Origin of the sequence: Mycobacterium sp., assembly GCF_002863225.1 — a bacterium.
GTDB lineage: Bacteria > Actinomycetota > Actinomycetes > Mycobacteriales > Mycobacteriaceae > Mycobacterium.
Window position 1 is genome coordinate 1 of sequence record NZ_PKEK01000075.1, and the last position, 46,697, is coordinate 46,697.

At 64.8% G+C, this 46,697-nt stretch carries 45 protein-coding genes and 1 tRNA gene; 21 read left to right on the forward strand and 25 right to left on the reverse strand.

All coding sequences use genetic code 11. The features are described from left to right. Both CYU59_RS22945 and CYU59_RS22950 read right to left on the reverse strand, forming a co-directional pair. Positions 1-312 (reverse strand): hypothetical protein (locus tag CYU59_RS22945; protein WP_293003123.1); only part of this gene is annotated, 312 nt, incomplete at its 3' end. Continuing rightward, positions 309-1,577: an aromatic ring-hydroxylating dioxygenase subunit alpha gene (locus CYU59_RS22950; protein ID WP_293003125.1), complete on the reverse strand. Its 1,269-nt coding sequence runs from the start codon at positions 1,575-1,577 to the stop codon at positions 309-311. The genes CYU59_RS22945 and CYU59_RS22950, both read right to left, overlap by 4 nt. Before the next feature lie 139 nt (positions 1,578-1,716). Between CYU59_RS22950 and CYU59_RS22955 the strand changes: the two genes are divergently transcribed. Beyond that, a complete protein-coding gene (locus tag CYU59_RS22955) occupies positions 1,717-3,132 on the forward strand; it encodes an aldehyde dehydrogenase (protein WP_293003127.1) in 1,416 nt (471 codons plus the stop codon). 8 nt (positions 3,133-3,140) lie between these two features. Here the strand turns inward: CYU59_RS22955 and CYU59_RS22960 are convergent, their stop codons facing one another. The 3 genes from CYU59_RS22960 to CYU59_RS22970 form a co-directional block, all read right to left on the reverse strand. Beyond that, entirely contained in the window at positions 3,141-4,478 is a 1,338-nt protein-coding gene (locus CYU59_RS22960) for a VWA domain-containing protein (RefSeq protein WP_363115200.1), read from the reverse strand. Positions 4,479-4,816: 338 nt separating this feature from the next. Continuing rightward, positions 4,817-5,632: a CbbQ/NirQ/NorQ/GpvN family protein gene (locus tag CYU59_RS22965; protein WP_293003208.1), complete on the reverse strand. Its 816-nt coding sequence runs from the start codon at positions 5,630-5,632 to the stop codon at positions 4,817-4,819. A 7-nt stretch (positions 5,633-5,639) separates the two neighbouring features. After that, positions 5,640-6,764: a spirocyclase AveC family protein gene (locus CYU59_RS22970; RefSeq protein ID WP_293003210.1), complete on the reverse strand. Its 1,125-nt coding sequence runs from the start codon at positions 6,762-6,764 to the stop codon at positions 5,640-5,642. A gap of 166 nt (positions 6,765-6,930) precedes the next feature. Between CYU59_RS22970 and CYU59_RS22975 the strand changes: the two genes are divergently transcribed. Then, positions 6,931-7,533, forward strand: coding sequence for a TetR/AcrR family transcriptional regulator (locus CYU59_RS22975; RefSeq protein WP_293003131.1), 603 nt, complete (start codon positions 6,931-6,933; stop codon positions 7,531-7,533). An 83-nt stretch (positions 7,534-7,616) separates the two neighbouring features. Here the strand turns inward: CYU59_RS22975 and CYU59_RS22980 are convergent. The 3 genes from CYU59_RS22980 to pgm form a co-directional block, all read right to left on the reverse strand. Next, positions 7,617-7,692 (reverse strand) — tRNA-Ala (locus CYU59_RS22980). A gap of 54 nt (positions 7,693-7,746) precedes the next feature. Then, positions 7,747-8,991, reverse strand: coding sequence for an MFS transporter (locus CYU59_RS22985; RefSeq protein ID WP_293003133.1), 1,245 nt, complete (start codon positions 8,989-8,991; stop codon positions 7,747-7,749). Next, positions 8,988-10,631 carry a phosphoglucomutase (alpha-D-glucose-1,6-bisphosphate-dependent) gene (gene pgm / locus CYU59_RS22990; protein ID WP_293003135.1) on the reverse strand — a complete coding sequence of 548 codons (1,644 nt, stop codon included), beginning with the start codon at positions 10,629-10,631 and terminating at the stop codon, positions 8,988-8,990. Before pgm ends, CYU59_RS22985 begins: the two co-directional genes overlap by 4 nt. Positions 10,632-10,691: 60 nt before the next feature. Between pgm and crcB (CYU59_RS22995) the strand changes: the two genes are divergently transcribed. The 3 genes from crcB (CYU59_RS22995) to CYU59_RS23005 are packed head-to-tail and all read left to right on the forward strand — an operon-like array spanning position 10,692 to position 12,549. Then, positions 10,692-11,099 carry a fluoride efflux transporter CrcB gene (gene crcB, locus CYU59_RS22995; protein ID WP_293003137.1) on the forward strand — a complete coding sequence of 136 codons (408 nt, stop codon included), beginning with the start codon at positions 10,692-10,694 and terminating at the stop codon, positions 11,097-11,099. Beyond that, the gene (gene crcB, locus CYU59_RS23000) at positions 11,099-11,455 is read left to right on the forward strand and encodes a fluoride efflux transporter CrcB (protein ID WP_293003139.1); all 357 of its coding nucleotides are present in this window, start codon (positions 11,099-11,101) and stop codon (positions 11,453-11,455) included. Before crcB (CYU59_RS22995) ends, crcB (CYU59_RS23000) begins: the two co-directional genes overlap by 1 nt. Next, entirely contained in the window at positions 11,452-12,549 is a 1,098-nt protein-coding gene (locus CYU59_RS23005; RefSeq protein ID WP_293003141.1) for a DUF190 domain-containing protein, read from the forward strand. Before crcB (CYU59_RS23000) ends, CYU59_RS23005 begins: the two co-directional genes overlap by 4 nt. Before the next feature lie 8 nt (positions 12,550-12,557). Here the strand turns inward: CYU59_RS23005 and CYU59_RS23010 are convergent, their stop codons facing one another. Together CYU59_RS23010 and CYU59_RS23015 are read right to left on the reverse strand one after the other, a co-directional pair. Then, positions 12,558-12,821: a hypothetical protein gene (locus tag CYU59_RS23010; protein WP_293003143.1), complete on the reverse strand. Its 264-nt coding sequence runs from the start codon at positions 12,819-12,821 to the stop codon at positions 12,558-12,560. An 83-nt stretch (positions 12,822-12,904) separates the two neighbouring features. Next, a complete protein-coding gene (locus CYU59_RS23015; protein ID WP_293003145.1) occupies positions 12,905-13,384 on the reverse strand; it encodes a VOC family protein in 480 nt (159 codons plus the stop codon). Positions 13,385-13,668: 284 nt separating this feature from the next. On the opposite strand from CYU59_RS23015, the gene CYU59_RS23020 reads away from it, so the two are divergent. Further along, positions 13,669-14,235 carry a hemerythrin domain-containing protein gene (locus tag CYU59_RS23020; protein WP_293003146.1) on the forward strand — a complete coding sequence of 189 codons (567 nt, stop codon included), beginning with the start codon at positions 13,669-13,671 and terminating at the stop codon, positions 14,233-14,235. Between the two features lie 13 nt (positions 14,236-14,248). Here CYU59_RS23020 and CYU59_RS23025 read toward each other — a convergent pair whose 3' ends face one another. Further along, positions 14,249-15,886, reverse strand: a complete 1,638-nt coding sequence (locus CYU59_RS23025; RefSeq protein WP_293003147.1) for a glutamate--tRNA ligase family protein — start codon at positions 15,884-15,886, stop codon at positions 14,249-14,251. 87 nt (positions 15,887-15,973) lie between these two features. On the opposite strand from CYU59_RS23025, the gene CYU59_RS23030 reads away from it, so the two are divergent. Next, on the forward strand, positions 15,974-17,437 hold the full coding sequence (locus CYU59_RS23030) for a protein adenylyltransferase SelO (RefSeq protein WP_293003149.1): 1,464 nt from the start codon (positions 15,974-15,976) through the stop codon (positions 17,435-17,437). On the opposite strand, the gene CYU59_RS23035 is transcribed toward CYU59_RS23030, so the two are convergent. Beyond that, the gene (locus tag CYU59_RS23035) at positions 17,413-17,865 is read right to left on the reverse strand and encodes a DUF5994 family protein (protein WP_293003153.1); all 453 of its coding nucleotides are present in this window, start codon (positions 17,863-17,865) and stop codon (positions 17,413-17,415) included. The genes CYU59_RS23030 and CYU59_RS23035 overlap by 25 nt on opposite strands. Before the next feature lie 258 nt (positions 17,866-18,123). Between CYU59_RS23035 and CYU59_RS23040 the strand changes: the two genes are divergently transcribed. Further along, complete coding sequence (locus CYU59_RS23040) at positions 18,124-18,357, forward strand: hypothetical protein (RefSeq protein WP_293003212.1); 234 nt, start codon at positions 18,124-18,126, stop codon at positions 18,355-18,357. Between the two features lie 15 nt (positions 18,358-18,372). Here CYU59_RS23040 and CYU59_RS23045 read toward each other — a convergent pair whose 3' ends face one another. Further along, entirely contained in the window at positions 18,373-19,224 is an 852-nt protein-coding gene (locus CYU59_RS23045; protein ID WP_293003155.1) for an oxidoreductase, read from the reverse strand. Between the two features lie 91 nt (positions 19,225-19,315). Here CYU59_RS23045 and CYU59_RS23050 point away from each other — a divergent pair, with 91 nt between their 5' ends. Then, positions 19,316-19,891: a TetR/AcrR family transcriptional regulator gene (locus CYU59_RS23050; RefSeq protein ID WP_293003158.1), complete on the forward strand. Its 576-nt coding sequence runs from the start codon at positions 19,316-19,318 to the stop codon at positions 19,889-19,891. On the opposite strand, the gene CYU59_RS23055 is transcribed toward CYU59_RS23050, so the two are convergent. Next, positions 19,888-21,648, reverse strand: coding sequence for an amidohydrolase family protein (locus CYU59_RS23055; protein WP_293003160.1), 1,761 nt, complete (start codon positions 21,646-21,648; stop codon positions 19,888-19,890). The two genes, CYU59_RS23050 and CYU59_RS23055, sit on opposite strands and share 4 nt — an antisense overlap. 78 nt (positions 21,649-21,726) lie before the next feature. Between CYU59_RS23055 and CYU59_RS23060 the strand changes: the two genes are divergently transcribed. From CYU59_RS23060 to CYU59_RS23075, 4 genes are all read left to right on the forward strand, one after another. Next, positions 21,727-23,055, forward strand: coding sequence for an aromatic ring-hydroxylating dioxygenase subunit alpha (locus CYU59_RS23060; RefSeq protein ID WP_293003162.1), 1,329 nt, complete (start codon positions 21,727-21,729; stop codon positions 23,053-23,055). After that, the gene (locus CYU59_RS23065; RefSeq protein WP_293003164.1) at positions 23,039-23,644 is read left to right on the forward strand and encodes a TetR family transcriptional regulator; all 606 of its coding nucleotides are present in this window, start codon (positions 23,039-23,041) and stop codon (positions 23,642-23,644) included. Before CYU59_RS23060 ends, CYU59_RS23065 begins: the two co-directional genes overlap by 17 nt. Positions 23,645-23,744: 100 nt before the next feature. After that, positions 23,745-24,638 (forward strand): fructose bisphosphate aldolase, encoded by an 894-nt coding sequence (locus CYU59_RS23070; RefSeq protein WP_293003166.1) that lies wholly within the window; start codon positions 23,745-23,747, stop codon positions 24,636-24,638. A 45-nt stretch (positions 24,639-24,683) separates the two neighbouring features. After that, entirely contained in the window at positions 24,684-25,454 is a 771-nt protein-coding gene (locus CYU59_RS23075; RefSeq protein ID WP_293003168.1) for a helix-turn-helix transcriptional regulator, read from the forward strand. Here CYU59_RS23075 and CYU59_RS23080 read toward each other — a convergent pair. Beyond that, positions 25,451-26,020, reverse strand: coding sequence for a class I SAM-dependent methyltransferase (locus tag CYU59_RS23080; RefSeq protein WP_293003171.1), 570 nt, complete (start codon positions 26,018-26,020; stop codon positions 25,451-25,453). The two genes, CYU59_RS23075 and CYU59_RS23080, sit on opposite strands and share 4 nt — an antisense overlap. Before the next feature lie 306 nt (positions 26,021-26,326). On the opposite strand from CYU59_RS23080, the gene CYU59_RS23085 reads away from it, so the two are divergent. After that, complete coding sequence (locus CYU59_RS23085) at positions 26,327-26,836, forward strand: hypothetical protein (RefSeq protein WP_293003173.1); 510 nt, start codon at positions 26,327-26,329, stop codon at positions 26,834-26,836. A 6-nt stretch (positions 26,837-26,842) separates the two neighbouring features. On the opposite strand, the gene CYU59_RS23090 is transcribed toward CYU59_RS23085, so the two are convergent. Further along, positions 26,843-28,570, reverse strand: coding sequence for an amidohydrolase family protein (locus CYU59_RS23090; RefSeq protein WP_293003175.1), 1,728 nt, complete (start codon positions 28,568-28,570; stop codon positions 26,843-26,845). A gap of 50 nt (positions 28,571-28,620) precedes the next feature. Between CYU59_RS23090 and CYU59_RS23095 the strand changes: the two genes are divergently transcribed. From CYU59_RS23095 to CYU59_RS23110, 4 genes are all read left to right on the forward strand, one after another. Next, positions 28,621-29,247, forward strand: coding sequence for a TetR/AcrR family transcriptional regulator (locus tag CYU59_RS23095; protein ID WP_293003177.1), 627 nt, complete (start codon positions 28,621-28,623; stop codon positions 29,245-29,247). 9 nt (positions 29,248-29,256) lie between these two features. Continuing rightward, positions 29,257-29,931 (forward strand): hypothetical protein, encoded by a 675-nt coding sequence (locus CYU59_RS23100; protein ID WP_293003180.1) that lies wholly within the window; start codon positions 29,257-29,259, stop codon positions 29,929-29,931. A 2-nt stretch (positions 29,932-29,933) separates the two neighbouring features. Next, a complete protein-coding gene (locus tag CYU59_RS23105; protein WP_293003182.1) occupies positions 29,934-31,838 on the forward strand; it encodes a YhgE/Pip domain-containing protein in 1,905 nt (634 codons plus the stop codon). A 239-nt stretch (positions 31,839-32,077) separates the two neighbouring features. After that, complete coding sequence (locus CYU59_RS23110; RefSeq protein ID WP_293003214.1) at positions 32,078-34,513, forward strand: glycogen/starch/alpha-glucan phosphorylase; 2,436 nt, start codon at positions 32,078-32,080, stop codon at positions 34,511-34,513. A gap of 3 nt (positions 34,514-34,516) precedes the next feature. Here the strand turns inward: CYU59_RS23110 and CYU59_RS23115 are convergent, their stop codons facing one another. Genes CYU59_RS23115 through CYU59_RS23135 form a run of 5 tightly spaced genes read right to left on the reverse strand, consistent with a single transcriptional unit; the run spans position 34,517 to position 37,947 of the window. After that, positions 34,517-35,071, reverse strand: a complete 555-nt coding sequence (locus tag CYU59_RS23115) for a carboxymuconolactone decarboxylase family protein (RefSeq protein WP_293003184.1) — start codon at positions 35,069-35,071, stop codon at positions 34,517-34,519. Beyond that, entirely contained in the window at positions 35,068-35,616 is a 549-nt protein-coding gene (locus CYU59_RS23120) for a carboxymuconolactone decarboxylase family protein (protein ID WP_293003186.1), read from the reverse strand. The genes CYU59_RS23115 and CYU59_RS23120 overlap by 4 nt, the downstream gene beginning before the upstream one ends. Before the next feature lie 16 nt (positions 35,617-35,632). Then, a complete protein-coding gene (locus tag CYU59_RS23125; protein ID WP_293003188.1) occupies positions 35,633-36,508 on the reverse strand; it encodes a dioxygenase in 876 nt (291 codons plus the stop codon). Continuing rightward, on the reverse strand, positions 36,508-37,494 hold the full coding sequence (locus CYU59_RS23130; protein ID WP_293003190.1) for a zinc-binding alcohol dehydrogenase family protein: 987 nt from the start codon (positions 37,492-37,494) through the stop codon (positions 36,508-36,510). The genes CYU59_RS23125 and CYU59_RS23130 overlap by 1 nt, the downstream gene beginning before the upstream one ends. A 51-nt stretch (positions 37,495-37,545) precedes the next feature. Beyond that, on the reverse strand, positions 37,546-37,947 hold the full coding sequence (locus CYU59_RS23135) for a DUF4267 domain-containing protein (RefSeq protein WP_293003192.1): 402 nt from the start codon (positions 37,945-37,947) through the stop codon (positions 37,546-37,548). A gap of 123 nt (positions 37,948-38,070) precedes the next feature. On the opposite strand from CYU59_RS23135, the gene CYU59_RS23140 reads away from it, so the two are divergent. After that, positions 38,071-38,730, forward strand: a complete 660-nt coding sequence (locus CYU59_RS23140; RefSeq protein WP_293003194.1) for a hypothetical protein — start codon at positions 38,071-38,073, stop codon at positions 38,728-38,730. Next, positions 38,727-39,902 (forward strand): PrsW family intramembrane metalloprotease, encoded by a 1,176-nt coding sequence (locus CYU59_RS23145; protein ID WP_293003196.1) that lies wholly within the window; start codon positions 38,727-38,729, stop codon positions 39,900-39,902. The genes CYU59_RS23140 and CYU59_RS23145 overlap by 4 nt, the downstream gene beginning before the upstream one ends. 7 nt (positions 39,903-39,909) lie before the next feature. On the opposite strand, the gene ngg is transcribed toward CYU59_RS23145, so the two are convergent. The 3 genes from ngg to CYU59_RS23160 form a co-directional block, all read right to left on the reverse strand. Beyond that, the gene (ngg, locus tag CYU59_RS23150; protein WP_293003198.1) at positions 39,910-41,721 is read right to left on the reverse strand and encodes an N-acetylglutaminylglutamine synthetase; all 1,812 of its coding nucleotides are present in this window, start codon (positions 41,719-41,721) and stop codon (positions 39,910-39,912) included. Then, complete coding sequence (locus CYU59_RS23155) at positions 41,718-43,523, reverse strand: N-acetylglutaminylglutamine amidotransferase (protein ID WP_293003200.1); 1,806 nt, start codon at positions 43,521-43,523, stop codon at positions 41,718-41,720. Before CYU59_RS23155 ends, ngg begins: the two co-directional genes overlap by 4 nt. Positions 43,524-43,622: 99 nt before the next feature. Beyond that, a complete protein-coding gene (locus tag CYU59_RS23160; RefSeq protein WP_293003202.1) occupies positions 43,623-45,761 on the reverse strand; it encodes a hypothetical protein in 2,139 nt (712 codons plus the stop codon). A gap of 68 nt (positions 45,762-45,829) precedes the next feature. On the opposite strand from CYU59_RS23160, the gene CYU59_RS23165 reads away from it, so the two are divergent. Continuing rightward, positions 45,830-46,195, forward strand: a complete 366-nt coding sequence (locus CYU59_RS23165; protein WP_293003204.1) for an SdpI family protein — start codon at positions 45,830-45,832, stop codon at positions 46,193-46,195. Between the two features lie 16 nt (positions 46,196-46,211). On the opposite strand, the gene CYU59_RS23170 is transcribed toward CYU59_RS23165, so the two are convergent. After that, positions 46,212-46,553: a hypothetical protein gene (locus tag CYU59_RS23170; RefSeq protein WP_293003206.1), complete on the reverse strand. Its 342-nt coding sequence runs from the start codon at positions 46,551-46,553 to the stop codon at positions 46,212-46,214. Between the last annotated feature and the right edge of the window lie 144 nt (positions 46,554-46,697).

Consider the following 46,697-nt stretch of genomic DNA (forward strand, 5'->3'; position numbering starts at 1 on the left):
GACGCAGTCCAAGGTCGAGGCACCTGAATCGGGGACCCGCGGCTGTTTCCAACACTCGACCGGAAACGACACCATGATCATCGAGTAGAGCAGGTGCATCAGATTTTGGACGTCGTCGGGTAGGTCCTCGAGCGGGAACTTGTCGCAGTACGTCAGGGCTTCTTCGGCGCGGGGTGTGATGGCGTCGTAGAACGCCTTCATCTCGACCATGGAACTGGCGAGCCGCTTGGCATAGCGCTCGGGTTCGCTCGGCAGACACCACTGCGCGAATTGCTCGAGATCGGCGAACTCGACCGGAAGCACGTTGCTCACACCCCCACCGCGGTGGTCCGCCGATAGTCCTCGATCCATGCCGCGGTCTCTTTGTGTAAGTGCCGCAGGAGAATCTCCTGATCGTTGAGCACGAAGGTGTCGATCACCCGCGACTCGATCATCGACTGGGTCGCCTCGAGGGTGTTCGCATCCTGCAGGCCGTACTCCTTGAACGAGACGGCGGCCAACTCCTGCGCCACCCGCTCGCGCGGGGTGCGCGGCGCCGGGAAGTACAGCGTGCCCTCGAAAACGTGACTGTTGAAAGACGTTGGCCAATAGTGATACGTCAAATACCAGCCTTGGCCCCAGAACAGGATGACGAAGTTCGGGAACAACTGAAACGAATCCAGGCCCCACGGTTCGCATTTGGCCGGATTCAATCCGGTCGGCATCGGCCCCAGATCAGGTTTGCCCCACGGGCCGAACAGGCCGCTTTGGCAAATGTCCTCGATAGGCTTGCGCATCTCGGCGGCCATCTCCCAGGCCCGCACTCCCGATGTGCTTACCAGCCGGTGCGGGCCGTCGAGCCGATAATGCGGGGCTTCAAAACCAGCCTCCGCAGCGGCTTTCGAGTATGCGGTCGGCGACTGGTTCGCATGCAGTACCGGCGCGTGATAGAACTCCTGGAACGCGTCCATGTAGAGCTTCCAGTTCGCCTTGACTTCGGAGCGATAACACCAGCGTGAGGTCATCTTGTCGAACGGGTAGCCCTCCAGAGCGGTGACCATCGGCCCGAGGAACTCTCGCAGGGGTTGGTCCGGGTTCTTCGCGAAGTTGACGAAGATGAACCCTTCCCACACCTCGCAGTGCACCGGAACCAGTCCGTAGCGGCTCTTGTCGAGGTCGAAGAACTCGCTTTCCTGCTGGACGAAGGTCAAGTTGCCGTCGAGGTCATAACGCCAGGCGTGGTACTTGCAGGTGAACTGCCTGCACGTTCCGCTGGTCTCCTCCAGGGGCATGTCGTTCCACACCAACTTGTTGCCGCGATGCCGGCAAACGTTGTGGGAGGCCTTGATGTCCCCGGATCCAGTGCGAACCAGGATGATTGAGGTGTTGACGACCTTCAATTCCTTGGTGAAGTAACTGCCTTTACGCGGAACCTGTTCGACGCGGCCAACATTCAGCCAAGCTCGCTTGAAAATCGCCTCGCGCTCCAGGTCATGGATTTCGGGACTGATGGAGTCCTCGTAGGAAACCGGGGCTGTGCCGAGCTCGGGGTAATGCTCGGTCCAGCTTCCCTCCGCCGGCTTCGGAAAACGAGCCATGATCGCTCCTCACGCGTCCGATCGAGCCAGGCCTGCAACCGCCGACATGAGGCGCTGGTCGGTGCGGGCCTGTCGGAGCCGACGGTATAACGTGAGAACATCAATAGCAAGTAGTTGATACTGCCCGTTGGAGGCGCACATGCCGGTAAATGTCGAGGCCCACGTTGTGCGGGTCATCTCGCCGCACACGGAAGGTGTCATCGCCGAAGTTGCAGCCTCGACACACGAGCAGGTGGATCAAGCCGTGACGGCGGCGCGGACGGCGTTCGACTCGGGCGGACGGAGCAACAGCGAACCCGCAGAACGGATCACCGCGATTCGTCGCCTGGCCGACATCTACGACCGGCGACGCAGCGAGATGGCGGACACCATCAGCGCCGAGATCGGCGCCCCGATCAGCTTTGCTCACCGCGCTCAGGTCGGACTGCCCGCGATGATGATCCGGGCGTTTTGCGAGTTGGCCGAGAGCCACATCTGGCAGCAGGATCGACGTGGGTTCTTCGGGGCGGACGTACGCGTTCTCAAAGAGCCCGTCGGCGTCGTCGCCGCAGTCGCGCCCTGGAACATGCCCCAGTTCCTGATCATCACCAAACTCGTGCCTGCACTCCTGGCCGGGTGCGCCGTCGTACTCAAGCCCGCTCCCGAAAGCCCGCTCGACGCTTTACTTCTGGGCGAAATGCTGACCGAAGCGGGGCTCGGAGACGGCTTGGTGAACATCGTCATCGGTGGCAGCGCGGTCGGTGAAGCACTCGTCTCTCATCCCGGAGTGGACAAGGTGTCCTTCACCGGCTCGACGGCGACCGGCCGCGCTGTCGCCGCCGCGTGCGCCGCCAACCTCACCAAGGTCAGCCTCGAACTCGGCGGCAAGTCAGCGGCAATCGTTCTCGACGACGCTGCGCCCGAGAAGGTCGCCGCCGGAGTACGGTCGGCAAGCCTGTCCAACAGTGGCCAGATCTGCAATGCGCTCACCCGCGTCCTGGTACCTGAAGCGCGGCACGACGAATACGTGGACGCGCTCGGCACCGAGATGGCGGGCCTTCGGGTCGGTGATCCGAGCGACCCCGATACGCAGTTGGGGCCGCTCGTATCCCAGCGCCAGCAGCAGCGGGTTCGCGGGTATATCGACATCGGTGAAAGCGAAGGTGCACAGATGATTACCGGCGGCACCACCATGCCTGACGGGTTGGACACGGGCTGGTACGTCCGCCCGACCCTCTTCGCCCGGGCCGACAACTCCATGCGCATCGCGCGCGAGGAGATTTTCGGACCGGTCATCACCGTCATCCCCTACCGCGACGAAGACCAGGCCGTCGCGATCGCCAACGATTCCGACTTTGGTCTTGCCGGCTCAGTCTGGTCCTATGACGCTGAGCGAGCCCTCGCTGTCGGGTCTCGTATCCGCACCGGAACCGTTGGTATCAATCAGGGTTACACCATGGACCCGTTCGCCCCCTTCGGCGGGGTCAAGGGCAGCGGCTACGGCCGCGAACTCGGTCCTGAGGGCCTGGACGGTTACCTCGAGACGAAATCAATTGCCATCGCAGGAGATTCGTAGACTTCGATTCACCTGGTTCTTGACGGTGCGGACACTTCGCGAAGAGCCAGAAGGAACAGCTCATCCATTCGTGGGCTGAGTTCGGCCAGTGTTGCGGCGCTGACGTGAGTGGCGGAGCCATAGACGCTGTCCTGTTCGTGCGGCGCGGTCGGACTGCCGACGGCCAGGCACAGGACAGCCATTCCATCGGATCGCACTTCTTCCAGCGCCTTACAAGTGTCGGCTTCTGCGTATCGCCCCTCGTAGCCCTGGTCGTATGGGGCGCCATCGGACAGGATGAGGAGCAGACGATGTGGCGTACCTGCCTGAGTCTTGAGAATGGCGGCGGCACCACGGATCGCGGCGCCTAGGCGGGTGTATCCCGATGGCTGAAGCTTGTCGAGCCGTCCGCGGCTCGCCGAACCGAATCGCTGGCGAAACCCTTTGATCTCGAGCAGGTGTACCGCGCGCCGGCCTTCCGACCGAAACGCGTAGAGCGCGACGCGATCGCCGATTTCCTCCAGGGCGCTGGCGAGTGTCGCAGCGGCAAGCCGCTGTTGCTCGTGGACCGCGCGGCCGGTCGGGTCGGACTCGCTGACCGATCCAGACGCGTCGAGCAACAGAAGTACACCGAGCTCGCGAGCAAGCCTGCGACGTTCGGCGTACACATGCTCAGACGGATGGTGACCGGCACGAAGGTCCGCGATGAACTCGACGAGCGCTTCGGTGTCGATCTCATCACCGTCGGGGCGCCGCCGCAGCATGCGCGGCCCCAATGCGATGCGCGACAGACGTTTTCGCAGCACGTAATCGGCCGCCACATCAGCGGTCGCTGCCTCGGCACGGCCCGTTACTGGATATTCGAGAACTCTGCACCACTCAGGTCGGTAGCGGTCGCTGAAGGTGTCCCATTCCGGGTACAGCGCAGCACCCGCTCCCAGGGTGATGGAAGGCTTCTCCTCGTCGGGGCGACTCCCGATCGATAGAGGTCGGGCCAGCGCAGTGACCCGGCGTGCGCGGCGATCGGCCGCGTTGTTGAGTTCTGCGCCGGCCGTGTCTTCATCCTGCGATCGCGCCGTGCCGAAGAGCTTGCGCAGGAAATCCGACAGAGCCCGCGAGTTCATCAGTGGATTCTCGAAGAGTTTGAGAAGCCCTCTCCCCCGGCGGTTCTCGTCGGAGTCGCCCTCGGATTCGGTGACGTCAGTGGCGTCGATCGCGAATTGCGTTTCCCTGGCAGCCGACTGGCGGTCGTTACCGGGATTGCCTAGCAGTAGCGATGGCTTGATGCCGCCGAACCAGTCAGGCGGTTCGGGGACAGCTCTCCGGCTCTTGGCGACGGCCAGGGACTCATCGGCTGTCGCGGTCATCGGCCGGACATCTGAACTGTGTGCGGCGGCGAGTGGAAGCTGGTGCGCCAATCCGTGAATCACCCGGTTCCCCTCCAGCGCAAGGTATCGGCGCGCGTGGGTAGGACGTGCGCGTAGCGGTCGGATCCGCTGCGAGTCAAAGCTTCCGGCGCCAAGCAGAGCGCTTTGTAGGAGAACCTGGCGCCGCTGATCGAACGTTGTGTCCGCGGAGACGAAGATGATTCGCCCGTCGGTGTGGGCGGCCTCGCCCGGTCGAGCCCTGGCCACTTCGACGGCTCTGCCGGCCAACGAGGTGGCCAGGAGGCGGAATCGGCCCAAGTCTTCGCGATCCGCCTCGATCACGTCGGCGGCAGGACGGCGTCGACGAGTTCGCCGAGCGCTCTCACGACGTCCTGGTCGTCAGAAAGGATTTGCACAATCGCCGAGTGCGCGGCGCGCCGCAGACTCAGTCCTTCGGCGATCAGCTCACCCGCGAGGATCAGCGTTCGCGTCGACGCCACCTCCGCCAGCGGCGATCCCGTCAAGTTGCGAATCGAGTTCGCGACTTCGACCAATTTGCGGGCGGATTCGAGATCGATCCCGGACTCGTGGGCAACGACCTCCGTTTCGACGTCGGCGGCAGGAAAGCCCAGCTCGATTCCGACGAACCGCTGACGAGTCGACACCTTGAGGTCCTTCAGGACGCTCTGGTAACCGGGGTTGTAGGAGATCACCAATTGAAAGCCGGGCGCGGCATGCAGTGTCAGTCCCAGCCGATCAACGTTGAGTTCCCGGCGGTGATCGGTCAGCGGATGAATGACCACGACGGTGTCTTGGCGTGCCTCGACGACCTCGTCGAGGTAGCAAATCGCGCCCTGGCGTACGGCACGCGTCAAAGGCCCGTCAGCCCACACCGTTTCACCGCCCTTGAGCAAAAAGCGGCCTACCAAATCGGCCGACGTCATGTCCTCATGACCCGCAACGGTAATCAACTCGCGGCCCGACTGGTGTGCCATGGCCTCGACGAAACGGGTTTTGCCGCAGCCGGTTGGCCCCTTCAACAACACCGGGAGACCGCGGCGCGCAGCCGCCCGAAACACCTCGACCTCGTCGCCGGAAGCACGGTAAAACGCCGCACGCACTGATGATTCAGCTGTAGCCGGGCGTCCGTCGATCACGGTCTCACCTGCTTGGCTGAGTCGGAACGACCTTCGGCAGATCGGCTCCCTTTGGTAGGACGAGGTGTCCGTCGATGTCGATGTAGCCGGAGTGCTTAGTAGGTATCGGCAACACGGGATTGGGACACGGTTGATCAGTCCCGTCGCCGCAGATACCTCCGTTGAAATAGGAACGTTTCTGAACATCGGCGGGCCAGGGGTCGGCGTGCATGGCTAGCCATTGCGCCGGCAGGTTGTAGCAGATGAAGAAGCACGCGCTGACCGCAGCGAAGACTGCCAGGAATCGGATGAGTTGCGTTCCGATGAAACTGCCCTTCAGACGGTCGATCTCACGCTCGGCGATGGTCCGTCCGCGATCATCGGTGAAATATCTCAGGCAGCACATACCGGTCAGGACGCCGCCCCACATCAGCCCTTCGTAGATGGGCCATTGGTAGTACGTGCCCGCATTGACGGAGACCGCACGGATTGCTCCGGGGTACACGTAGAACCCGATCGGAAGCATGATCAGGCCCTCCATGATGAAGTCGACCAGGATGTTGAACGCGTAGACGACACCGATCAATTTGATGTTGCTGACGTGTGGCCAGCGGGACTTCACCTGGCGCATAACCCAGCAGCCCAAAATGATGAACAGCAGATTGAGGGCGTAACCCGGGGTATTGGTCAGCAGCGGTTCGGCGACCTGGTGGCCGGGCACCTCGGGTGACACCCAGCCTGGGATGTTCGACGACCACGAACCCAGGTTGAAGTTCCAGGTGTTGTAGGTGCACCAGGTGTTGAGGTAGTTCAACAGCGGATCCTGGAAAAAGATCAGGCCGCACGACACCAGGAGCATGCCGTCGAGGGTGATCCGTCGCTCACGTCGCCACGGTCGAATGATGAACCACCACACAGAAAGTGGCAGACCGATGCACGCGCAGATCGCATTCGCGATTAGAGGCACCTTCATGTACATCGGTGGATCACTCGGGCCTGACGGCACGTGCACGAAGTACGGCCCGCTGATCCACCGAATCCAGACGTAGAGCTGGAGAACGAGTAGCGCACCGCCGATCGCAGCCCACACCGTCACTGGCTTGACCTTGGACTGAATCGGCCCGTTCAGTTCTGCGTCATCCACCCGCATTGCCTCGCGCGACAATTCGCTCACCTTCAGCGACTCCCTTCCGGTCGGCCACCGCACCTCGGTCCGCCGGTCACCCGAATGACGAGGACTCGTCGACGGTCATAATATACTGACTAGTATCTGAAATACGGAAGAGTTTCTAAAAGGTCTGGCAGAATCTGTCCGCATGGTGGAACGGTGGACCCGCGAGCGGCGCCTGGAGCACACTCGCTCACTGCTCATCGACGCTGCCGAGGAAGTATTCGGCGTGAAGGGCTTCCTGGCCGCGACGTTAGACGACATCGCCCGTGCCGCCGGCTATACCAAAGGGGCTATATACAAGCACTTTTCAACCAAAGAGGACCTGTTCCTGGCGGTCAGTGATCGCTACTGGCGTCGCTACTTCGACAACTTCACCGAAGTGATGGCCCACGCCCCCCGAGTCGGCGCCCGCGAGCTCGACGAGATTGCCGAGCGCTGGAGTCAACTGAGCCGCGACCGGGGAGCAGAGCATGCCGCCTTGGGCCACGAGTTCACCCTCTACTTGCTTCGCAATCCCGAGGCACGGGAGCGGGTGGCGGCCAAGCGGTTAGAGGCTGTCCAAGCGCTGGCTAAGTTCATCACCACCGGCATCGACCGACTAGGCGGGTCTCTGGTGATACCGCCGTTGACTTTCGCTCAGGTGCTCGTAGCCACCAGCGACTCAATCGTCCTCGGCAGTCAGCTCGATGACGTTGATCTGTACCGTCCGGTCGTTGAGATGTACACGTCGATGATCAAAATGGGCTGACCCGATCCGGGAGAGCGAGTGGCCTTGGCCGTAGCCACGGCAGTGCCAGGTATTCGCGGACGCGGTCGACGACGTGCTCGAAATGGTGGAGCTAAGGGGATTCGAACCCCTGACCCCCACACTGCCAGTGTGGTGCGCTACCAACTGCGCCATAGCCCCAAAGATGTGCCTGTCGAAGTTACACCACGGCCTGCCAGCCTTCAAAGTCGCTGATCAGGCCGCGTCATCCAGTGCAGGTACAGGATCTGCGCACTGGGTCTCGGGCGCAAACACCCACACCACCGCAGCGGCGATCAAGATCAGCCCGCTGACGGCGAACCCCCATCCGAAACCGACGTGCTCGGCGATGTGACCCACCGCGATCGCGCCGACGATAGCGCCTAGATCGGCCACCATCTGAAACGCCGCGACAGCGGTGCCGGCACGGGCACCGTTGCCGAGGATGTCGGCGATCGCGGCCTGTTGCGGAGAGGCGAAGACGCCTGACGTCGCGCCCGCGAAGCCCGCCGCTACCAGAAACGGCGTCAGCGACGACGAGGTACCCATGCCGATAGTGGCCACGCCGGACGCCAGCAGTCCTCCGATCAGGAGCAGGCGTCGGCCGATTCGGTCGGACAGGTAGCCACTCGGCAGCACCACGGCGACGTTGCCCGCCGCAAACACCGCCAGGACCAACCCCGTCATCCGCGGACCACGGTTCAGTACGTCGGCGATGAACAGCGGCACCACGGCCATGCGCACGCCGAACACCGACCACCCCGTCGCGAAGTTCGACACCAGTGCTGAACGATAGGCACGGTGGCGCAACGCGGTACGGAGCGTCACTTCGGCCTCGAGTTGCTCGGCCGGAGCGCTCAGCGTCGATCGTCGCAGGCTGTACGAGACCACCACCGCGGTCACCAAAGTCACCGCGCCATAAATAACGAAGGGTGCTCGCAACCCCAAACCCGCTGTGAGACTGCCCATCAACGGCCCAGCCACCAGGCCGACCAGAAACGAGCTGGCGAACAAACCGGCGACCCTGCCGCGCGCATCGACCGGGCTGATCCGAATCATCAGGCCCAGCGCGGAAATGAAGAACATCGTCGACCCGATGCCACCAATCGCGCGGAAAACCAACAGTTCCCAGAAGCTGTGCACGTATGCACAGGCGCCGGTGGCCACGGCGCCGACGATCAGCCCGGCCAGATACACGGGTCGCTCCCCGAACCGCTGGACGAGCAGTCCGCTGGGCGGCGCGCAGCACAGCCGCATGACCGAGAACATTGTGATCGCCAGCGTCACCGAGCTCATGCTCACACCGAAGGTGCGGGCAAAAGCCGGCAGTACCGGCGACACCACGCCGTAGCCCAGAGCCGAAACGACGTTGGCCCCGATCAGCACCCACGCTTCACGCGGGAGCCTTGTCCGCTCTCGACGCCACGCCGTCAGGCGGGCACGAGGAGAGACCAGGATCACCCAATGACTGTATCCACAACGTGTTGCGCAGCTCTCTGGACGTCTAATAAGTGATCTGGACCACGAAACGACTCGGCGTAAATCTTGTAGACGTCCTCGGTGCCCGACGGCCGTGCGGCGAACCAGGCGTTGGCGGTGGTGACCTTCAATCCGCCCAGCGCCGCGCCGTTGCCGGGCGCGGTCGTCAGTTTGGCGGTGATCTCTTCCCCGGCCAGTTCAGTGGCGGTGACCTGGTCCGGCGAGAGCTTCGACAGCCGCGCCTTCTGCTCGCGGTTGGCCGGTGCGTCGAGGCGCGCGTAGGTGGGCGCCCCGTACTTCTCGGTCAGCTCTTGGTAGCGCTGCGACGGGCTCGAGCCCGTGACCGCAAGGATCTCGCTGGCCAGCAGCGCCAGGATGATGCCGTCCTTGTCGGTGGTCCATACCGATCCGTCGTGACGTAGAAACGACGCCCCCGCCGATTCCTCGCCACCGAATCCGATGGTTCCGCCGATCAGATCGTCGACGAACCACTTGAACCCCACCGGCACCTCGACCAGCTTTCGTCCGATACCGGCGACTACCCGGTCGATGATCGACGAACTGACCGCCGTCTTGCCGACCGCCACACCCTCCGGCCAGGACGGCCGATGCGTGTAGAGGTAGTCGATCGCCACCGCCAGATAGTGGTTCGGGTTCATCAAGCCGCCGTCGGGCGTGACGATGCCATGCCGGTCGGAGTCGGCGTCATTGCCGGTGGCGATCTGGAAGCGGTCGGGGTTGGCGGTCACTTTCCCGACAAGCCCAGCCATCGCATCCGGCGAACTGCAGTCCATCCGGATCTTGCCGTCGTGGTCGAGCGTCATGAACCGCCACGTGGCATCGACCAGGGGATTGACCACGGACAGGTTCAGGCGATGCCGCTCGCCGATCGCTGCCCAGTAGTCGACGCTGGCGCCGCCGAGCGGATCCGCGCCGATCTTGATCCCGGCCTTGCGGATGATGTCGATGTCGACCACGTTCGGCAGGTCGGCGACGTAGGCGTCCAGGTAGTCGTGGCGCTGGACGGTCCGTAGCGCGCGGGCCAGCGGCACTCGCTTGACCTGTTCACCGTTGCGGAGAATATCGTTGGCGCGCTTGGCAATTGCGTTGGTCGCATCGGTGTCGGCCGGGCCGCCGTGCGGCGGGTTGTACTTGAAGCCACCGTCGTAAGGCGGGTTGTGCGAAGGCGTGACGACGATGCCGTCGGCCAGCCCGTCGGTGCGGCCACGGTTGTAGGCGATGATCGCGTGGCTGACCGCCGGCGTGGGTGTGTATCGGTCGGCGGAGTCGACCGCGGTGACGACGTCGTTGACGACCAGCACCTCCAAGGCCGACGCCCAGGCCGGTTCGGACAGGCCGTGCGTGTCGCGGCCGATGAACAACGGGCCGGTGGTGCCCTGCGCCGCGCGGTACTCGACGATCGCCTGCGTGATAGCCAGGATGTGGGCTTCGTTGAACGCCCCGTTCAACGAAGATCCGCGGTGACCCGACGTCCCGAAGGCCACCTGCTGCGCCACGTCGTCTGGATCGGGTTCCACCGAGTAGTAGGCGGTGATCAGATGCGGCAGATCGACAAGGTCTTCGGGTTGAGCCGGCTGACCGGCGCGAGGGTTGGCCACCATGTCCATGATTCTGCCGAATAAGCTGCCGAAGCACTCCCCGCGACCGAAGGGATTTCACGAGTGGCCAGCTCTGCGTCGCCGCGCGACTACCGAGAGTTGGCCGCCGTCTTCGTCGGGGGCGCCCTGGGCACCCTCGCGCGCACCGGCCTCGGCTTCCTGGCGGTCGCCGACCCGGCTCGCTGGCCGTGGCCGACGTTCACCGTCAACATCGTCGGTGCATTCCTGCTGGGCTATTTCACGACGCGGCTCTTGGAACGGTTGCCGCTGTCCAGTTACCGTCGGCCGCTGCTGGGAACAGGCGTGTGCGGTGGCCTGACGACTTTCTCCACGATGCAGGTCGAGACACTGCGGATGATCGAGCACGGTCACTACGTTCTGGCCATCAGCTACACCTGCGTCAGCATCGTTCTGGGCTTGGTCGCGGTGCACCTGGCGTCCGGTCTGGTGCGCCGGGCGGCGTTGCGCTGATGATCTGGGTCGGGGTCGTGCTGGCGGGGGGTATCGGCGCGGTGCTGCGCTTCCTCGTCGACGGTGCGGTGGCTCGTCGGGCCGGCAAGTCGTTTCCGTTCGGCACCCTGACGGTCAACATCAGCGGCGCGGCACTGCTCGGCTTCCTCGGCGCGCTGGCGTTGAGTCGTCATGCGGCGCTGTTGGCCGGCACCGCGTTCGTCGGCTCCTACACCACGTTTTCGACCTGGATGCTGGAAACCCAGCGGCTGGGTGAAGAGCGACAAGTCGGCAGCGCCGTCGCCAACATCGTCGCGAGCATCGTGCTCGGGCTCGGGGCGGCAGCGTTCGGGCAGTGGATCGGCGGTCTGTTGTGAGCCGGCCCGGCCCGAGTCGATCGAGCCTCAAGCTGACGGCCTACTTCGGCGAACGTCAACGGGTGGCCCAGGACGGCCGGCGACCCGGCTTTCTGGCCGACGCGATGCTGGACCTGTTCGACCGCAAGGACATTGCGACCAGTGTGATGCTGCGCGGCATTGCCAGTTTCGGACCGCGGCACGTGCTGCGCACCGACCAGTCGTTGAGCTTGTCGGAGGATCCACCGGTCGCCGTCACGGCGGTCGATGTGGAGCCGAAGATCATCGGACTCGTCGACGACGTGCTGGCATTGACCGGCCGCGGGCTGGTGACGCTGGAACGCGCGGGCCGGGTCGATTCCGGAAATTTTCCGGCCGGCGCCGGCGACGCGGTCAAGCTGACCGTCTACATCGGGCGGCAGGAACGCGTCAGCGGCCAACCCGCACACCGCGCGGTGTGCGACCTGCTCCGTCGCCACCAATTTTCCGGCGCTACAGCGTTTCTCGGCGTCGACGGCACCGCCCGCGGTACGCGCTACCGGGCCGCCTTCTTCAGCCGCAATGTCAACGTTCCGCTGATGGTCGTCGCGATCGGAACACCGGCACAAGCGTCGGCGGCGGTTGCCGAACTCGGCGCCCTCGCACCGGGCGCGCTGATGACCATCGAGCAGGTGCGGCAATGCAAGCGCGAAGGCCGGCTGCTCGACCGACCGCACCGGCTGCCCGATACCGACGGTCAGGGTCGTCCGCTGTGGCAGCAGCTGACGGTGCACACCAGCGGGTCCACCACTTCTGCCGGTGCGCCGATTCACCGCGCGTTGGTCTCCCGCCTGCTCGAATCCGGCACGGCACACGGCGTGACGGTGCTACGCGGAATCTGGGGATTCGATGGCGATCGAAACCCGAACGGCGATAAACTCTTTCAACTCACCCGCCGTACACCGGTCGTCACGACCATCATCGACACACCCGAACGGATCGCCCAAAGCTTCGACATCGTCGACGAATTGACCGCTCAACACGGGTTGGTCACCAGCGAGATGATCCCCGCGGCGGTGACCGTCGACGGGCCACACCGCGACGGCGGCACCGAGCTCGCCGACCACGCCTGCTAGGCGCTGAGCTATCCCCCGCCGCCCGCGCCGGGCGCGCCGCCCGGACTGCCCTGGCCGGCCCACGAATCGTCATTCTGTTGCTGCTGTTGTTGCTGCTGCGCGGGTGCCGGAACCGGCGATGGTGACTCAGGCGACGGGGGGCTGACATGGATCGGCGTGCCCGGCGCCGCCTGGAGGTCCAGGTCAACCGTGTGCGCGCCGAGACCGACTGCCGCTATGACCGCGCCCATGGCCATCGACAAGCCAAGTGTCTTGTTCGAAGCAGTTTTCATGGCAGGGCGGATACCCGCCTCGCCCGATTCGACACGCTCCGGTCAGCAATGCGGCCTGAGGCACCGGACCGGGTGGCGTCAGGTCATCCGTCTTCAGCCGGCGTCGCCGACTTCAGGAATGCGGAAAAGTCGGGAAACAGCTTGCGGTCGACGATCTCGATCCGGGTGCCGAATGCGTCGATGTAGTACGCGAACAGTGCCAGGTCAGGCGGCGACGTGTCGGCGGTGGCCTCGAACGCGAACCCGTTGGCCTCCAATTCCCTGGCGGTCTCGGCCAGGTCATCGACGAAGTAGCCGAGATGGTGCACCGAGTTGCCCGCTGCTGCCGTCCACGGGCTTTCCGGCACCTGCTGGATCAATTCCAGATGCGGCGCCTGTAGCGAATAGGCAAATGTCGAGGTGAGCTCGCGGGTTCCGTTCATGGTGCGAAAGGGCAGCGTGTAAGTCACCGGGGTGATCCACGTGTAACCGGCTACCGCACTGAGCCGCTGCATTGCCACGTCGAGGTCGGCCACGACGATGCCGGTGTGATAGTAGTCCTTGGGATCGAGCGCGAATGCCATTGCTGTCCTTAGCTTTTCGGATTCAAACTGACGCGCCGATCTGGCAGCGGTGAAATCGGCCATCCCGCTGCACAGTGGCGAGTTTCGGCGACGTCGGGTCGCCACGGTCGATCGGGGCGGCCGGAGGGTGCGGAGAGCCCACGCCACCCTCCTTTTCGACACAGTGCCGAGTGCAGACTAGCGCTCTGCTTGCCGCGTTTAGCCGCACCGTGCCGGGGTACGCCCAATCTGCCCGGTCAACGGCCCGGACTCCGTCGAGGTTTTGATTGCTAGGGGTATATCGCATGTCCGACATGATCATCGCGTCGCCCGACGACGTGATCGCGTTTCTGAAGGCACAGCACAACCTCATCGAGGACATGTTCGACCAGGTGCTGCACGCCTCAGATCCGGAGGCCCGAGAGAAGCCTTTCGTCCAACTGCGACAGCTGATGGCGGTGCATGAGACCGCTGAGGAGATGGTCGTGCATCCGCGGGCCCGACGGGACGTGGAGGCCTTCGACTCGATCGTCGACGCCCGCCTCGAAGAAGAACACGACGCCAAGCAGTTGCTGTCGCGCATCGAGAAAATGGACATCACCTCCGACGAGTTCATCGAAGAGCTCAAAACGCTTCGGGATTCAGTGCTCGACCATGCGTTGCATGAAGAGAAATACGAATTCCCGAAATTGGAGCAGCAACTCGACGACGAAGAGTCCAAGCGGCTGACGACCGCGGTGCGGGCGGCCGAATCCATTGCGCCGACCCGCCCGCATCCAGGGGTCGAATCAGCGAAGCTGAACTTCGCGGTGGGCCCGTTCGCCTCAATGCTCGACCGCGCCCGCGACCTGCTGCAGCACGGCCTCGGCTGAGACCTGTTCGACCCTAGGCGGCCAGGGAGCTGATCCGCCGGATCACTTCGTCGCGCCCGAGGGCGCGCGCGATCTCAAACAGGTCGGGGCTTCTGGTCGACCCGGTCAGCCCGACGCGGATCAGCTGTGAAGCCTCCCGGATCGAACCCGGATACGCGTCGGGGTTCTTCTTGTATTCCTTGGCGTTACTTGCGAATCCGAATTTCTGCGCCAGATCCCGGATCTGCTGGAACCACTGCCCCGAACCGTCGACATCGCGATACGACGCGACGAAGTCACCCGCGAATGACCTGACCAGGTCGACCGGCAGCCCGCCGAGTCGGTCGTCGTCCGCAGCCACCGGCGCGAACAGGTCGGCGAAGAAGAAGCCGTAGGCGGGCCGGAAGTCTGACCATTTGCGAAGGTCTTTGCGCGGGTTGTCGACGCCGTCGCGCTCGACGGCGAGCGCGGCCAAGGTCTGGTCGGGATGAGCTTCGATCACCAGGCGCACTTCGGGATCGAACTCCGCCGCCCACGCGGTCAGCGCTGCGTAGATCTCGGGCCCGCTCAGCGTCGCGATGTAGTCGGCGCTGATGTCTTCGAGCTTCACCAAATCGACCAGCGGCCCGGCGCCGCCACACTCGGCCAGGGAGATCGGCGCCGTCAACGCCTCGGGCAGTGGGGTTTCGGCCAGTCGGCCGTTGGCCAGTCCGCGTAGGTAATACAGCACCGCGTCGGCGGGATAGCCCGAGCGGATGTAGAAGTCGACATCGGCTTCGGGGTCCTTGCGCTTCGACAGTTTCCGCTTACCGCCGGGGATCTGTTTCATCAGCAGCGCGATGTGCGCGTAGGTCGGCGGCTCGAAGCCCAGCGCCTCGAACAGCTGCAGATGCAACGCCGTTGACGAGAGCCACTCCTCACCGCGGATCACCAGGTTGCATCGCATCAGGTGGTCGTCGACGGCGTGGGCGAAGTGGTACGTCGGGAGTTGCACTGCCGCCGACGATTTGAGGATCACCACGTCGTTGTAGTTGTCCTCCATGGACAGCTCGCCGCGGATCGCATCGGTGAAGGCGGCCCGCCCGCCGGTCCGGCCGGGCGACCGGAACCGCAACACGTACGGCGTCCCCTCCGCCAACTGCTCGCGGACGGTCGCGATGTCGGCGTCGCGCCACAGCGCCCACTCGCCGTAGTAGCCGGTCGGACGCTTGAGTTGTTGCTGACGGGTACGGATTTCAGCGAGCTGTTCGGAGGTGGCGAAGCACAGATATGCCTTACCGACGCGCAGCATCTCGCGCGCGTAGCTCAGGTAGATCAGGGCTCGCTCGGATTGGCGGTACGGGCCGTACTCGCCACCACCGACACCCTCGTCGGGAATGAGCCGGAAGTAGGCGAAGGCGCGGTCGAACTGTTCGAAGGCACCGGCGACTTCCCGCGACTGGTCGGTGTCTTCGATCCGCACGAAATAGCGGCCGTCGCTGTGGTGGGCCACCGATTGATCGATCATCGCCGTGTAGATGCCGCCGAGGTGGATGAAACCGGTCGGCGACGGGGCCAGGCGCGTCACCTCCGCGCCGGCGGGCAGGTCGCGGGGTGGATAGCGCCGTTCCCACTCGCCCGGTTCGGGCAGATCGGCGGGAAAGAGGCGGTCGACCTCGTGCGGCTCCAGCATTCCGGTGACGGCTCCATTCTCGGCAAGGTTGCCTGGTCGATGTTAGTCACGCTGGTCACGGGGCGAGTCGCCCGTAGGCTGGGCGGGATGAGCGTCGCACCGGACACCTCCGTGGCCCTGCACGACCACTTTGCGAGCGACCTGCCCGAGATGGCGGTCAGCTGGCAGGCCCAGACCTTTCCCGACCCGCGGTTGCTGGCTTTCAACGGACCCCTGGCCGAGGAGCTCGGCCTCGACCCGGCATGGCTTCAGAGTCCCGACGGGCTGCGGTTTCTGGTCGGCAACCTTGTGCCTGCCGGGGCCGCGCCGGTAGCGCAGGCCTACGCCGGTCACCAGTTCGGTGGTTACGTCCCGCGACTGGGCGACGGGCGCGCAATGCTGCTCGGCGAGCTGGCTGACGCCGACGGCCGGCTCCGCGACATCCACCTCAAGGGTTCGGGTCCGACACCATTCGCCCGCGGGGGCGACGGCTTGGCCGCGGTGGGTCCGATGCTGCGCGAATACATCGTCAGCGAGGCGATGCATGCGCTGGGCATCCCCACCACGCGATCCCTGGCCGTGGTGTCGACCGGCCGCATCGTGCAGCGCGAGACTCCTCTGCCGGGAGCAGTGCTCACTCGCGTCGCCGCCAGCCATCTGAGGGTAGGCAGCTTCGAGTACGCCGCCTCGACACGCGACCTCGACCTGGTGCGGCGCCTGGCTGACCATGCGATCGCCCGTCACTATCCCGGCGCGGCGATGCTCGACAACCCCTACCTCGCGCTGTTCGAAGCGGTCGCCGCGGTGCAGGCATCGCTGGTGGCCCGGTGGATGCTGGTCGGCTTCGTCCACGGCGTGATGAACACCGACAACATGACAATCTCCGGTGAAACCATCGACTATGGCCCGTGCGCCTTCATGGACGTCTTCGACCCAGACACGGTGTTCAGCTCGATCGACCAATGGGGTCGCTACGCCTACGACAACCAGCCCACGATCGCGGGGTGGAATCTGGCGCGCTTCGCCGAGGCACTGTTGCCGCTGCTGGCCGACACCGTCGACGAGGGTGTAGCGCTGGCGCAGAAGGCATTTCAGGTGTTTCGTGACCAATACGATGCAACCTGGACCGACGGCATGCGCGCCAAACTCGGCCTGTCGGAGGACGTCGACGCCGCAACCGTCGCCACGGTCACCGAGGAATTGCTCGCCCTGCTGAAGGAAAGCCGCGTCGACTACACCACGTTCTTCCGGGCACTCGCGCACGCGGCCCGCCAGGACGCCGAGCCGGCCCGCGGGTTGTTCGCCAACCTTGCCGGTATCGACGGGTGGATCTCGCGCTGGCTAGCCCTCGATCCCGACGGCGGCCTGATGGATCGCAGCAACCCGGTTTACATTCCGCGCAACCACCTCGTCGAAGAGGCATTGACCGCGGCCACCGGCGGAGATCTGAATCCGTTGCAGCAGTTGCTAGTTGCGGTCAGCGCGCCGTACGACGAGCGGCCCGGGCTCGAGCGCTACGCCGCGCCGGCGCCGGAGGAGTTCGGCGATTACCGGACGTTCTGCGGCACCTGAGCTCTGGCCGCGCATTGGGTCAGCGCGGCGTCCAGGATCGAGCCCGCCGTTGTGAACGCGGGCTTCTCCCGGTCGGTGGGGACGATCGTCAGCCCCGCGGCGCGACGTAGCACCATCAGGGCGAGTCCGCTGTAGGTGGTGTAGGCGACGATCAAGAGGTTGGCCCGCGCCTTTTCGCCGTTGATCGTCATCACGTGCTGGGGTTTGCATTCCCATCCGGGCCAGTTGAAGTCCGGTGGTCGTTGCAGATGCGGCCAGTTGACGTTGATGGAGGTGATACCGCCCAGCATCGGCGTCAATGCCTCCACCAGAGCGGGTAATTCCAGAGTCATGCGGTCGACCCGCGGCCACCATGCTCCATCGATGTCGCCGCCCAGCTGATCGCCGATTGAAACTCGAACGGGATTGGCCGAGCGCCAATCGTTCATCTGACGGCAAATCGGGCTGATGCAAAAACCTTGTAAATCAACGGAATTCCTTCACGGCTGGCGTCGCGTCACCGCAGTTGCGGCACAGCGGAGGAATTCCATTGCGAGTGAACGCCATACGCGCAAGCGGAGCGACGCATCACCGCTGTCAACAGAACGGCTCGTCATCCAGGATACGCTGCGAGTAGCGGTTTGTAACCTTCGACGGTGGATGGGTACGTATTCGCGTACAGTGGCAAGAACAATCGGGGGGACACAATGGCCGTACAGAACTGGTGTGACGCACCCGAGATTCATCCGTCGCAGATCCGCGTCGGAGACGTCATCGGGACACTGCGCGAGACGACCCTGCGGTACACCGTGAAAATGGTCAGCGTCCCGCAGAAGGCCCCTCGCAGGTGGACCTTCTTCGGTCGCGACGACAAGGGCCTGGACTACGCAAACGTTTTCGGAGAAGACGACAAAGTCCGCCGCTACACCAAAGCTTCCTGACGCCGCCGCCGCCGACTAACGGACGTTCGCCGGCGTCCGAGTCGGCTTCGGTGCGGCATCGAGCTTGTTGACCTTCCGAATTCCCCTGTCCAGCACCGATGTCGGGGCAATTCTTTTCAGCAGCGCCAGTCGCCGAGCCAGCGGGCCGGCGGGGTAACGCAGCTTCGGCGCGCGACTGGTCGCCGCTTTCAGCACCACCGCCGCCACCACCGACGGGTCGTCGCCGGCGCGCACCGCTTCGATCAGGCCCCCTTTGACGCGTTCGCGCAGGGCCACGTAGCTTTCGATCGGCGAATCAGGCTCAGCGGCATTGGTGTCGAACGCGGTGTCGGTGTAGCCGGGTTCCACCACCGATACCCGCACGCCGAACTCGCGGGTCTCGTGATCCAGCGATTCCGAATAACCCTCGACGGCGTGCTTCGATGCGGAGTTTAGGGCGCCGTAGGGCGCCGGCAGGAATCCCAGCACCGAGCCGATGTTGATGATCCGGCCACTGCGCTGGGCCCGCAGATGAGGCAGCACCGCGTTGGTCACCCGGATCAGCCCGAAGAAGTTGGTGTCGAAGAGTTGCTGCGCCTGAGCGGTCGAACTCTCCTCGGCGGCGCCGAAGACACCCACGCCGGCGTTGTTGACCAGCACATCGATCCGCCCGGCGCGCTCCAGCACGGTCGACACCGCGGCAGTGACCGACGCATCGTCGCTGACGTCGAGTGCCAGGAGTTCCACCCCGGCAATCGGCTCGTTGCGCTGCGGGTTACGGCTGGTGCCGAACACCTCGAAGCCCTTGGCCACGAAAGCGCCGGCAATAGCGCGTCCGATTCCCGACGAAGTTCCGGTGATCAGAGCCACGGGGGGTCGCTGTGTCATGCTCACTCCTAGTAAACCGATTGGTGTACCTCTTCCGGCGCCACGCTACACGCGCTGGCCGTTTATGTAAACCGTTCGGTATACTCCAGATATGAACGAGGTAGCGCAGACCAGGGGCGGCCGCGGCGCGCGCCAGCGCATCTTGGACACCGCCGCCGCTCTGTTTTATCGCGACGGCATCAATGCCACCGGCGTCGAGCGGCTGGCCGCCGAGTCCTCGGTGTCCAAAAGAACCCTTTATCAACACTTTCCGAGTAAGACAGCGGTGGTAGAAGAGTATCTGCGCGGCATGGAACGGCATGTTGTCGACACGGTGATCCATTCACGCGACGACCTACCACCGCGCCAGCGGATGCTCGCCGCGTTCGACGGCCGCACAGCGCAGACCGAGACGTTCCGGGGCTGTCCATTCCACAATGCAGCCGTCGAGTCGGCCGGAACCATGCCCGGCGTCCAGGACATCGTCCGGGCGTCCAAGCTCGGCTTCGCCGACTGGCTCACCGAACTGGCCGGCCAGGCCGGGGCCGCGGATCCGCGCCAACTCGGCAACCAACTCGCATTGCTGTACGAGGGCGCCGGCGCTTTGGCGACCTCTCTGGACGACGTCGAGCCGTGGACTCGCGCCAAGAAAGCGGCCGAGACGCTGATCGACGCCGCTATCGGCTAGCGCGCGCCGCGAATCAGCCTGCCGGGCCGGGCGCCGGTGTCGGCGCCGTCTCGACGGGTCACCACGCCGTTGACAATCGTGGCGTTGTAACCCGAGGCGCCCTGGATCAGCCGCTGACCGCCTGCCGGCAGGTCGTAGGCCATCACCGGCCGATGCAACGTGATCGCGTCCATGTCGATGATGTTCACGTCGGCCCGCTTGCCGACCTCCACCACGCCGCGATCGGTGAGCCCGAACAGCTGCGCGGTGTCGTAGGACTGCTTGCGGATGACGTATTCGAGCGGCAGCCTGTCGCCGCGGTGACGGTCTCGTGCCCAGTGGGTGAGCAGAAAGGTCGGGAACGATGCGTCGCAGATCATGCCGCAGTGCGCGCCACCATCGGACAGCCCGACCACCCCGGCCGGGTGGGTCAGCATTTCGCGGATCGCGTCGTGGTTTCCGTGCGAGTAGTTGTAGAACGGCAGCATCAGCATCGACGTGGCGTCGTGCTCGAGCATCAGGTCGTACAGCGTCGACAGCGGGTCCTCGCCCCGTTCGGCAGCGATCTTTTCCACCGTGCGTTCGTCGGTCGGCTCGTAGTCGGGTGGGTCACCCAGCCAATAAGTGCGGCCCAGCGCGTACTGCGCGAGAGCAAACATGTTGTCGAACAACAGGTTTGGATCCGCCGGCAAGTCTTTCTCGGCAAGGATCGCGGCCTTGACCGCAGGTTCGGCGAGCCGTTGCGCCAGCTCTTCGCGGCCACATTCGGCCTTGAGCCGGATGAATGTCGGACGATGAGCGAACGCGTGATGGCCCTCGAAACCGAACAACATGCCGAACGGCCGGGCTGCGATCTGCGGGTACAGCCGGCTGCCGGCGGCGTGCGCAGCCGCCGAGACGTCCAGCTGTTCACGCCAGAGTTCGGGGGCGGCGTCGACCTGGATCATGCCGAAGGAAATCGGGCGGTCGATCTCTGCGCCCAATCGCTGCATCCACTCCAGCTCTTTCCGCGGAGCGATGATGTCCTCGCCCGCAATGCCCTGCGGAGCGAGTTCGAACACCGCCTGACCACCAGCGGCCATCGCCCGACCGAGGCCGAACAGCTCGTCCTCCGCGGCGTAGGTTCCCGGCACCGGTTCACCGTCGATTGCACGGTGGCCAATCGTGCGTGACGTCGAAAAGCCCAGCGCCCCAGCCTCGATGGCCTCCTGCACCAGCCGCGCCATGGCTGCGATGTCGTCCGGTGCGGCGGGCTCGTTGCGGGCACCGCGCTCCCCCATGGCGTACGCGCGGATCGCGCCGTGGGCCACCTGACTGCCGACATCGACCGCGAATTCTTGCCGCCCGATGACGTCGAGGTATTCCGGATAGCTTTCCCAGCCCCAGGAGATGCCCTCGGTGAGCGCGGCACCGGGGATGTCCTCGACGCCCTCCATCAGGCCGATCAGCCAGTCTTCCTGGCCGGGCCGCACCGGGGCGAACCCGACGCCGCAGTTGCCGGTGACGACGGTGGTCACGCCATGGCCGCTGGACGGTTCCAGCAGCGCGTCCCAGCTGACCTGTCCGTCGTAATGGGTGTGGATGTCGACGAACCCCGGCGCGACGATTCTGCCGGTCGCGTCGATGGTCTCGGCGGCCTCACCCTCTAGTGCCGGGCCGCCCGGTCCGCGTCGCCTGACCTCGACGATCTTGCCGTCCTTGACGGCGATGTCGGCTTCGAAACGGTCCGCGCCTGTTCCGTCGACGACGGTGCCACCGGTGATTTTGAGATCGAACACGGATACTCTCCTGGGCTGCGCTGCCAGCAGTTACAGTACGAAATGTAACACCGTTACAGAGGCTTCGGGAGTGCTTCGATGACTGCAACGCCAGATGTCCGGCGCGAAGACGCGATCGGCAGCCCGCCGCAGCAGCCGACTCTGGTCCCCGCGGACCGCTACTACTCCGCGGAGTTCGCCCGGCTCGAAGTCGAGCGGATGTGGCCCAAGGTGTGGCAGATCGCCTGCACGCTCGATCACGTGGCCGAGCCCGGTGACTACTTCGAATACCGTTGTGGGCCTTTGTCGGTCATCATCGTGCGGGACTCTGACGGCACCCTGCGCGCCTTCCAGAACGTCTGCCGCCACCGCGGCAACTCGCTGTGCGCCGGCGCGGGCTCGGATTTACGAGAACTCCGCTGCGGCTACCACGGCTGGACCTGGGACCTGTCCGGCGCGCTCAAACGGGTGCCGAATCGCAAAGGTTTCGGAGCGTTGTCGATGGCGGAGTTTCCGTTGTTCGCGGTCCGAGTCGACACCTGGGAGCGCCTGGTGTTCGTCAATCTCGACCTCGATGCGCCACCGTTGACCGACTACCTCGAAGCAGTGCCGGACGACATCTCCTGGCTGGGACTCGGCGACTTCCGTTGTTACGCAACCATGACCGTCGATGTCGAGGCCAACTGGAAGACGATCGCCGATGGCTTCAGCGAGACCTACCACATTCAGACCCTGCACCCCGAGTTGCACCGATGCATGGACGACGTCTACGCGCCACAGGTGATCTGGGGCCACAGCGGCAAGTCCGAGCAGCTCTACGGGGTACCGAGCCCGCACCTCAAGGTGCCGCTGAGCGACGCCGAGGTGTGGGACGCCTACGTGACCACCCAGGGCGCGCTGATGGGGATCGCCGAGGGCACACCGTATCCGGGTGGGCACCCCGCCATTGACGTGATCGCGGGTCATATCCGGGCTTTCGCCGCCGGCCGCGGTGTCGACGTGAGTTGGGCCAGCACCGATCAGCTGATGCGACTGCACCAGTACAACGTCTTCCCGAATCTCACCATATTGGTCAATGCGGACCACTTGACGGTGATGTGCTCGCGTCCGGGACCGGACCCCGACCACGGCGAGTTGGTGATGATGCTGTGGATGCGCATGGCGCCCGGAGCGCCGCGTGGCACACCCGCCGACGTTCGGCTGACGGCCGATCAGGCCGAGCCGGGTCTGGTTCTCACGCAGGACATTTCGGTCCTGGCCGGCCTGCAGCGCGGCCTGCATCAACCCGGGTTCACCCACCTCACGTTGTCCGCGGAGGAGCGGCGGGTGATCAACCTGCATCGCAATCTCGAACGCTATCTCGACCTGCCGGAGCGGGACCGGATGAGCGCCACGATCGGAGGTGAACCCGATGCCGGAAGCCCTTGACGCGGAGGCGATTCTAAATACCGCGGCGCGCTTGATCGAACGCCAGGGTGTCGATTCGTTCACCATGCGAGGCCTCGCCGAGGAGCTCGGCGTCGCGGTCACCTCGATCTACTGGCACGTCGGCGGACGCGACAAACTCTTCGACAGTCTGGTGGACCGCTTACTCGGCGAGATGGCGCACCTGCCGATTGATGGCAGTACTGAGATCGAACGTATTGCGTCGCTTGCCCGTTCGCAGCGCAGAGCCCTGATCGACCGGCAACACCTGCTGGCCATCGCACACGAGCGCGACCGAACGCCACAGCTATTCCTGCCGATCCAGAAGCGGCTGGCTGCCCTGCTCGCCGACCTCGGCGTGGCCGGGACCGACGCCGCCCTCGTCCTGCGCGCAGTGCAGGTTCACGTCATCTCGTCGGCGGTGATGCAGTTCTCCGCGGTTCGCGGGGCAAAGCACGAAGAAGAGGATCCTTCGCTGTGGGACGACGAATGGCCCGATCAGGCGCTGGTCCGGGCGCTGCAATCCCCCACCGACTACGACGCGGTGTTCGAGTACGGGCTGACGGCGCTGCTGGCGACACTGCGGAGCTAGATCGCCGGTGGGTGGTTTGCCGGACCGAGTGAAGTGGTAGCCGCAGGCTGGACACTGCGCAATGCTGAACGCAGCGGATCGACTACAGGGATGGCGGACAATGGCAGTCAACGAAGAGCAACTCAACAAGATGGGCTCGGAGCGGGGCTTCATCGCCGCGCTGGACCAATCCGGCGGAAGCACTCCGAAGGCGCTGGCCCTGTACGGAATCCCCGAGGACGCATACGGCAACGACAGCCAGATGTTCGACCTCATCCATCAAGCCCGTGCCCGTCTGATCGAGAGTCCCAGCTTCACGAGCGACAAGATCCTGGCCACCATCCTGTTCGAGCAGACGATGGATCGAACCATCAACGGCGAGGGCACCGTCGCCTTCCTGTGGAAGCAGAAGCAGATCGTGCCTTTCGTGAAGGTCGATCAGGGGCTCGCCGACGCCCGGTACGGCGTTCAGCTCATGAAACCGATGACCAACCTCGATGAGCTTCTCGAACGCGCCGTCGAGAAGGGCGTTTTCGGCACCAAGATGCGCTCGTTCATCCAGGAGCCCAATGAGGGGGGCATCAGGGCGGTCGTCGACCAGCAGTTCGACAGCGCGGCAAGGATCGCCCGCTACGGATTGGTGCCGATCATCGAACCCGAGGTCAGCATCAAGTGCCCGGACAAGCCCACCGCCGACCGGCTTCTGGTCACGGCGCTGCGCGAGCAGCTCGACGAACTCCCGGACGACCGGCAGGTCATGCTGAAGCTGACGTTGCCCGACGAGGCCGACCTCTACGAATCACTCATCGACCACCCTCGAGTGCTGCGGGTGGTCGCGCTGTCGGGCGGTTACACCCTGGCGCAGAGCGCGGAGATCCTGGCCCGCAACCATCACCTGATCGCCAGCTTCTCGCGCGCGCTGACCGAAGGGCTCACCGTCGATCAGACCGACGACGACTTCAACAAGGCGCTCAAGGCGAACATCGACGAGATCTACGCCGCTTCTGTGACCTGACCGAGTAGCCATCATCTGACGGCATTTCGGTAAACTGCAGCGTTGATGCCGGAAATCCGCCGCGAGCCAGCTGCCCCGACCCGCACCCTTCGACTCGCGTCGGGTGACCAAATCCCGGCGCACCGGCATGAGGACCACCAGATCGTCTACGCGGGCCGCGGGGTTCTGGCGGTCACGACGGACAAGGGGTCCTGGGTCGCGCCGGCGACACGGGCGATGTGGATCCCTGCCGGCACGCTTCATGCGCATCGCGCCTACGGCGAACTCAAACTGCACACCGTGGGCCTGGCCGCCGACGACAACCCGCTACAGCTCACGTCTCCGACCGTGCTGACCGTCGCTCCGCTATTACGCGAACTGATCATTGCCTACACCGGTAGCGACGCAGAGACGCCCGAGCGAGCGCGACTCCGCGCGGTGCTGCTCGACCAGTTGCGTAGCTCGCCGCAGCAACCACTCCACGTGCCCACGCCGACGGCTCCGCTGCTCGCTGCGGTGTGCGACATCCTGCACGCCGACCCCGGTGACAGTCGCACGCTTGCCGAACTCGGCCGCGAGGTCGGTGCCAGCGATCGCAGTCTGTCACGGCTGTTCCGTCAGGACCTCGGTATGACGTTCCCGCAGTGGCGCACTCAACTGCGTCTGCACCGCGCGCTGATTCTGCTTGCCGGGCGAACGCCGGTGACCACGGTGGCGCATCAATGTGGCTGGTCTTCGGCGAGTGCGTTCATCGACGTGTACCGACGGAGTTTCGGCCATACCCCAGGCACGGCAACCAGGTCGGAGCATGGTGAATCAGACGCGCTTCCAGGCTAATTCGGCTTCGTCGCGCGCCACCGCAGTCGTACGCCCGCCACGTCGATGCGAACGTCGCGGAATCCCGCGGCATCGAGCCGCCGCCTGAACTCGTCGGGCTGAACCGGGTTGTAGGTGTCGCCGATGTGAATGAGACGGAAGGGCAGCGATGCCAGCCGGTCGCTGCCGGCGAACACTCCGCCCGGCCGAAGGACACGGAATGCCTCGGCGAAAAGCTGATCTTGCAACCGATCCGTGGGGACGTGGTGAAGCATCGTGAAACACACCACGGAGCTGAACTCATCGTCGGGCAACCCGGTGTCGCTGCCGTCGGCGTGCAGAATTCGGGCCCGGTCGCTGTAGAGGTGGTGCAGCCGTTCGGCCATCGGTTTGTCGACCTCGACGGCGGTCACCGAGTCTGCGCGATCGATCAGCGCGCGCAACGTAGCGCCGTAGCCCGGACCGATTTCGAGGGTCTGGTCTCCCAGCTCGACACCGGCAAGAGACCACGGCAACAACTCGTCGCGGACCACGCCCGCCCATCCCGCCGAACTACACCGCCGCTGGTGCAGCAAATTCATCGCCATGACGTGGCACCTTTCTGTCGAGACTTCACACACCAACGAAGCTACGAGGGGCCGCATCTGTCGACTTCCGAAAATATGCCGGGCTGTATCGGAATTCCGCCAACGTTGTGCGCCCGCAGCCGGCCGTGAACCAACTGCGACTGGTCACCGGTCGAGATGTGTTGGCGCACATCATGTTCGATGCCACACCTGGTCGACGTGCCACGATGCGGGCCGCCGTCGTTCGAATCGGCCGGAATATAAGTCTTTGCATGCCCGTTGCGCCCCTCGTAGAACGACCGATTTTCGAAACCGCGAGGTGTGACCATGACGACGACCGAACAGATCCGGGAGAATCTGCTGGTGAAGGGCCTGGGTAGGCCGGTAGCTCTGAACGCCGTCGACTGGAAGATCAAGCACGACAACCCATCGGCATCAGCATCCGAGGTTCAAGACGAGGCCTTGGAGGTCATCCGCACCCTGGTCGACGACGGGTTGTTCACGCTGGGGGCGGTGCGCAAGCACCGGTTCGTCAGCTCGAAGCGGTCGCTGGATCGCTCGATGCGCCACATCTCGCATGAGTACATCGACCACTACGACGACCCGAAGCGCTGGATGTTCGCGGCGTGGATGAGGTTGACCGCCAAGGGACAGCAGGTCGCGCGGTCTTTGGAGCAACGGGCCTTCGATGCTTATCGCGACAGTTGGGCCGGCAGTGACCGGTGCGAAAACGTTGTGACGCACGACTTCTCGTCCCGCGACAGCGCCGAGCTACGCCAGCTGCGCGCCCAGGTCGCGCAGTGGCAGGCAGCGGACTCCCGACGCGACGTCGCCTGACCGCCGCTAGCGGCTTGCGGCCTGCAGGAATCGGCCGGCGTGTAGCTCGGTGCCGAAACCGGGGGCGAATTCGCCTGCCTGGTAGACGATTTGGCCGCCGACAATTGTCGCGCTGACCAGATTGTCGTTGCGGTTGACCATCCGCTTGACGTCGGGCGCTCCGGGATAGGGCGCCTCGGCGTAGGCGGCGCTGGAACCGTCGAAGCCCGCTGGGTCGATCACCGCGATGTCGGCCCGTCGGCCGTTGCCGAGGTAACCCGCGTCGAGGCCGTACCAGTCGGCGAGCTCACCGGTGAGACGGTGTACCGCTGTCTCGACAGGCATCGAGCGACGGTGGTGCACACGCTCGAGCATCCGCAGACCGGCGTTGTAGAACGCCATATTGCGTAGGTGCGCACCGGAATCCGAGAACCCGATCTGGACGTTGGGTGAGCGTTGCATACGGTCCAGAACCTCGTCGCGGTCGTTGGCTACGACAATGCGCCAGCGCAGTCGGTCACCGTGTTCGACCGCCAGGTCGAGCAGTGCGTCGGCGGGCTCGATTCCACGGCTCGCGGCGACATCCGCGAACGATTGCCCGACGACCGAATTATCCGGGCAGGCGATGATTTCGGCGTCCGACAGGTCGCGACTCCACACCCGTGGGCCGAACTGCTTGGCCATGTCCTTGCGGAACTGCCGGCGATAGGACTCGTCGGCGAGTAACTTGCCCCGGCTCATCTCGTCGCGAAAGTTGAGTGCCGCTGAGCCGGAACCGAATTCCTCGAAGACGATGAGGTTGAAACCGTCGGCGTACATCTCGAACGGCACCGGCAGGTGCTGCCAGCGGAAGTTTCCGCCGGCCCGGTTCGTCAAGCCCGCCGCCAGCAGGGTCAGCCGCGCGGCCCTGCGGTCAGCTTTCACATCGGCGGCCGCGATCAACGTGGTTTTCAGTGGTCGCCGGAACCCGCGGCCGATGCTCTGCGCGAGGTATCGCGACACCTCGGCTTGCCGGGCGAGGTTCGGAGTGCTCTGGTGCACGCGTCCGCGCCGGCGCAGAACGGTGTTGAGCGCGTGGAACTCCGACCATTTGGCATAGGTGGACGGCAGCTGGCGGGCCGGGAAGCGGGTGCCCTCGAGTTTGGAGAAGGAGCTGCGCAGCGTGGACAGCCCGACGAAGCCCGCGTCGAGCGCATCGGACAGCATCTGCTGCATCTGACCGATCTCCGAACGCGTCGGTCGGTAATCGGCATCAACCGAGCGTCCGAGACCGAGCACCGCGGCCCGGATGTCGGAGTGACCGATGAACGCGGCGACATTCACCCCGAGCGGCAGCGAATCCACCGTCTTCACGTATTCGGCTGGGCCGCTCCAGGTTTTGGCCTCTTTGACCGAGTCGTGGACGATCTGCCATGGCAGCGCCTCGACGCGCGAGAACATGTCGGCGCAGTCATCGGCCTCGCTGTAGACCGTCGACAGCGAACAGTTGCCGAGGATGACCGATGTGGTCCCGTGCCGGACGGACTCGCCGAGACCGGGGCTGAGCAGGACTTCGGCGTCGTAGTGCGTGTGGATGTCGATGAGCCCTGGCATTACCCATTGACCATGGGCGTCGATGGTGCGGACGCCGTCCGGCAAGCCCGGCGCGACCGCGGCGACTTTCCCGTCGCTGATCCCGACGTCGGCGGTGACGGGCGCGGCACCGGTCCCGTCGAACACGGTTCCGCCGCGAATGACCAGTTCAAAATCCGCCATCGTCTGCCCATCTTTCGATACTTGTTGGTATCCAATCGATACTCAGGAGTATGCTTTCGCGCATGTCGCCTGTCAAGCCGCCGCGAACCCGCCCGACCCGGAGTGAGGTGAAGGACCGGATCCTGGAAGCAGCGTCGAAAGTTTTCGCCGCTGAGGGGTTCGCCGGCGCCACCATCGACGCGATCGGCCAGGCGGCGGGATTCACCAAGGGTGCGGTTTATTCGAACTTCGGTTCCAAGGACGAACTGTTCCTGGCACTCCTCGACCGTGAGTTCGAGCTTCGCGGCGAACAGATCGCGACCGCGCTGGAAAGCGGTGGCGACATTGCCGCGGCCGCGGACACGTTGAGCCGGTCCGTGCTCGACTCGGTGCACGCCCACGCCGATTACTACGTGTTGTTCGTCGAGTACTGGTTGCGCGCGGTGCGGGATCCAGAGCTGCGCGAGCGACTGATCGCGCGTCGCCGGGCCGCCGCAGCCGAGCAGGCGGAAAATTTTGCCGATTCGGCTGCCGCGGTGGCATCCGATCGGCCCTTGGCCGAACTCGCCCAACTCGTCGTCACGATGAACCTGGGAATCGCGATGGAGGAAGTTCTGCGACCCGGCACGATCGACCCCGGACTTCTCGCCCAACTGATCACCGCCTTGCTGGGATCCGTTGCGGGTCAAGGCGATTAGGAGAGCTACGTGGACACCCAGGACGAAACGGGCGCCCCGCCGGTGATCACCGCGACCGGACTCGGCGTCGACGGCGAGCACGAGCCGCTGTTCTCCGGCATCGACTTGGCGCTCCCCGAGGGCTTTCATGCCATTCAGATGCCGGGCGGGCCGGGTCAGACGGCGCTGCTACTGACGTTGGCCGGTCGCTTCAAGCCCTCCCACGGCACCGTGACGGTGCTCGGCGACACCAAGCCGCGCGCGATTCGCCGGCACTGCGCGATCGCCGCGTTCCCCGACATCGACGAACTGGAGGAATCGGTGACCGTGCAGACGGTGCTGGCCGAACAACGTCGTTGGCTCGCACCCTGGTACGCGCAGATTCCCCTGGAAGCCGGCATGTCCACCCTGACCGAGGTCTTCAATGACACTCCGCTGCCACCAACCGGGGCCTACATCGTCGAATTGTCGGACCTGGAGCTGTTTTTGCTGCGCATCGCACTGGCGGTGATGTCGAACCGGCCCATCTTGGTGGTGGGCGACCTCGAGCAGGTTCGCGAGAATGCGCGTCGCGCCGTCGCCGTGCAGCGCCTGGGTGCGCTGGCGGCGCAACGCACGGTAGTCGTCGGCGTGACCAATCCCCTGGGCGAGCAAGCGCCTGAGCACGAGCTACACGATCAACGCATCCTGACCGAAAGGGATTGACGATGCTGGCTGGACTCGCATTCGGTTCGGAGATCAAGCGTTTCGGCCGCAAGCGGATGACGCGGGTGGCGATCGTTGTGCTGATGCTGCTGCCGCTGGTCTACGGGGCGCTGTACCTGTGGGCGTTCTGGGACCCGTTCGGCCACGTGGACAAACTGCCTGTCGCTCTGGTCAACTCCGATCGGGGCGCCGTCGTGTCGGGTCAGCAGTTCAACGCGGGCAGCGAGATATCCAAGAGCCTGACCGCCGACCACAGCCTGGACTGGCATGTGGTCGGCGCCGAAGAGGCGCACAACGGCGTCGAACACGGCAAGTACTACTTCATGGTCGAGCTGCCACCGGATTTCAGCGCGGCCATCGCCTCCCCGGTGACCGGGCAACCGAAAAAAGCCAACCTTATCGCCGTGTACAACGACGCCAACAACTACATATCGACCAGCATCGGCCGCACCGCGATCAGCCAGGTGCTCAATGCCGTGTCGTCCCGTATCTCCGGGCAAGCCGTCAATCAGATGCTCTCGGTGGTGGTTTCGTCGGGGTCCGGCATCAAGCAGGCCGCCGACGGCGCGGCACGACTCGCCGACGGCACCAATCAGCTGACGGCCGGTCTGGACACCGCCCGCACCGGCTCGGCGACACTGGCCACCGGTGCGCGGCAACTCTCCGACGGAATCAACTCGGCAACCGAGCCGCTGCTGGCGGTGAGCAAGGCGGTGTCGTCGATCGGAGCCAACACCGACCAACTACAGGCGGGAGCGACGGCTCTTCAGCAGGCAGGCGACCAGATCGGCGGAATCGCCACGGCGCAAGATGCCGCCGCCAACTCGTTGTCAGCAGTGATCGACCAGCTCGCCGCGCGGCAGGACCCACTGGCGAACAACCTGCGCGGCATCCAGGATCAACTCCGTCAGCATCAGTTCACCCCCGAGATCCGACAGCGCCTCACCGATGCCCGCAACGCCGCGATCAACATGACGTCAGGGCTTCGCGCACCGGGCAGCCCGCTCGGTTCAGCCCTCGACCAGGTGGGGGGCAAGGGACAGGAGCTGACCAACAAGCTCACCCAGCTGCGCAGTGGAGCTCAACAAGTGGCCGACGGTAACGCGCAATTAGCCAGCGGCATAGCCAAACTCGACGATGGCGCACAGCAGCTCAAGTCCGGTTCGGCGGAGTTGGCCACCAAGCTCGGCGACGGCGCCAAACAGGTGCCCAACTGGAGCACCGAGCAGAAGGACGCGGTGGCCGACACCATCGGCGGCCCGGTTCAGCTGGAGACCTCGCACGAGAATGCCGCCCGCAACTTCGGCACCGGCATGGCGCCGTTCTTCCTGACGCTGGCACTGTTCTTCGGCGCACTCGTGCTCTGGATGGTGTTGCGGCCCTTGCAGAGTCGGGCCATCGCCGCGGAGATCCTGCCCATCCGGGTGGCGCTGTCAAGTTATCTGCCCGCCGCGGTGATCGCGATGTTCCAGGCGATCATCCTGTACTGCGTGGTGCGGTTCGGCCTGGGCATGCACGTGGTGCACCCGGCGTCGATGCTCGGCTTCATGATCCTGATCTCGTTCGCGTTCGTCGCCGCGACCCAGGCGATCAACGCGCTGGTCGGACCGGCGGTGGGCCGGGTGCTGATCATGGCGCTGCTGATGCTGCAGCTGGTCAGCGCCGGCGGCATGTATCCGGTGGAGACCACCTCCAAGCCGTTCCAGGTGCTGCACGGCTTCGACCCGATGACGTACGGCGTCAACGGGCTTCGGCAGCTGATCCTCGGCGGCATCGACACCCGACTGTGGCAGGCGATCGTCGTGTTGGTCGGCATCTGGGTCGCGGGGATCGTGGTCTCGTCCCTGTCCGCCCGTCGCGATCAGCTCTGGAGTCTCGAACGGTTGATACCGGCCATCAAAATGTGATCCCCCGCCGGGTCGACAGCTCCACGTCGCGAGCCTGTGAGGTTTCGTTAACGCGCCGGACGTCAATTGCGTGCCCGGTGTCCAGACGTCACTGCGACAATGACGACCTGCGCCGGCGCGTGATGCGCCGACCGAGGGAACAGGACACGTCAATGACCGAAGTCGAGCAGTCACCCGCCGACGGAAAGACCACCACCGGTGGTGTGCGGGCCGACCTCTCCGAGCACTCCCGCACCGGCATGGGCGCCCACGCGCTGCAGCGGGCCATCACCGACCACATCCGCTATTCGATCGGCCGTCCGGCCGCCGCGCTGCGGCCCGAGCACTACTACCGGGCACTCGCACTGGCCGTCCGGGACCGCATGCAGGACCGCCGGGTCGCCTCGACGCAGACGTCACTCGACCTCGGCCGCAAGGTCACCTGTTATCTGTCCGCCGAGTTCTTGATGGGCCCGCAACTCGGCAACAATCTGCTGAACCTGCGCTTGGAGCAGGCTGCCAAGACCGCGCTGGCGGCGATGGGCCAGGACCTCGACGAGGTGCTGGCGTGCGAGGTCGAGCCCGGCCTGGGCAACGGCGGCCTCGGCCGACTCGCCGCGTGCTACCTGGACTCGCTGGCCACCTTGGAGCGTCCGGCGATCGGCTATGGCATCCGCTACGAGTTCGGGATCTTCAACCAGGAGATCCGCGACGGCTGGCAAATCGAGAAGACCGACAACTGGTTGGTCAACGGCAACCCCTGGGAGATCGCCAAACCCGATGTCAACTATTTGGTGAAGTGGGGTGGCCATGTCGAGCACTACACCGACGACTCCGGCCACGACCGCCTGCGCTGGGTGCCCGGACGCCTGCTGAAGGGTGTCGCATACGACACTCCCATCCAGGGCTACGGCGTCAACACCTGCAACGTGCTGACGTTGTGGAGCGCGCGGGCCGTCGAATCCTTTGCGCTGGATGCCTTCAACACCGGCGACTATTACAAGGCGGTCGAGGACGAGGTCACCTCGGAGACGGTGACCAAGGTGCTCTACCCCAACGACGAGCCCGACGCGGGCAAGCGACTGCGCCTGCTTCAGCAGTACTTCTTCGTGTCCTGCTCGCTGCAGCATGTGCTGCACATCATGGACGACCTCGCCGACGCCGGCGTCCGGGAGCTCCCTCAGCGATTCGCGTTGCAGCTCAACGACACTCACCCGTCGATCGGGGTCGCGGAGTTGATGCGGCTGCTGGTCGACGAACGTCGTCTCGACTGGGACGAAGCGTGGCAGATCACCGTCGCGACATTCGGCTACACCAACCACACCCTGTTGCCCGAGGCACTGGAGAAGTGGCCGCTGACACTATTCGCCGAGTCGCTGCCGCGCCACCTGGAGATCATCTACGAGATCAACAGCCGGTTCCTCGACGAGGTACGCGCCAAGTTCCCCGGCGACGACGCCCGGGTTCGGCGGATGTCACTGATCGGCGAGGACGGCGGCAAGAACGTCCGGATGGCACACCTGGCGACCGTCGGCAGCCACGCCATCAACGGTGTCGCGGCCCTGCACTCCGAGCTACTGAAAGACAGTGTGCTCAAGGACTTCTACGAGTTGTGGCCGGAGCGGTTCAGCAACAAGACCAACGGGGTGACGCCGCGACGCTTCCTTGCGCTGGCCAACCCGGGGTTGCGCGAACTCCTCGACCGGACCGTCGGTGAAGGCTGGCTGAAAGACCTGGACCGCCTTCGCGGCCTGGAGACCTTCGTAGACGACACCTCGTTCCGCGCGCAGTGGCGAGACATCAAGCGCAGCAACAAGGCACGGCTGGCCAAATACCTGCGGACTGCGACGGGCGTCGACTTGAACCCGGACTGGCTGTTCGACATCCAGGTCAAGCGCATCCACGAGTACAAGCGCCAGCATCTCAGCGTGCTGCACATCGTTGCGCTCTACCACCGGCTCAAGCAGAACCCGGAACTGTCGATTCCGCCGCGGGCCTTCATTTTCGGCGGCAAGGCCGCTCCCGGTTACTTCATGGCCAAACGGATCATCAAGTTGATCAACGCGGTCGGCGAGACGATCAACGCCGACCCCGAGATCAGCAACGTTCTCAAGGTCGCCTTCGTGCCGAACTTCAGCGTCAAGAACGCCCAGCTGATCTACCCGGCCGCGGACCTGTCCGAGCAGATCTCCACCGCCGGTAAGGAAGCCTCCGGAACCGGGAACATGAAGTTCATGATCAACGGCGCACTCACCATCGGCACGCTCGACGGCGCCAACGTCGAGATGCGCGACGAGGTCGGCGCCGAGAACTTCTTCCTGTTCGGCCTCACCGAATCCGAGGTCGAGAGCGTCAAGTCGAACGGATACCGCCCGGCCGACTACATCGAAGGAGACGACGAGCTTCGCGGCGTGCTGGATCTCATTGCCGGAGGCCAGTTCTCACACGGAGACACCGAGGTGTTCAAGCCGCTGGTCGACAATTTACGCTACGACGACCCCTTCCTGGTGTGCGCTGACTTCGCCTCCTACGTGGCCGGCCAGGAGCAGGTCAGCGCCGCGTGGCAGGACAAGGATCGCTGGACGAGGATGTCGATCCTGAACACCGCACGCAGTGGCAAGTTCTCGTCTGACCGTGCCATCGCCGAGTACTGCGACGACATCTGGAAGGTGTGGCCGCTGACCGTTACCTTGTGACGGTCAGCGGGTTTCGCGTCTGGGCGGGATCGGCAGCCGGGCACTGTCGTCCAGGTCGACGTCGAGGGCATTGAGCATCAACGCCAAGCCGGCGTAACGCCCGATCACCATCAACACCTCGACGCATGCCCGGTCGCCGAGGGCAGTGTGCACGTGGTCGAATGTCTGCGCCGAGACGGTCTGGGTGGTGAGCAACTCCGTGGTCAGCGTCAACACGGCACGTTCGTCTGCATCGAAATAGTGCTTCTGCCAACCGGTCTCGGACAGGATCGCGTCGATTTCGTCGCTGCTCACGCCCGCGGTGCGGGCGACGTCACGGTGCTGGCCGACTTCGTAAGCACTGTCCATCAGAAAAGCGGTGCGCAACACCACGAGTTCGCGCAACCTCGTCGGCAGCACCGGGCTGGTGAGGGCCGCGTCGCCCGCAACCATCCAGCCGGTGAAGACCTGCCTGGCGTTGGCGAGGGTGCGGTAGACATTGAGATTGCCGCGCGCTCGGGTCAATTCGCGGGCCCGTGGCGTCATGTCCTCGGGTTCGCGGTAACCGATCCGGGTCATCGGTGGTCTCCCCCGGGCCGGAATGTCGCGTCGGTGTCGACTTCGACGTCGGCGGCGTTGAGCACCAACGCGAGCCCGTAGTAACAGGCGACGAGCATCAAGAGCTCGGTGATGCCCTCGTCGCCGAGAAGGGTGCGGGCATCGGCGAACGACGCATCGCTCAGTCGGCGCGTGCCGCAGAGTTCGCTGACCACATCGAGCAGTACACGTTCGTCGCGGGTGAAGCCGGCTGCTTCGAAATCATCGGTCTCGACGATCGCACCGATCTGCTGTTCGGCGATGCCGGCGGTGCGCGCGATCTCGATATGCTGACTGAGTTCGTAGCGGGAGTTCTGCAATCGCGCGACCCGCAAGATCACCAGTTCCCGGGTGCGCGGGCTGAACGTCGGGCTGTCGAACAACTCGTCGACCATCTGCGTCCAGCCGGCGAAGACGTCCGACGCGTTGGCGAGCACGCGGAACGCGTTGAGAGCGCCCCGGCGCGTCATGAAGTCGCGCACGGTCTCGGTCTGTGCGTCGACCGCCACCAGCGGTATACGTGACATCAACGTTCTCCCATGGCTATTCGGTGGCAGTGGCCAGGACAAAGGTCCAGTCCAAGGTCACGAAGGGCTCGTCGACGGCTGTTCCGTCGGGAGCGATTCCGGGCTCGTTTCGCACGAAGTCCGTCTGCAGCGACTGCACATCCGCGAAGACCGCGTCGCGGTTGATGTAGGGGTCGTCTCGGTAGAAAAGCTGGGTGATCAGCGGCTGGTACCCCTGCGCGTGAAGCCAGAAGTGGACGTGCTGCGGCCGCATGATGGAACGGTTTGCGGCGCGCATGATTTCGCCACACGGCCCATCAGTGGGCACCGGGTAATAGCGCGGGGTGATGGACCGGTACCAGAACCGGCCGTCATCATCGGTGGTCAGCAGCGCGCGCATGGCGAATTCGTCGGGCAGCCTCTCGGTTTGCTGGACGTCGTAGTATCCCTCGCCGTCACTGTGCCAGGTGTCGACGTGCGCGCCGGCCACAGCCTCACCCTGATCGTCGACCACCCGGCCCGTGACGAACATCGGTGTGCCGGAGAGACCGTTGGAGATGTCGTCACCGTTCTCCGCGCTCGGTCGGCCTTCGACGTAGAACGGGCCGAGCAGGGCCGACGAAGTGACCGATGAACCGCTGTGTTGATTGATGAGGTCCAGCAACATGCTCAACCCGAGGATGTCGGACAGCAGCATCACCTCTTGACGCGTCGAGCTGGAAACCTTCCCCAGCCGTTCGACGAAATCCATTGCGGTGAACCACTCGTCACCGGTCAGTCGCACTTCGCGGGCGAAGTCGTGCAAGTGTCGCACCAGGCCGACGAGCACCTCCCGGAAGCGTGGGTCGGCGGCAGTGTCGAAGGTTCGCTGCACAGCGTCGGTGATGGTCTGTTCGGTCAGGTCGGATGCCATCAACGTGCCTCTTTGTGATCGGCGGGCCGGATCACGATGCGTCCGGCGGTCTGGTCGGCGGCGGCCCGGTATGCCGCGACCGCGTCGTCGAGCGAGTAGGTGCCCGCAATTGGCAGCGGGCGAAATACGCCTGATTCGAAGTAGGGCGCCATCTGCTGGAGGCGCCTGGCCGAATCCACGACGCTGAGTTTGCCGCTGTCCGCGCCGAGGATGCGAGTTTCGTTGTGGTACAGGTCGCGCAGGTTGATCCCCACGACGGGCGAGGACACCGCACTGATCACCACCAGACGCCCACGGTGCGCCAGTGCAGCGAGCGCCGCGGCGGTGGTTACACCGCCTACCGCGTCGTAGACCACGTCGGCAACCACGCCCCCGGCCGTGTCGTAGGTGACGAAGTCGTCGATCACCGTCGCGGCGGGGGTGTCAGCTCCGGGCGGGCGTCGACCGACTCCGATCACTCTGGCGCCCAATGCATGTGCGATTTGCGCGACCGCTCCGCCCACACCCCCGGTCACGCCGAAGACGGCGACAGTTTCTCCCGCGGTCAGCTCCGCGACCTCGACCAGCCCGTACCAGGCCACGACGAAGTTCACCCCGACGGTTGAGGCCTCGTCGAAGCTGAGCCGTTCGGGCTTGGCAACCAGAGCCTGCACGGGAACCGACATCAATTCCGCATGGGACCCGTCGCGGGTGAACCCGACGTCACCCCCGGTGCCCCAGACCGCTACGCCTTCCCAAGCGGGTGGACCGCTGACCACGACACCGGCGAAATCACGTCCGGGCGTACGCGGCAGTATCGTCCAATCCATCGCGCCGGCTACGTTTTTCACGTCAGAGGGGTTGACCGATGCCGCGTCGACGCGGACGACCGCCTCCTGTGCGGTGGCAAGCGGGTCCGCAAGGTTCGCCACCCGCAGGACGTCAGGGTTACCGAACTCGGTGAATCGCAGGGCCAGCATGGCTTCAGCCAACACCACCGCAGGCATCGCGTCCAACAAAGGGCCGAGAGTCCAACCCCCTTGCCAAACCTCGACGCGTCACGTCGATTGTTGCACAATGTCTTTCGCGGCGGCGGTGGGACGGACCGCGCCCCACAGCCCGGTGGCGATTCCGACGGCCGCACCGCCCAGTCCCACCACTTGCTGCGACCGCTTCATCTCGTGGTGGACGCTCATTCCGCCCAACAGGTCGGCAGCGTCGGCACCGGCGGAGGCCAGAAACCAGCCCCGGGTGTTTCGACCGCGCAGTGCCGCCACAGCCAGCAAGCCGCCGATCAAGGCATCGCGGTAGCCCATCGAGCGCAACAACAGTTGGGCGGTGGGCGTCGGTGTGTCTGGATCACCCCATAGCTTGTTCGCCCGCAACGGGTCGACGAGAAAAGAGATGCCCGAGGCGAGCCGGATACCGCCCACGGCCAGTGCGGCACGGTCGATCGTCATGGGTTCAGAGCCTAGATGCTGGTGGGCGTCGGGTTGTCGGACTTTGTCGCGCGATATCTGCCATCGGCGCTGGTGCTCGCGGCGGGATGTCAGAATTCATCAAGCCGACCAGGAAACGAGACCATGATCGAAGTATCACCGCCGGCCTCCGGGCCGAGATTCGAGCCCGACGAAGGCTGGGTTCCCGCCGACGAAAGACGGTTCGGCCTGGATCGGCGCAGCCTGCGCCCGACGCTTGCGGTGTTCGCGCTGGTCTTCGTGATGTCGGTGGTCCTGCCGGTGATCAACGCGACCGTTCCCTACCACGACCTCGTTCGTCCCGGAGATGTGATGCAGATCGACGGTGACGTGACGTTCGCGCCGGAAACCGGTTGGGGCATCACCTCCGGTGTGCGCGCCGGCCACGCGCCGATCTCCGGTCAATACCCCGCCTCGGCAACTGTCGAGAACGGCGCGCTCAAGTTCACCGTGCGCACCGGTCCGTTCAAGGGCGACGCCGATCAATTGCTGGACCAGATCCAGGCGACCTCCGAGGCGCTGAATCAGGGTCGTGGTGTGCACATCAGCGGCACGCCCGCCACCATCGTGACGGCGGCGGGCAAGCAGGGCGCGACTGTGCGGGTGACCGGCCCGCACACCGCCGGGTTGATTGCCGCCTTCGTCTTCGACGATCGCGGAGTCGAAGCCGTCGCAACCGGACCCACCGATGCCGGTGCCGAACCCAGCGCCGCGGTGTTGCGGATGATCGCCAGCATCAAGGCCGCCAAGCAGGAGCAGCGATGACCCTCCCCGACCTCGATCGGACCCGCGACGTGGCACTCGACCTCTCCGGCTGGGGCCGCAAGTTCGTCTTCTACCAACCACGCAACTTCGCCTTCTGGGGATATCTGGCGCTCGTCGGAATCGGGATTCTGGGTTTCTTCTCCACCCTCGCCCGCGAATACAACGCCTACGGCGAAGCGATTGGCTTAGCCGTCACGTCGTTCGCCATCTATGCGGCGCTGTTCTGGTGGTTCACCGACCGCATCGACCACTACGCCAAACTGCCGCACAACCTCATGGTGGTCGCGTTCCTCTGGGGAGGCTTCGCCGCGACCGGAGCAATGGCAGCCAATGCCAACGACGCGATACTCGCCTTGTACGGCAAGCACTTCGGCCAAGTCTGGGCGCTGAACTGGGGTGCCGGGCTGGCTGCGCCGTTCACCGAGGAATTCGCCAAGGGTGCCGGCCTGTTGCTGCTGATCGCGTTGGCGCAGCGACATGTGCGCACCGCATTCGACGGGTTCATACTCGGTGCGTTCATCGGTCTGGGGTTCCAGATCGTCGAAGACATCACCTACGCGATGACGTCGGCCGGTACTCAGTTCGGCGCCAATCAAATTGGCGCCTCGATCGGCACCATCATCCTGCGCATGCTGACCGGGGTGGCCGCGCACATCCTCTACAGCGCCATCTTCTGCGCCGGCGTGGTCTACCTCATCGGGCGACCGGCCGAGCCACGCAAGATCGGCCGGGGTCTGGTCCTGATCGCGATACCCATACTGCTGCACGGGACCTGGGATTCGGTGGCCGCAATCGCCGGACAGAATGCACTGCTGCTCGTCGGATTGCTGATCGGCACCATCATCGTCGCGCTGATCATCGTGACGCGGGTGTACAAGCTGACCGTGACCAGAGAACGTGACTTCGTCCGCGCCGTCATGGCCCCCGAGCAAGCCCGCGACGTCATCACGCCGGTTGAACTCGAAGCGATGGCCGGTAATCGCAAGTCACGCAAGGCCTATCGCAAAAGCAGCCGCAACCGCCAAGAACGACGGCGTGCCCGTTACATTCTCAACGCCGCGTACGCACTCGGCGACGAGTTGGCCGCCGCCCGTGGGGCCGACACCGATCGGGTGCGCTTCGCGCGCTCCGAAGTAGCCCGCATCCGCGCGGGCATACCGTCGCCGTGGTGAGCCGGATTTACCGGACGACCGAGTCGTCGGGGTTACGCGGCGACTCTTCGGGCGTCCAGGCGAACGGTTGCCCGGGCTGGCCGGGGAACAGGTAGTCGACGAAAGCCGCTGCGGTGGGCTGTGGTTCGTGATTGGCCAGACCTGGTCGCTCGTTGGCTTCGATGAACGCGTACTCCTGACCGGTGACGTCCGGGACCAGCAGGTCGATTCCGGTAACCGGGATGCCGATGGCCTCGGCAGCCGTGATCGCAACCCGACACAGTTCCTGGTTCACGTTCGGGGTCACGTCGTGGATGGTGCCACCCTGATGCAGGTTTGCGGTGTGGCGAACACGAAGCCGCATCCCTTGCGGCAGAACGTCATCCAATTTCCAGCCGTATTCGCCGACCGTCGCCTCGGTCACCGGGTCGAGTGGAATGCGCGACTCACCTCCGGTGGCCGCGGAGCGACGTCGGCTCTCACCGATGATCAAATCACGGACGGTGTGCTCACCGGTACCGATGATCTCCGGTGGCAGCCGCAACGCGGCCGCCACCACCCGACCGTCGATCACCACGAGCCGAAGGTCGTCACCGTTCACTTTCTGCTCGATCAAGACCTCAGGGAATTCCGCCCGCGCTCGTGCGACCGCAGCGGTCAATTCGTCGACGCCGTGCTCGACGGTGATGCCCACGGTGATGCCCTTGCCCTGTTCTCCGCGAGTGGGTTTGACGACAACCTCGCCCACTTCGTTCAAGAAGTCGAAGTCACCCTCGTCGAAAGTTGCCAGGCGGGCCCGCGGGACGGTGATCCCGGCCTCGGAGACCAGGCGGCGGGTCAATCTCTTGTCGTCGCAACGGCACATCGCGACCGCGGACGTGAATTCCGACAGCGATTCCCGGGTGATCACGCTCCGACCGCCGTGGCTGAGCCGGATCTCGCCGGTCTCGGCGTCCAGAACCTCCACCCAGATGCCGCGACGTATCGCCTCGTCGGCGATGATCCGGGCATAGGGATTGAGGTCGTCGATGGTTTCCGGTGGCGGGGTGAACAGCGGCACGTTGATGGCGTTCTTGCGCTTGATCGCCAGCACCGGGACGCGCCGGAACCCCAGCTTTTCGTACAGTCGGATCGCGGCCGCGTTGTCGTGAGTGACTGAAAGATCCATGTAGGCCCGGCCCGCGCGCCGGAAGTGCGAGGCCAACTTCCGGGTCAGGGCGATACCAATTCCCGGGATGCCGGCCCCCGGGTCGACGGCCAATGTCCACAGGCTCGAGCCGCGTTCGGGATCAGAGAACAGCAATTGGTGGTCGACGCCGGTCACCGTGCCCACGACGGCGCCGTCATCGTCGCGCACCGCCAGCAGGTAGGTGATGGCGGGCTGGTGAACGTGGTTGTCCCAGATCACCTTGACCGGCGCCGGGACCATCCCGCAGCGGACGAACACCCGATTCATGGTGTCCGCGTCACCCGGGTCGTTGAGCGCGCGAACCGTCACACCGACCGGCGTCGGCGCCGTGTCGGCGTCATCCGCTTCGTCGGTGAAGCGCAGCCGATACGTGTGGCTGGGGTCGATGAACAGCTCCGAGGGCGCTCCCGCCACCACGACGTGGGATTCGCGCGCATAGATACAGATGTCACGCCGCCCGGGTGCCTCGCGCCGAAGCGCCTCCGCCAACATCCGCGGATCGGCAAAGGTCTGACCGAAAATCAATCGGCCCCAACCCAACTCGAGTTCGACGTCCTTCGCCATCGCATCGACCAGATGCGCCGGCGTCGCGTCATGGAGGCCGAGGGTGATGGCCTCCGTGTGGTCCTCTGCAGGACCGGTGGGGGTCATGCCGCCGGCCCGGTTACACCATGACGTTGTAACCAGAGTTCGAGCAACGCGATCTGCCAGAGTTCGTTTCCGCGCAGCGGCGTCAGACGACCATTGGGGTCAGCCAGCAGCGCATCCACCGCTCCAGTATCGAACAGCCCCCGCTCCTTGGCGACCGGAGCGTAGAGAGCGTCGCGGACCATATCGAGATAGGGCCCTTGCAGGTGAGTCAACGCGGGCACCGGGAAGTAACCCTTGGGGCGGTCGATGACCTCCGACGGAATGACCCGGCGCGCAGCCTCTTTGAGCACACCCTTGCCGCCGTGCGCGACCTTCAGCTCGGGCGGGCAGGTGGCCGCGAGCTCGACGAGCTCGTGGTCGAGGAATGGCACCCGGCCCTCCAGCCCCCAGGCCATGGTCATGTTGTCGACCCGCTTGACCGGGTCGTCGACCAACATCACCATCGTGTCGAGCCGTAGCGCGCGGTCGATGCCGGTCTCGGCACCGGCGTTGGCGAAGTGCTCGGTGACGAAACGCTGGCTCGGGTCATTCGGCGCCAGGTAACCCTCGGCGAGCAGGGCGGCGAGGCCCTCCTCGTCGCGATCGAAGAAGGCGGCCCGGTATTCGGCGACGGAGCCCTCGAGTGAGGCGGCGGCCGGCGTGCCCATCGGCGGATACCAGTGGTAGCCGGCAAATACCTCGTCGGCACCCTGTCCGGACTGCACGACCTTCACGTGCTTGGCCACTTCTTCGCTGAGCAGATAGAAAGCGACGCAGTCGTGGCTGACCATCGGCTCGCTCATCGCCCTGATGGCGCCGTCGAGGGCGGGCAGCATTCGCTCGGTGCCGATACGGATCTGGTGATGATCGGTGTCGAAGCGCTCGGCCACGATGTCGGAGTACTGGAACTCGTCGCCCTTGATATCGCCGGCCGACTCGAAGCCGATCGAGAACGTCGCCAACCCGTGCTGCCCCGCCTCGGCGAGCAGGCCGACGATCAAGCTGGAATCGACACCGCCGGATAGCAGGCAACCAACAGGCACGTCGGCGACCAGCCGGCGCTCGACCGCGGTCCGCAGCGACGCCAATACGGCGTCTTCCCAGTCGCGCTCGGACCAGTCGGAGCGGTCCTCGTGCCGGGTGAAGTCCGGCGACCAGTAGGTGGTCGCCACGCGGCGACCGTCCGGTTCGATGGCCAGCAAGGATCCGGGCGGGATCTTGCGCACGCCGCGCAGGATGGTCGCCGGAGCCGGTACGACGGAGTGGAAGGTCATGTAGTGGTGCAGCGCAACGCGGTCGATGCGGGTGTCGACGCCGCCCCCGGCCAGCAGCGCCGGCAGCGACGAGGCGAACCTGATTCGGTGACTGTCCTCGGTGACGTACAGCGGCTTGATGCCGAGACGGTCGCGACCGAGCAGAACGCGGCCACTGTCACGTTCGACGATGGCGAAGGCGAACATGCCTTTGAAGTGGCTGACGAAGTCGTCACCCCAGCGGTGGTAGGCCTTGAGCAGGACCTCGCTGTCGCTGGTCGAGAAGAAGCGGTAACCGTAGCCCTGGAGTTCGCTGCGCAGCTCTTTGTAGTTGTAAATGCAGCCGTTCCAGGCGATCGTCAGCCCGAGGTCGGAGTCGACCATCGGCTGCGCACCCGCTTCGGTCAGGTCAATGATTTTCAGACGACGATGACCCAGCGCAACACGACCCTGCGACCAGACGCCCGCGCCGTCCGGACCCCGCGGGGTCATCACAGCGGTCATCGCGGCCACCGCCGTCACATCAGGCGCTCGACCGTCGAGTCGGACCTCACCGGTGGCTCCACACACGCGAATAACCCTACAGAGGTCGTTTCCCGGGCGCGCGACGCTGACCGGAGGCGGCGATGCTTGCGAGCAATGCCTTCCACGTACGTTCCATGTGGGAGCTCACTTTCCGTCGCTCGCGTTGTCTTGGCCACACAGCCGGGGAAGACGGGACAACCTGTCGGCATCCTCGTTCTCCACCCGCAGGTAACGACGTCCATCGTCGGCGGTTGCGACCTTGATGGACGGGCCATCTCCGCTGACGCTGTCGGGTTCCATGAACAGCTGTAGTTCGCCGGAATCGGCATAGCGCATGGCGTCGTCGTTGGACAGCTTCCACGGGTGGCCATCGGTCGGCCAGCGCCCGGCGACCAGCCGGACCTCGGGGTGGTCGGCGTCCTCGTCGTCGACGGCGACGCTGCCAACCCACATCTTCGACGGCAGCGGGCGGAAGTACACCGCGAGGCGCTGACGGTTGAAGTCCACGTCGACCGGTATTCCGATCGGCGGCAGTGAGGTTCCCTCCGGCCGGTCGTTGAGCGACTGCTTCACCTGCCGCGAGCCGAGCCCGACGCCGAACCAGTCGATGGTCAACACCGTCGTGAGGTACTGCACGATGGCAAGGCTCAGCAGACCGCCCGCGCCGGCGGCACCGACCCCGGCCGCCCCGGCCACCCAGGTCACCGGCAGCGCGAGCAGTCCGACGGTGGCCGCGGTGCCGGCTGCCGCCGCCACCTTGCCCGGGATGGTCAGGCTGAAATCCGGGTTGACCTCTGCCTCGGCTGGGTGCTGGGTTGGTCGGACGCCGACGGTTTTGGGGAGGTCGTCGAGCCGCTCGTGGACCCTTTTGACCTCCGCCTCGTATTCTTCGTCGGTCAGCCGGCCGGCCCGCTTCCGGTCACGGGCTGCGCTCAGCGCTTGCTCGAGACTCTCGATGGTTTCCAGGTCGGCGCGCCGGGTCTCCTGGCCCTCCGGGTCGCGCGGAATGTCGTCGAGACCCATCTCGTAGGTGACTTTGAAGGTGGCATTGAAGTCGTAGAGCTTCGTTTCGGCGCTCACCGTGCCGTCGACAACCAGCCGGCCATCCTGAGTGCGCGGCACGATGTCGGCGTCGAGCGCCTCCAGGCAGCGTTCCTGCCCACCGATCGAAATGGTCTTCGGCCCCGCAAGCAGGCACGGGACGTCGGCGTCGAAATCGTTCTCGTCGAGATCGAACGTGTTCATCACGGTGTCGCGGACCTGGCGGAGGATGCTCCAGCCGGTGACAGCCAATCCTGTTTTCTCACGCGGGTTTTCGGCCAGGATCGAGTTGGGCAGTTCTTCGCCTGACGGCAGCTCGCGCACGGTCTGCAGCTGAATCACCATGGACTCATGGGTGACGCCGCCGATGTCGAAGCGCTGGACCACGGCGTCAAGGGCTTTCACCGTGTTGTCGTCGCGCGACTCGGCGTCGACCTCCAGCGCGGCCGGCATCAGGTCCATGACACCGTCCTCGCCCATTTCGGCAAGTTTCGGCCGGACGGCGTCGGTGATCTGGGCGGCCAACGAGTCGAGGACTCGGAGCCTGGCGTCGTCGTCGGAAATGCTGGGGTGCTGCACCCGTTCGAGGCTCACCATCAACTCGCCCGCGATGCTGTGGGTGATCCAGTACGCCTCGGCGTAATCCAGTTCCCAGGTGATACGCGGATCTTGGTCAGTGATGACGAAGCTGCCATCGGAGCGCCGATCGATCTGCGCGCCGAAGATCTGCGGCGCATAGTCGTCGCCTGAGGGGTTGACCAGCAGCGCAGGCGAATCCTGGCCGTTGAAATTCAGCACGATGGTTTGCTTGCCCGGTTCCGTTTCGCGCGGCTCGAGCTGATCGTGGACAGTCAGCCGCCCGAACAACGGGATTTCGTTGTACGGGATCTCGCGCGACTCGTCGGCGCGTGGGCCGTCCGGGACCGTGATTGTCCTGGGCGGCAACGAGACCAGCGGAATGCACGACACCGAATCGATGGAGATCTTCGAATCGAAAATTGCCAGGTCTATTGCGAAATGCCTTAGCGGATCGCGGGTTTCGTCGTCGACCTGCTCCTGCCAGAGCCGCTGCTGTGCATCGTGGACAAACCAGACGCGGTCGAGGGTCAGATCAAGCGTCGCGGTGGCCGAGTAGCCGGGTCCATCCACTGCCTCGGTGTACTTGTCGCCGGCGAACATCTCGACGGTCTGATCCTGGACGCGTTCTCGGTGAATCTCGATCATCGTGTCGGGCCGCTGCATGCCCGATCTTGTACCCAGAACGCTCGGTAATACAACAGGCCGTGCGACCTGCTCGTTAGGTTGGCGAGGTGGGAACTGACAGCGTCGCCCTGACCGTGTTCATGGCCGTAACTTTCGTGTTCCTGACCGCCCTGCTCATCGCCATCGACTGGGCGGCCGCGAAGGGCCGGCTGCGACGTAACCAGTTCGTCGGGATTCGCACTCCGTCGACGATGCGCAGCGATCAGGCGTGGGTGGCCGGGCACCGGGCAGCGCTACGCCTGACACCGCTGCACATCGCCACGGGCATCGCGTTGGTGGTGGGGGTCTTGTCGGTGCGAACCGTCCGCGGTCTCAATGTCGTCGGGCCTTGCGGCGCAATCGTTTTCATCGCGGTGGCCCTGGTGACCGCCGTGGTGGCGGGCCGGGCCGCGAAGGCGGCGGACAGCGGTTAGCGGCGTGAGGGCAGGCTTAGTTCTGCAGGATCGCGGCGTGCGCCTCGTCGTAGCATTCGACGATCCGATCTTTCACCGCTCGCAGCTGCTCAGATTCGGACTTGGCTTTGTAACTAACGGTTTTGGCTAGGTCCTCGAGTGACACGTCCGGAGCCGGTGAGAATTCATTGAGGAATCGCCAAGTCAGAGATCGGTCGTGCGGACCGAATTCGTTCGGCGCAGATATTCGGGCGATCATACAATTGATATTTCCTTCACGGGAAGACCTGTAAATCTGAATCTTGCAGTCCCCGGAACGATAGTAGGCGACTGCGCCCTTCGGCCCGCCTTCGTCGATGTCGTAGACGTACTCTTCCAAACGAAATCCGAGGTCAACTAATGTTCAGAGTCGGTTGATTGTTGACGTTTGGGCCTCGGTTGATCCTTGACACTCTGGGTTGGGTTACGTCTCGTCGCTGGTGCGGGAGGCGTGTTTCTTTCGTATCGGGTTGGTGCTGGTTCG

Excerpts from the sequence above, each read along its gene's own strand:
- CYU59_RS22950 (WP_293003125.1), bottom strand. The coding sequence starts at position 1,577 with ATGGCTCGTTTTCCGAAGCCGGCGGAGGGAAGCTGGACCGAGCATTAC.
- CYU59_RS22955 (WP_293003127.1), top strand. The coding sequence starts at position 1,717 with ATGCCGGTAAATGTCGAGGCCCACGTTGTGCGGGTCATCTCGCCGCAC.
- CYU59_RS22960 (WP_363115200.1), bottom strand. The coding sequence starts at position 4,478 with ATGACCGCGACAGCCGATGAGTCCCTGGCCGTCGCCAAGAGCCGGAGA.
- CYU59_RS22970 (WP_293003210.1), bottom strand. The coding sequence starts at position 6,764 with ATGCGGGTGGATGACGCAGAACTGAACGGGCCGATTCAGTCCAAGGTC.
- CYU59_RS22975 (WP_293003131.1), top strand. The coding sequence starts at position 6,931 with ATGGTGGAACGGTGGACCCGCGAGCGGCGCCTGGAGCACACTCGCTCA.
- pgm (WP_293003135.1), bottom strand. The coding sequence starts at position 10,631 with ATGGTGGCCAACCCTCGCGCCGGTCAGCCGGCTCAACCCGAAGACCTT.
- crcB (WP_293003139.1), top strand. The coding sequence starts at position 11,099 with ATGATCTGGGTCGGGGTCGTGCTGGCGGGGGGTATCGGCGCGGTGCTG.
- CYU59_RS23010 (WP_293003143.1), bottom strand. The coding sequence starts at position 12,821 with ATGAAAACTGCTTCGAACAAGACACTTGGCTTGTCGATGGCCATGGGC.
- CYU59_RS23015 (WP_293003145.1), bottom strand. The coding sequence starts at position 13,384 with ATGGCATTCGCGCTCGATCCCAAGGACTACTATCACACCGGCATCGTC.
- CYU59_RS23020 (WP_293003146.1), top strand. The coding sequence starts at position 13,669 with ATGTCCGACATGATCATCGCGTCGCCCGACGACGTGATCGCGTTTCTG.
- CYU59_RS23025 (WP_293003147.1), bottom strand. The coding sequence starts at position 15,886 with ATGCTGGAGCCGCACGAGGTCGACCGCCTCTTTCCCGCCGATCTGCCC.
- CYU59_RS23030 (WP_293003149.1), top strand. The coding sequence starts at position 15,974 with ATGAGCGTCGCACCGGACACCTCCGTGGCCCTGCACGACCACTTTGCG.
- CYU59_RS23035 (WP_293003153.1), bottom strand. The coding sequence starts at position 17,865 with ATGAACGATTGGCGCTCGGCCAATCCCGTTCGAGTTTCAATCGGCGAT.
- CYU59_RS23040 (WP_293003212.1), top strand. The coding sequence starts at position 18,124 with ATGGCCGTACAGAACTGGTGTGACGCACCCGAGATTCATCCGTCGCAG.
- CYU59_RS23045 (WP_293003155.1), bottom strand. The coding sequence starts at position 19,224 with ATGACACAGCGACCCCCCGTGGCTCTGATCACCGGAACTTCGTCGGGA.
- CYU59_RS23050 (WP_293003158.1), top strand. The coding sequence starts at position 19,316 with ATGAACGAGGTAGCGCAGACCAGGGGCGGCCGCGGCGCGCGCCAGCGC.
- CYU59_RS23060 (WP_293003162.1), top strand. The coding sequence starts at position 21,727 with ATGACTGCAACGCCAGATGTCCGGCGCGAAGACGCGATCGGCAGCCCG.
- CYU59_RS23065 (WP_293003164.1), top strand. The coding sequence starts at position 23,039 with ATGCCGGAAGCCCTTGACGCGGAGGCGATTCTAAATACCGCGGCGCGC.
- CYU59_RS23070 (WP_293003166.1), top strand. The coding sequence starts at position 23,745 with ATGGCAGTCAACGAAGAGCAACTCAACAAGATGGGCTCGGAGCGGGGC.
- CYU59_RS23075 (WP_293003168.1), top strand. The coding sequence starts at position 24,684 with ATGCCGGAAATCCGCCGCGAGCCAGCTGCCCCGACCCGCACCCTTCGA.
- CYU59_RS23080 (WP_293003171.1), bottom strand. The coding sequence starts at position 26,020 with ATGGCGATGAATTTGCTGCACCAGCGGCGGTGTAGTTCGGCGGGATGG.
- CYU59_RS23085 (WP_293003173.1), top strand. The coding sequence starts at position 26,327 with ATGACGACGACCGAACAGATCCGGGAGAATCTGCTGGTGAAGGGCCTG.
- CYU59_RS23090 (WP_293003175.1), bottom strand. The coding sequence starts at position 28,570 with ATGGCGGATTTTGAACTGGTCATTCGCGGCGGAACCGTGTTCGACGGG.
- CYU59_RS23095 (WP_293003177.1), top strand. The coding sequence starts at position 28,621 with ATGCTTTCGCGCATGTCGCCTGTCAAGCCGCCGCGAACCCGCCCGACC.
- CYU59_RS23105 (WP_293003182.1), top strand. The coding sequence starts at position 29,934 with ATGCTGGCTGGACTCGCATTCGGTTCGGAGATCAAGCGTTTCGGCCGC.
- CYU59_RS23110 (WP_293003214.1), top strand. The coding sequence starts at position 32,078 with ATGGGCGCCCACGCGCTGCAGCGGGCCATCACCGACCACATCCGCTAT.
- CYU59_RS23115 (WP_293003184.1), bottom strand. The coding sequence starts at position 35,071 with ATGACCCGGATCGGTTACCGCGAACCCGAGGACATGACGCCACGGGCC.
- CYU59_RS23120 (WP_293003186.1), bottom strand. The coding sequence starts at position 35,616 with ATGTCACGTATACCGCTGGTGGCGGTCGACGCACAGACCGAGACCGTG.
- CYU59_RS23125 (WP_293003188.1), bottom strand. The coding sequence starts at position 36,508 with ATGGCATCCGACCTGACCGAACAGACCATCACCGACGCTGTGCAGCGA.
- CYU59_RS23130 (WP_293003190.1), bottom strand. The coding sequence starts at position 37,494 with ATGCCTGCGGTGGTGTTGGCTGAAGCCATGCTGGCCCTGCGATTCACC.
- CYU59_RS23135 (WP_293003192.1), bottom strand. The coding sequence starts at position 37,947 with ATGACGATCGACCGTGCCGCACTGGCCGTGGGCGGTATCCGGCTCGCC.
- CYU59_RS23140 (WP_293003194.1), top strand. The coding sequence starts at position 38,071 with ATGATCGAAGTATCACCGCCGGCCTCCGGGCCGAGATTCGAGCCCGAC.
- CYU59_RS23145 (WP_293003196.1), top strand. The coding sequence starts at position 38,727 with ATGACCCTCCCCGACCTCGATCGGACCCGCGACGTGGCACTCGACCTC.
- ngg (WP_293003198.1), bottom strand. The coding sequence starts at position 41,721 with ATGACCCCCACCGGTCCTGCAGAGGACCACACGGAGGCCATCACCCTC.
- CYU59_RS23160 (WP_293003202.1), bottom strand. The coding sequence starts at position 45,761 with ATGCAGCGGCCCGACACGATGATCGAGATTCACCGAGAACGCGTCCAG.